The organism is Staphylococcus coagulans, from assembly GCF_022557135.1.
In the GTDB taxonomy this organism is placed as follows: domain Bacteria; phylum Bacillota; class Bacilli; order Staphylococcales; family Staphylococcaceae; genus Staphylococcus; species Staphylococcus coagulans.
The window spans coordinates 1,597,671-1,655,341 of record NZ_CP092966.1 but is presented as its reverse complement, the minus strand read 5'-3'; the positions used below and the strand labels follow the sequence as shown (position 1 = coordinate 1,655,341).

Annotated in this window: 52 protein-coding genes; 50 read left to right on the top strand and 2 right to left on the bottom strand. The window is 35.4% G+C overall.

Annotated elements, in window-relative coordinates; genetic code table 11:
* The 22 genes from trmFO to KM149_RS07805 all read left to right on the top strand — a co-directional run bounded on the left by trmFO (nucleotide 1) and on the right by KM149_RS07805 (nucleotide 25,066).
* Complete coding sequence (trmFO, locus tag KM149_RS07910) at nucleotides 1–1,305, top strand: FADH(2)-oxidizing methylenetetrahydrofolate--tRNA-(uracil(54)-C(5))-methyltransferase TrmFO (protein WP_425356267.1); 1,305 nt, start codon at nucleotides 1–3, stop codon at nucleotides 1,303–1,305.
* A gap of 117 nt (nucleotides 1,306–1,422) precedes the next feature.
* Nucleotides 1,423–2,313 (top strand): tyrosine recombinase XerC, encoded by an 891-nt coding sequence (gene xerC / locus KM149_RS07905; RefSeq protein WP_214970372.1) that lies wholly within the window; start codon nucleotides 1,423–1,425, stop codon nucleotides 2,311–2,313.
* Between the two features lie 6 nt (nucleotides 2,314–2,319).
* Nucleotides 2,320–2,862 carry an ATP-dependent protease subunit HslV gene (gene hslV / locus KM149_RS07900; RefSeq protein WP_050345736.1) on the top strand — a complete coding sequence of 181 codons (543 nt, stop codon included), beginning with the start codon at nucleotides 2,320–2,322 and terminating at the stop codon, nucleotides 2,860–2,862.
* 15 nt (nucleotides 2,863–2,877) lie between these two features.
* Entirely contained in the window at nucleotides 2,878–4,287 is a 1,410-nt protein-coding gene (gene hslU / locus KM149_RS07895) for an ATP-dependent protease ATPase subunit HslU (RefSeq protein WP_241415279.1), read from the top strand.
* Nucleotides 4,288–4,306: 19 nt separating this feature from the next.
* On the top strand, nucleotides 4,307–5,080 hold the full coding sequence (gene codY, locus KM149_RS07890) for a GTP-sensing pleiotropic transcriptional regulator CodY (protein ID WP_050331206.1): 774 nt from the start codon (nucleotides 4,307–4,309) through the stop codon (nucleotides 5,078–5,080).
* Between the two features lie 164 nt (nucleotides 5,081–5,244).
* A complete protein-coding gene (rpsB, locus tag KM149_RS07885; RefSeq protein ID WP_016424910.1) occupies nucleotides 5,245–6,042 on the top strand; it encodes a 30S ribosomal protein S2 in 798 nt (265 codons plus the stop codon).
* A gap of 223 nt (nucleotides 6,043–6,265) precedes the next feature.
* Nucleotides 6,266–7,144: a translation elongation factor Ts gene (tsf, locus tag KM149_RS07880; protein ID WP_050332198.1), complete on the top strand. Its 879-nt coding sequence runs from the start codon at nucleotides 6,266–6,268 to the stop codon at nucleotides 7,142–7,144.
* A 150-nt stretch (nucleotides 7,145–7,294) separates the two neighbouring features.
* On the top strand, nucleotides 7,295–8,017 hold the full coding sequence (gene pyrH, locus KM149_RS07875) for a UMP kinase (protein ID WP_016424912.1): 723 nt from the start codon (nucleotides 7,295–7,297) through the stop codon (nucleotides 8,015–8,017).
* A 17-nt stretch (nucleotides 8,018–8,034) separates the two neighbouring features.
* Complete coding sequence (gene frr / locus KM149_RS07870) at nucleotides 8,035–8,589, top strand: ribosome recycling factor (protein ID WP_016424913.1); 555 nt, start codon at nucleotides 8,035–8,037, stop codon at nucleotides 8,587–8,589.
* A gap of 330 nt (nucleotides 8,590–8,919) precedes the next feature.
* Nucleotides 8,920–9,681 (top strand): undecaprenyl pyrophosphate synthase, encoded by a 762-nt coding sequence (locus KM149_RS07865; RefSeq protein ID WP_214970375.1) that lies wholly within the window; start codon nucleotides 8,920–8,922, stop codon nucleotides 9,679–9,681.
* A 14-nt stretch (nucleotides 9,682–9,695) separates the two neighbouring features.
* Nucleotides 9,696–10,478, top strand: coding sequence for a phosphatidate cytidylyltransferase (locus KM149_RS07860; protein ID WP_214970378.1), 783 nt, complete (start codon nucleotides 9,696–9,698; stop codon nucleotides 10,476–10,478).
* Between the two features lie 19 nt (nucleotides 10,479–10,497).
* Nucleotides 10,498–11,628 (top strand): 1-deoxy-D-xylulose-5-phosphate reductoisomerase, encoded by a 1,131-nt coding sequence (gene dxr / locus KM149_RS07855; protein ID WP_182280463.1) that lies wholly within the window; start codon nucleotides 10,498–10,500, stop codon nucleotides 11,626–11,628.
* A complete protein-coding gene (gene rseP, locus KM149_RS07850) occupies nucleotides 11,628–12,914 on the top strand; it encodes an RIP metalloprotease RseP (protein WP_214970395.1) in 1,287 nt (428 codons plus the stop codon). Before dxr ends, rseP begins: the two co-directional genes overlap by 1 nt.
* A gap of 25 nt (nucleotides 12,915–12,939) precedes the next feature.
* Nucleotides 12,940–14,646, top strand: a complete 1,707-nt coding sequence (locus tag KM149_RS07845; RefSeq protein ID WP_241415278.1) for a proline--tRNA ligase — start codon at nucleotides 12,940–12,942, stop codon at nucleotides 14,644–14,646.
* 209 nt (nucleotides 14,647–14,855) lie between these two features.
* Complete coding sequence (locus tag KM149_RS07840) at nucleotides 14,856–19,163, top strand: PolC-type DNA polymerase III (RefSeq protein ID WP_241415277.1); 4,308 nt, start codon at nucleotides 14,856–14,858, stop codon at nucleotides 19,161–19,163.
* Between the two features lie 123 nt (nucleotides 19,164–19,286).
* Nucleotides 19,287–19,754, top strand: a complete 468-nt coding sequence (gene rimP, locus KM149_RS07835; RefSeq protein ID WP_241415276.1) for a ribosome maturation factor RimP — start codon at nucleotides 19,287–19,289, stop codon at nucleotides 19,752–19,754.
* Between the two features lie 18 nt (nucleotides 19,755–19,772).
* Nucleotides 19,773–20,918 (top strand): transcription termination factor NusA, encoded by a 1,146-nt coding sequence (nusA, locus tag KM149_RS07830; RefSeq protein WP_050332196.1) that lies wholly within the window; start codon nucleotides 19,773–19,775, stop codon nucleotides 20,916–20,918.
* Between the two features lie 12 nt (nucleotides 20,919–20,930).
* Complete coding sequence (rnpM, locus tag KM149_RS07825; RefSeq protein ID WP_016424922.1) at nucleotides 20,931–21,218, top strand: RNase P modulator RnpM; 288 nt, start codon at nucleotides 20,931–20,933, stop codon at nucleotides 21,216–21,218.
* Entirely contained in the window at nucleotides 21,215–21,520 is a 306-nt protein-coding gene (locus KM149_RS07820) for a L7Ae/L30e/S12e/Gadd45 family ribosomal protein (RefSeq protein WP_016424923.1), read from the top strand. Before rnpM ends, KM149_RS07820 begins: the two co-directional genes overlap by 4 nt.
* Nucleotides 21,521–21,536: 16 nt before the next feature.
* The gene (gene infB, locus KM149_RS07815) at nucleotides 21,537–23,639 is read left to right on the top strand and encodes a translation initiation factor IF-2 (protein ID WP_214970405.1); all 2,103 of its coding nucleotides are present in this window, start codon (nucleotides 21,537–21,539) and stop codon (nucleotides 23,637–23,639) included.
* A 794-nt stretch (nucleotides 23,640–24,433) separates the two neighbouring features.
* Nucleotides 24,434–24,724 (top strand): hypothetical protein, encoded by a 291-nt coding sequence (locus KM149_RS07810; protein WP_206167716.1) that lies wholly within the window; start codon nucleotides 24,434–24,436, stop codon nucleotides 24,722–24,724.
* 159 nt (nucleotides 24,725–24,883) lie between these two features.
* Nucleotides 24,884–25,066 (top strand): hypothetical protein, encoded by a 183-nt coding sequence (locus KM149_RS07805; RefSeq protein WP_050331186.1) that lies wholly within the window; start codon nucleotides 24,884–24,886, stop codon nucleotides 25,064–25,066.
* A gap of 138 nt (nucleotides 25,067–25,204) precedes the next feature.
* Here the strand turns inward: KM149_RS07805 and KM149_RS07800 are convergent, their stop codons facing one another.
* Nucleotides 25,205–25,543, bottom strand: coding sequence for a YolD-like family protein (locus KM149_RS07800; RefSeq protein WP_214970408.1), 339 nt, complete (start codon nucleotides 25,541–25,543; stop codon nucleotides 25,205–25,207).
* A 194-nt stretch (nucleotides 25,544–25,737) separates the two neighbouring features.
* On the opposite strand from KM149_RS07800, the gene KM149_RS07795 reads away from it, so the two are divergent.
* From KM149_RS07795 to rny, 23 genes are all read left to right on the top strand, one after another.
* The gene (locus tag KM149_RS07795; protein ID WP_214970411.1) at nucleotides 25,738–26,295 is read left to right on the top strand and encodes a CPBP family intramembrane glutamic endopeptidase; all 558 of its coding nucleotides are present in this window, start codon (nucleotides 25,738–25,740) and stop codon (nucleotides 26,293–26,295) included.
* 13 nt (nucleotides 26,296–26,308) lie between these two features.
* On the top strand, nucleotides 26,309–26,743 hold the full coding sequence (locus KM149_RS07790; RefSeq protein WP_165545717.1) for a hypothetical protein: 435 nt from the start codon (nucleotides 26,309–26,311) through the stop codon (nucleotides 26,741–26,743).
* Nucleotides 26,733–27,962: a radical SAM/SPASM domain-containing protein gene (locus KM149_RS07785; RefSeq protein WP_165545718.1), complete on the top strand. Its 1,230-nt coding sequence runs from the start codon at nucleotides 26,733–26,735 to the stop codon at nucleotides 27,960–27,962. Before KM149_RS07790 ends, KM149_RS07785 begins: the two co-directional genes overlap by 11 nt.
* A 175-nt stretch (nucleotides 27,963–28,137) precedes the next feature.
* Nucleotides 28,138–28,959, top strand: a complete 822-nt coding sequence (locus tag KM149_RS07780) for an ABC transporter ATP-binding protein (RefSeq protein ID WP_165545719.1) — start codon at nucleotides 28,138–28,140, stop codon at nucleotides 28,957–28,959.
* A 15-nt stretch (nucleotides 28,960–28,974) separates the two neighbouring features.
* On the top strand, nucleotides 28,975–29,724 hold the full coding sequence (locus tag KM149_RS07775) for a hypothetical protein (protein ID WP_050345724.1): 750 nt from the start codon (nucleotides 28,975–28,977) through the stop codon (nucleotides 29,722–29,724).
* Between the two features lie 10 nt (nucleotides 29,725–29,734).
* Entirely contained in the window at nucleotides 29,735–30,370 is a 636-nt protein-coding gene (locus KM149_RS07770; RefSeq protein WP_165545721.1) for a Crp/Fnr family transcriptional regulator, read from the top strand.
* Between the two features lie 361 nt (nucleotides 30,371–30,731).
* On the top strand, nucleotides 30,732–31,076 hold the full coding sequence (gene rbfA / locus KM149_RS07765) for a 30S ribosome-binding factor RbfA (protein WP_050331176.1): 345 nt from the start codon (nucleotides 30,732–30,734) through the stop codon (nucleotides 31,074–31,076).
* A gap of 80 nt (nucleotides 31,077–31,156) precedes the next feature.
* Nucleotides 31,157–32,074 carry a tRNA pseudouridine(55) synthase TruB gene (truB, locus tag KM149_RS07760; RefSeq protein ID WP_050345722.1) on the top strand — a complete coding sequence of 306 codons (918 nt, stop codon included), beginning with the start codon at nucleotides 31,157–31,159 and terminating at the stop codon, nucleotides 32,072–32,074.
* A gap of 15 nt (nucleotides 32,075–32,089) precedes the next feature.
* Complete coding sequence (gene ribF, locus KM149_RS07755; protein WP_016424927.1) at nucleotides 32,090–33,061, top strand: riboflavin biosynthesis protein RibF; 972 nt, start codon at nucleotides 32,090–32,092, stop codon at nucleotides 33,059–33,061.
* Between the two features lie 102 nt (nucleotides 33,062–33,163).
* Nucleotides 33,164–33,433, top strand: coding sequence for a 30S ribosomal protein S15 (gene rpsO / locus KM149_RS07750; protein ID WP_016424928.1), 270 nt, complete (start codon nucleotides 33,164–33,166; stop codon nucleotides 33,431–33,433).
* A 149-nt stretch (nucleotides 33,434–33,582) separates the two neighbouring features.
* Nucleotides 33,583–35,682, top strand: coding sequence for a polyribonucleotide nucleotidyltransferase (gene pnp, locus KM149_RS07745; protein WP_050331174.1), 2,100 nt, complete (start codon nucleotides 33,583–33,585; stop codon nucleotides 35,680–35,682).
* Between the two features lie 369 nt (nucleotides 35,683–36,051).
* A complete protein-coding gene (gene rnjB / locus KM149_RS07740; protein ID WP_241415275.1) occupies nucleotides 36,052–37,725 on the top strand; it encodes a ribonuclease J2 in 1,674 nt (557 codons plus the stop codon).
* A 136-nt stretch (nucleotides 37,726–37,861) separates the two neighbouring features.
* Entirely contained in the window at nucleotides 37,862–40,225 is a 2,364-nt protein-coding gene (locus tag KM149_RS07735; protein WP_182280790.1) for a DNA translocase FtsK, read from the top strand.
* A 3-nt stretch (nucleotides 40,226–40,228) separates the two neighbouring features.
* Complete coding sequence (locus tag KM149_RS07730) at nucleotides 40,229–40,945, top strand: GntR family transcriptional regulator (RefSeq protein WP_165544933.1); 717 nt, start codon at nucleotides 40,229–40,231, stop codon at nucleotides 40,943–40,945.
* Nucleotides 40,946–40,981: 36 nt separating this feature from the next.
* Entirely contained in the window at nucleotides 40,982–42,247 is a 1,266-nt protein-coding gene (yfmF, locus tag KM149_RS07725) for an EF-P 5-aminopentanol modification-associated protein YfmF (RefSeq protein WP_425353674.1), read from the top strand.
* A gap of 1 nt (nucleotide 42,248) precedes the next feature.
* Nucleotides 42,249–43,538 carry an EF-P 5-aminopentanol modification-associated protein YfmH gene (gene yfmH / locus KM149_RS07720; protein ID WP_060830011.1) on the top strand — a complete coding sequence of 430 codons (1,290 nt, stop codon included), beginning with the start codon at nucleotides 42,249–42,251 and terminating at the stop codon, nucleotides 43,536–43,538.
* Nucleotides 43,535–44,239 (top strand): elongation factor P 5-aminopentanone reductase, encoded by a 705-nt coding sequence (gene ymfI / locus KM149_RS07715; RefSeq protein ID WP_214970422.1) that lies wholly within the window; start codon nucleotides 43,535–43,537, stop codon nucleotides 44,237–44,239. The genes yfmH and ymfI overlap by 4 nt, the downstream gene beginning before the upstream one ends.
* A 54-nt stretch (nucleotides 44,240–44,293) precedes the next feature.
* Complete coding sequence (locus tag KM149_RS07710) at nucleotides 44,294–45,139, top strand: DUF3388 domain-containing protein (RefSeq protein ID WP_050345715.1); 846 nt, start codon at nucleotides 44,294–44,296, stop codon at nucleotides 45,137–45,139.
* 20 nt (nucleotides 45,140–45,159) lie between these two features.
* Nucleotides 45,160–45,555 carry a helix-turn-helix domain-containing protein gene (locus KM149_RS07705; RefSeq protein ID WP_050331159.1) on the top strand — a complete coding sequence of 132 codons (396 nt, stop codon included), beginning with the start codon at nucleotides 45,160–45,162 and terminating at the stop codon, nucleotides 45,553–45,555.
* A 40-nt stretch (nucleotides 45,556–45,595) separates the two neighbouring features.
* Nucleotides 45,596–46,183, top strand: coding sequence for a CDP-diacylglycerol--glycerol-3-phosphate 3-phosphatidyltransferase (pgsA, locus tag KM149_RS07700; protein WP_050345714.1), 588 nt, complete (start codon nucleotides 45,596–45,598; stop codon nucleotides 46,181–46,183).
* Between the two features lie 258 nt (nucleotides 46,184–46,441).
* On the top strand, nucleotides 46,442–47,590 hold the full coding sequence (locus tag KM149_RS07695; protein ID WP_214970424.1) for a CinA family nicotinamide mononucleotide deamidase-related protein: 1,149 nt from the start codon (nucleotides 46,442–46,444) through the stop codon (nucleotides 47,588–47,590).
* 165 nt (nucleotides 47,591–47,755) lie between these two features.
* The gene (gene recA, locus KM149_RS07690) at nucleotides 47,756–48,799 is read left to right on the top strand and encodes a recombinase RecA (RefSeq protein ID WP_037559108.1); all 1,044 of its coding nucleotides are present in this window, start codon (nucleotides 47,756–47,758) and stop codon (nucleotides 48,797–48,799) included.
* A 291-nt stretch (nucleotides 48,800–49,090) separates the two neighbouring features.
* The gene (rny, locus tag KM149_RS07685) at nucleotides 49,091–50,650 is read left to right on the top strand and encodes a ribonuclease Y (protein WP_214970426.1); all 1,560 of its coding nucleotides are present in this window, start codon (nucleotides 49,091–49,093) and stop codon (nucleotides 50,648–50,650) included.
* Nucleotides 50,651–50,771: 121 nt separating this feature from the next.
* Here the strand turns inward: rny and KM149_RS07680 are convergent, their stop codons facing one another.
* Nucleotides 50,772–50,990 carry a hypothetical protein gene (locus KM149_RS07680; RefSeq protein WP_050331152.1) on the bottom strand — a complete coding sequence of 73 codons (219 nt, stop codon included), beginning with the start codon at nucleotides 50,988–50,990 and terminating at the stop codon, nucleotides 50,772–50,774.
* 198 nt (nucleotides 50,991–51,188) lie between these two features.
* On the opposite strand from KM149_RS07680, the gene KM149_RS07675 reads away from it, so the two are divergent.
* The 5 genes from KM149_RS07675 to KM149_RS07655 all read left to right on the top strand — a co-directional run bounded on the left by KM149_RS07675 (nucleotide 51,189) and on the right by KM149_RS07655 (nucleotide 57,619).
* Nucleotides 51,189–51,572 carry an ArsR/SmtB family transcription factor gene (locus tag KM149_RS07675; protein WP_165544938.1) on the top strand — a complete coding sequence of 128 codons (384 nt, stop codon included), beginning with the start codon at nucleotides 51,189–51,191 and terminating at the stop codon, nucleotides 51,570–51,572.
* Complete coding sequence (locus tag KM149_RS07670) at nucleotides 51,556–53,718, top strand: heavy metal translocating P-type ATPase (RefSeq protein ID WP_214970428.1); 2,163 nt, start codon at nucleotides 51,556–51,558, stop codon at nucleotides 53,716–53,718. Before KM149_RS07675 ends, KM149_RS07670 begins: the two co-directional genes overlap by 17 nt.
* 329 nt (nucleotides 53,719–54,047) lie before the next feature.
* Nucleotides 54,048–54,842 carry a TIGR00282 family metallophosphoesterase gene (locus tag KM149_RS07665; protein WP_050331147.1) on the top strand — a complete coding sequence of 265 codons (795 nt, stop codon included), beginning with the start codon at nucleotides 54,048–54,050 and terminating at the stop codon, nucleotides 54,840–54,842.
* Nucleotides 54,843–54,991: 149 nt separating this feature from the next.
* Complete coding sequence (locus tag KM149_RS07660; protein ID WP_215021586.1) at nucleotides 54,992–56,752, top strand: 2-oxoacid:acceptor oxidoreductase subunit alpha; 1,761 nt, start codon at nucleotides 54,992–54,994, stop codon at nucleotides 56,750–56,752.
* On the top strand, nucleotides 56,753–57,619 hold the full coding sequence (locus KM149_RS07655; protein WP_165544941.1) for a 2-oxoacid:ferredoxin oxidoreductase subunit beta: 867 nt from the start codon (nucleotides 56,753–56,755) through the stop codon (nucleotides 57,617–57,619).
* The last annotated feature ends 52 nt before the right edge of the window (nucleotides 57,620–57,671 follow it).

The following is a 57,671-nucleotide window of genomic DNA, read 5'->3' as shown; positions in this document are numbered from 1 at the left end:
ATGACATCTGTTAATATTATTGGCGCTGGTTTAGCAGGGTCTGAAGCAGCATTTCAACTTGCAGAACGCGGGATTAAAGTGAATTTATATGAAATGCGTCCTGTAAAACAAACACCAGCGCATCATACAGACAAATTTGCCGAATTGGTATGTTCTAATTCATTACGTGGTAATGCATTAACGAATGCGGTCGGTGTATTAAAAGAAGAAATGAGACAATTAAATTCATTAATTATTGAGGCAGCAGATAAAGCACGTGTGCCTGCGGGTGGCGCTTTAGCTGTTGATAGACATGACTTTGCAGGTTACATTACTGAAACATTAAAAAACCATCCCAATGTTACAGTTAAAAATGAAGAAATCACTTCTATCCCAGAAGGACCTACAATTATTGCAACAGGGCCATTGACAACTGAACCTTTGGCAAAAGAAATTGTCGCATTAACTGGTAAAGATCAGTTATACTTTTATGATGCTGCGGCACCAATTATTGAAAAAGATTCAATTGATATGGATAAAGTGTACCTTAAATCACGTTATGATAAAGGCGAAGCAGCTTACTTGAATTGTCCGATGACTGAAGAGGAGTTTAATCGTTTTTATGAGGCGGCACTTGAAGCAGAAGTGGCCCCGATGAACGATTTTGAAAAAGAAAAGTATTTTGAAGGATGTATGCCTTTTGAAGTCATGGCGGGTAGAGGTCCGAAAACGTTGTTATTTGGGCCGATGAAGCCAGTTGGATTAGAGGATCCGAAAACAGGGAAACGTCCTTACGCCGTCGTTCAACTACGTCAAGATGATGCAGCAGGTACGCTTTATAATATTGTAGGATTCCAAACGAGATTAAAATGGGACGCTCAAAAAGAAGTGATTCGTCTTATTCCTGGATTGGAAAATGTAGATATTGTGAGATACGGTGTCATGCACCGCAATACGTTTATTAATTCACCTGAAGTTTTAAATGAAACATATGCTTTTAAAGACCGCGAGAACTTATTTTTTGCTGGACAGATGACAGGTGTTGAAGGGTACGTAGAAAGTGCTGCCAGTGGATTGGTTGCAGGCATCAATTTAGCACACCGTATGCTTAATAAAGCAGATGTCATTTTCCCTCGTGAAACAATGATAGGAAGTATGGCTTATTATATTTCACATGCAACGAACAACAAGAACTTTCAACCGATGAATGCAAACTTCGGATTAGTACCTGCTTTGGAAGAACGGATAAAAGATAAGAAAGAGCGCTATGAAACACTAGCACACCGTGCATTGACGCAACTGAACCATTTTAAAGAGACATTATAAATGGTCTAAAAAATGGCAAAATAAGTAAAATTTTGATAAATACAAAAATTCAATGTATAATCAATGCAGTTCCCCTTATCATTATGCTACAATGCTAATGATGGAGGGGTTTTTGCTTTGAAACAAATCCAAGAACAATTTTTAGATACATTAAAAAGAGAACGTTTTTTCTCATCACATACGTTAAAAGCTTATCACGACGATTTAGACCAATTTAATCAATTTCTTGATCGAGAACAATTAGGATTGAGAGATTTCAAATATAGTGACGCAAGAAACTATTTACACACACTTTATGATTTAGGTTTACAACGTACAACAGTATCAAGAAAAATTTCTACATTGCGTAGTTTTTATGCTTTTTGGATGACACAAGAGCAAGATGTAGTGAATCCATTTGTCCAATTAGTTCATCCCAAAAAAGAGCGTTATTTACCTACGTTTTTTTATACAGAAGAAATGGAAGCGCTATTTCAAACGGTAAGTAAGGGGGACCAAAAAGATCTCAGGGATCGTGTGATTCTCGAGCTGCTTTATGCGACGGGGATTCGGGTTTCGGAATTGGTGTCTTTAAAAGTTTCAGATGTTGATTTAGAAATGTGTTGGGTAAAAGTATTGGGTAAAGGTGGAAAAGAACGGATTGTACCTTTCGGCGAGTTTTGTCGACAGAGTCTTGAAGAATATTTAAATCAGTTTAAGCCTATTCAAGATGTTCAGCACGACTATCTGATTACTAACTTAAAAGGTCAACCGATTACCGAAAGAGGTGTGCGCTATGTTTTAAATGATATCGTCAAACGGACTGCTGGTGTAACTGCGATTCATCCACATAAGTTGAGACATACATTTGCAACACATATGTTAAATGAAGGTGCAGACCTTAGAACTGTTCAAAGCTTACTGGGACATGTTAATTTATCTACGACAGGCCGATATACACATGTAACAAATCGACAGTTGAGAAATGTTTATTTAAAGGCACATCCACGTGCGAGAAAAGGAGAGTAATTTAACATGAGTTCATCAATTCATGCGACAACGATATACGCAGTAAGACATAATGGTGAAGCAGCAATGGCCGGAGATGGTCAAGTCACTTTAGGTGAACAAGTCATTATGAAACAAACTGCTAAAAAAGTTCGTAAATTGTATAATAACCGCGTCGTTGCTGGTTTTGCAGGTAGTGTATCGGACGCATTCACATTGTTTGAAAAGTTTGAAGGAAAATTACAACAATATAGTGGTAATTTGGAAAGAGCTGCTGTAGAACTCGCAAAAGAGTGGCGAGGCGATAAACAACTCCGCCAACTTGAAGCGATGTTAATTGTCATGAACAAAGATAATATTTTAGTCGTTAGTGGGACAGGTGAAGTAATTGCACCGGATGATGATTTAATTGCAATCGGATCGGGGGGTAATTTTGCTTTGAGCGCCGGACGTGCACTAAAAAGACACGCATCACATATGAGTGCACGAGAAATGGCCTATGAAAGTCTTAAAGTGGCTTCTGAAATTTGCGTGTTCACTAATGATCACATCACTGTAGAAGAATTATAATGGAGGGTTTAAAGCATGGAGAACAATGCGATTATATATACACCTAAAGACATCGTAGATAAACTCAATGAATATATCGTTGGGCAAGATGAAGCGAAGAAAAAGGTAGCCATTGCCCTTAGAAATCGTTACCGTCGTAGTTTGCTTGATGATGAAGTTAAACAAGAAATTGCCCCTAAAAATATATTGATGATGGGACCAACAGGTGTGGGTAAAACTGAAATTGCCCGTCGTATGGCTAAAATTGTAGGCGCACCATTTTTAAAAGTTGAAGCGACCAAGTTTACTGAAGTAGGCTACGTTGGTAGAGATGTTGAGAGTATGGTACGTGACTTAGTCGATGTTTCGGTAAGATTAGTTAAAGATGAGAAAAAAGCAAATGTTGTTGAAGCAGCAACGGCAAAAGCTAACGAAAAGCTCGTTAAACTCCTTGTACCTAGTCTTAAGAAAAAAGCCAGCAAAAACACAAATAATCCTTTAGAATCTTTATTTGGTGGTGCGATTCCAAACTTTGGACAGCAAAATGAAGAAGAGGAAGAAGAACCGCCAACAGAGGAAATCAAAACAAAACGTTCTGAAATTAAAGTCCAACTCCTTAACGGAAAGCTAGAAGAAGAAAAAGTACGTGTTAAAGTAGAACAAGATCCGGGTGCTTTAGGTATGTTAGGTACACAGCAAAACGAACAGATGCAAGAAATGATGAGCCAATTAATGCCTAAGAAAAAAGTTGAAAAAGAAGTACCTGTTAAAACAGCACGTAAAATTCTTATTGATCAATTTGCTGATGAAATGATTGACCATGAGACGGCAAACCAAGAAGCGCTTGAACTTGCGGAGCAAATGGGTATTATCTTTATAGATGAAATTGATAAAGTTGCTACGACAAGCCAAAACAGTGGTCAAGATGTTTCTCGACAAGGTGTGCAACGTGATATTTTACCTATCCTTGAGGGTAGCGTTGTAAGAACAAAATATGGTACTGTGAGTACGGAACATATGCTCTTTATCGGCGCGGGTGCGTTTCATGTTTCTAAACCAAGCGATTTAATTCCAGAACTTCAAGGCCGTTTCCCAATTCGTGTGGAATTAAAAGATCTCACTGTAGATGATTTTGTAAGAATTTTAAAAGAACCAAAATTATCTCTGATTAAACAGTATGAGTTGCTATTGCAAACGGAAGAAGTCACAGTGAATTTCACAGATGAAGCGATATACAGACTTGCAGAGATGGCATATCATGTCAATCAAGAAACGGATAATATCGGTGCCCGTAGACTGCATACAATCTTAGAAAAAATGTTAGAAGACTTGTCATTCGAAGCGCCACATATGCCACATGCTCAAGTGGATATTACGCCACAATATGTAGACGATAAATTAAAAACAATTTCAACGAACAAAGATTTAAGCGAATTTATTTTATAAGAAAAAAAGGAGAAATGACATGAGCTTATTATCGAAAACGAGAGAATTAAGTAGTTTGTTACAAAAACATAAAGGTATCTCTGTCGACTTCAAAGATGTTGCACAAACGGTGAGTAAAGTTACAGTTACAAATGTATTTATTGTTTCTCGCCGTGGTAAAATTTTGGGATCTTGCTTGAATGAATTACTTAAAAATGAACGTATTATTCAAATGTTAGAGGACCGTCATATTCCAGAGGCTTACACAGAAAAATTAATGCACGTATACGAAACGTCATCAAATATTACAATTGATAGTGACTTATCAGTATTCCCACCAGAAAATGAAGATTTATTCAAAAATTCAAGAACAACAATTTTCCCAATTATTGGTGGAGGCGAACGCTTAGCTACACTTGTGCTAGGCAGAGTTGCAGATGATTTCGGTGAAAACGACCTTGTCCTTGGTGAATACGCTGCAACAGTAATTGGTATGGAAATATTACGTGAAAAACATTCAGAGATTGAATCTGTAGCTCGTGATAAAGCAGCAATCTCAATGGCAATTAACTCTTTATCTTACTCGGAAAAAGAAGCGATTGATCATATATTTGAAGAACTCGGTGGCAAAGAAGGTCTCTTAATTGCCTCAAAAGTTGCAGACCGCGTAGGCATTACACGTTCGGTTATCGTTAACGCTTTAAGAAAACTTGAAAGTGCCGGCGTTATTGAATCACGTTCTTTAGGTATGAAAGGGACTTTTATTAAAGTCAAGAAAGAAGCATTCTTAGACGAATTAACACGTGCAGAATAATTGGATTGCCTTGTTGCAAACTCGCGCATGTTATGATATATTAATTAGCGGCTATAAAAGTCAAAACACACACGCAACACCGAAGTATAAAAGGGTGCGATGAATTTCATCGTTTTTATATGAGTGTTCGTGGCGGATGTAAACCAATAGGAGGAATTTATATTATGGCAGTAATTTCTATGAAACAATTACTAGAAGCTGGTGTTCACTTCGGTCATCAAACACGCCGTTGGAACCCAAAAATGAAAAAGTACATCTTCACTGAAAGAAACGGTATCTACATTATCGACTTACAAAAAACAGTGAAAAAAGTTGAAGAAGCATACAACTTTATTAAACAAGTATCTGAAGAAGGCGGTAAAGTCTTATTCGTAGGTACTAAAAAACAAGCGCAAGAATCAGTGAAAGCTGAAGCAGAACGCGCTGGCCACTTCTATGTTAACCAAAGATGGTTAGGTGGTATTTTAACAAACTATAAAACAATCTCTAAACGTGTACAACGTATTTCTGAAATTGAAAAAATGGAAGAAGATGGAACATTTGATGTTCTTCCTAAAAAAGAAGTTGTAGAACTTAAAAAAGAATATGACCGTTTAATTAAATTCTTAGGCGGTATTCGTGATATGAAATCAATGCCACAAGCATTATTTGTCGTTGACCCACGCAAAGAGCGCAACGCAATTGCAGAAGCACGTAAATTAAACATCCCTATCGTTGGTATCGTTGATACAAACTGTGATCCGGATGAAATTGATTACGTAATCCCAGCGAATGACGACGCAATTCGTGCGGTTAAATTATTAACTGGTAAAATGGCAGACGCAATTTTAGAAGGACAACAAGGTGTATCAAACGATGAAGTAGCTGCTGAACAAAACATCGACTTAACTGAAGATGAAAAAGCAGACAACGAATCAGCTGAAGCAGTAGAAACAACTGAAACATCTGTTGAATCTAACTAAGTCGCATCTTGAAATGGGTGTGGGATAGAAACTTATTTGTTTTCATCGACCCACTAATGGCAAAGATGACTTGGATTGAGAAAAGCTTGATTTAAAGTGTAGAATCAAACGCGTCATCTACTGCCACTTTATCATTTTGAGTATTTTCATTGGGTTGAGACGTGAATATGTCCCAGCCCCTTTTTTTAAAATAAATATTGATTGAATATTGGAGGAATCATGAATGGCAATTTCAGCTAAACTTGTTAAAGAATTACGTGAAAGAACTGGCGCAGGTATGATGGATTGTAAAAAAGCATTAGAAGCAACTGATGGGGACATTGATAAAGCCATTGACTACTTACGTGAAAAAGGTATTGCTAAAGCAGCTAAAAAAGCAGACCGTATTGCAGCAGAAGGTATTACGCATGTTGAAGTAAAAGGTAACGATGCAGTTATCGTAGAAATCAACTCAGAAACAGACTTTGTTGCACGTAACGAAGGCTTCCAACAACTTGTAAAAGAAATTGCTAACCAAATTCTTGAAACAAAAGCGGATTCAGTTGAAGCTTTAAATGAAACAACGTTACCAAACGGTAAAACAGTTTCTGAACATATGACTGAAGCGATTTCAACAATTGGTGAAAAATTAAGCTTACGCCGTTTCGAAATCAAATCTAAATCAGACAGTGATGCATTCGGTGCATACTTACACATGGGCGGACGTATTGGTGTTCTTGCAGTTGTTGAAGGTTCAACTGACGAAGAAGCAGCAAAAGACGTTGCAATGCACATCGCTGCAATCAACCCTAAATACGTTTCATCTGACCAAGTAAGTGAAGAAGAAATCAACCATGAAAGAGAAGTATTAAAACAACAAGCATTAAATGAAGGTAAACCAGAAAACATCGTTGAAAAAATGGTTGAAGGTCGTTTACGCAAATATCTTCAAGAAATTTGTGCTGTTAACCAAAACTTCGTTAAAGACCCTGACCAAACAGTTGAACAATTCCTTAAATCAAAAGGTGGTCAATTAGTAGACTTCGTTCGTTACGAAGTTGGTGAAGGTTTAGAAAAACGTGAAGAAAACTTTGCTGATGAAGTAAAAGGACAAATGAAATAATCGACACGGTTTTGTATAAGAAAGAAGACACCTTTCGTGTCCTCCTCTGCAGGACTTCAATGCAAGATTGAAGCCGTGTAGAAGGGTGATGCTTATTGTGTCTTCTTTACTTGTATTGTTTTACATATTACGAATAGAGAGGTTAAAATAATGACTGAAACTTCAAAATATAAGCGAGTAGTTTTGAAACTGAGTGGAGAAGCATTAGCAGGGGACAAAGGATTTGGAATTAATCCAATGATTATTAAAAGCATTGCACAACAAGTAGCAGAAGTCGCAAAAATGGATACAGAAGTTGCTGTCATCGTGGGTGGCGGTAACATTTGGCGTGGCAAAACTGGTAGTGACTTAGGCATGGATCGAGGAACTGCTGATTATATGGGTATGCTCGCGACAGTGATGAATGCACTTGCATTACAAGACAGCTTAGAACAACTTGATTGTGATACACGTGTCCTTACATCTATAGAAATGAAGCAAGTTGCAGAACCTTATATTCGTCGTCGTGCGATTCGTCATTTAGAGAAAAAACGCGTTGTTATTTTTGCAGCGGGTATCGGTAACCCATACTTCTCAACTGATACAACAGCTGCATTACGTGCTGCTGAAGTTGAAGCAGACGTCATCTTAATGGGCAAAAATAATGTTGATGGTGTTTATTCAGCAGATCCAAAAGTAGACCCGAATGCTAAAAAATATGAGCGTTTAACATACATTCAATTGTTACAAGAAGGTTTACAAGTCATGGATTCGACAGCCTCTTCATTCTGTATGGACAACAATATACCTTTAAAAGTGTTCTCTATCATGGAAGAAGGTAATATTAAACGTGCTGTTCAAGGTGAAGATATAGGGACAATTATTACAAAATAATATAGAGGTGCAAAAAAATGAAAGAAACTATTCAAGATGCTAAAAGTCGTATGAAAAAATCAATTGAGAATTTATCTCGTGAATTGGCACAAATTAATGCAGGACGCGCAAACTCTAACTTATTAGCTGGCGTTGAAGCGGACTACTATGGTGCACCAACACCAGTCCAACAATTAGCAAGTATTAATGTACCTGAAGCACGTCTTCTTGTTGTTTCACCATACGATAAAACATCTATTGGTGATATTGAAAAGGCCATTATTGCCGCAAACTTAGGTGTTAATCCAACGAGTGACGGAGAAGTGATTCGTATTATGGTGCCTGCACTCACTGAAGAACGTCGTAAAGAACTGGTTAAAGATGTAAAGAAAACAGGTGAAAACGCAAAAGTATCAGTTCGTAATATTCGTCGTGATGCAAATGATCATCTAAAAAGACAACAAAAAGATGGCGAAATTTCTGAAGATGAATTACGAAATGGTTCTGATGAAGTTCAAAAAATAACTGATTCATCAATTAAAGATATCGATCAGTTAGTTGCTGATAAAGAAAAAGATATTATGTCAGTTTAAGTTTTACACTTACCGACGAGTAGACAAGAATCAATCAAATGAATAGGGTGAAATTGACGCTTTTCTTTATTTACAAGAGGCGCTATATTGATAAATTAAAATCAATATTATAAGTTTTATTTCTTATCATATCGTGATTCCTCGCCCTAATTTCATAGTAAAATTGTAGAAATGGTTTGCCTTCTCACTGAGCTGTACCGAATACGACTTTGGTACAGTTTTTTTCTTTGTTTATTCAATGCGCTGATTGAGTGTGATAAAATGGTAGATAATTGTACGCTAAAGAGATTATAATATTTTAAGAGACGGAATAGGCTCGGAGGAACGCGCATGTTTAAGAAATTTAAGAAGAAAATCGACAGTCAAAAACATGTCGATCAAATCGATTTACATAATATACCTGAACATATAGCGATTATTATGGATGGCAATGGTCGTTGGGCAAAGCAACGAAAAATGCCACGAATTAAAGGTCACTATCAGGGAATGCAGACGATTAAAACCATTACGCGAGCAGCTAGTGATTTGAATGTTAAATATTTAACACTTTATGCATTTTCAACTGAGAATTGGTCACGTCCTGATGAAGAGGTTAACTATATCATGGGATTACCTGTTAACTTCTTAAATACATTTTTACCCGAATTGATTGAAAAAAACGTACGTGTTGAAACGATTGGTTTTATAAATGATTTACCCGAAAAAACAATTCAAGCCATAGATGAGGCTAAAAATAAAACAGCTGACAACACTGGATTGACATTAATATTTGCAATCAATTATGGGGGTCGAGCTGAAATTATCAATGGTATTCAGAATATGATGAAAGAGATGCGAGACGCTTCAGATGATGATATTGATGCACTTACTGAGCAGCATTTCCAAAAATATTTAATGACACACGATTACCCAGATCCAGAATTATTAATACGGACTTCAGGTGAACAACGTATAAGCAACTTTTTGATTTGGCAATTATCTTATAGTGAGTTTATATTTAATTCTAAATTGTGGCCTGACTTCGATGAGGCAGAATTAAGAGCATGTATAAAAACATATCAATCACGCCAAAGACGATTTGGAGGATTGTAGATAGGAGTAGTGGGATGAAAGTAAGAACAATCACAACGATTGTCGCATTAATCGTTTTCTTACCTATTTTACTGATTGGCGGATCAGTATGGATGTATTTTACATTCTTATTAGCTTTAATTGCTTTAAAAGAACTTTTAAACATGAATCGAATTCAATTGCTGTCAATACCAGGGATAATCAGTGCCTTGGCTCTGATTATTATTATGATTCCACAAGATTTAGGCGCATGGGTGCCCGTATTACAACAGAAATCGTTGATAGCGATGAGCTTTGTTATTTTAAGTTATACGGTGATGTCCAAAAACCGCTTTAGTTTCATGGATTCAGCATTTTGTTTAATGTCTGTTGCCTACGTAGGGATAGGATTCATGTACTTCTATGAAACGAGAGAATCCGGCTTGCAATATATACTATTTGGTTTGTTGATCGTTTGGTTAACAGATACAGGGGCGTATATTTTTGGCCGACTTTTTGGAAAACATAAACTATGGCCGATTATTAGTCCAAATAAAACCGTTGAAGGCTTCGTTGGGGGGTTGATTTGTAGTCTCATCGTACCTCTTACATTTATGTTTTTTGTATCATTTGAGTATCACATCAGTTTAATTCTTTTATTAACTGTTGTGCTCAGTGTCTTTGGACAGTTGGGTGACCTAGTAGAATCAGGATTTAAGCGCCATTTTGGTGTGAAAGATTCTGGACGTTTATTACCCGGTCATGGTGGTATTTTAGACCGTTTTGATAGTTTCATGTTTGTTTTACCTTTAATGAATATTTTCTTAATTCAAATGTAAAGTGAAATGAGGAACATTAATGAAAAATATAGCAATTTTAGGCGCGTCAGGTTCAATAGGTCAGCAAGCGATTGATGTGATTGCGCATCATCCAGAATCATTTAACTTGATTAGTTTTACCGTTGGGAAAAATATTGAATTTGCAATTGAAGTGATTGAAAAGTTTAAACCAGAGATTGTTTCTGTTCAAGATGAAGCGGATGTTGAACGCTTAAAACCTTATCATTCTAACATAGTGAGTGGACGCCAAGGATTAATCGATGTTTCAACATATGAAAAAAACGATTTAGTTTTAAATGCGCTTCTAGGAAGTGTCGGGTTAGAGCCTACAATGAAAGCGATTGAAGCAGGGAAAAACATAGCACTTGCGAATAAAGAGACTTTAGTTGTGGCTGGAAAACTTGTCATGACCCACGCAAAGCGTTATGGTGTTGATATCCTTCCTGTAGATTCAGAACATGCTGCAATTTTCCAATGTTTAAATGGTGAAGATATGCATAAAATTAAAAATGTTACAATTACTGCGAGTGGCGGTTCTTTCCGAGAGTTAACGCGTGAACAATTAGAACATGTCACTGTGGAAGATGCATTGAACCATCCCAATTGGTCAATGGGGAATAAAATCACGATTGACTCTGCAACGATGATGAACAAAGGCTTTGAAGTGATTGAAGCAAAATGGTTGTTTGATTTGAAAATAGATCAAATAAAAACAATCTTGCATAAAGAGAGTATTATCCATTCACTGGTCGAATTCGTTGATACGAGTGTGATGGCACAACTTGGTACCCCTGACATGCGTATGCCGATTCAATATGCCTTTACTTATCCAGAGAGAATTGAACATCGAGCGCCATCATTAGATTTAGCGCAAGTGGCGCAATTGCACTTTCAAGAAATGGATCTTGATCGATATCGATGTTTGAAATTTGCTTATGATGCACTGCGTATAGGTGGTTCAATGCCAGTTGTACTCAATGCCGTCAATGAAGTTGCAGTGGCTAAGTTTTTAAACCATGAGATTACATTTCTTGAAATTGAGCATATGATTGAGCGTGAAATGGCAGCACATGAAGTGATTCCAGATCCATCTTTAGAAGAAATATTAGAAATCGACCATTATTATAAAACAAAATCATATGAGGTGTAGTGCCTATGTTAATAACACTTATCGCTTTTATTATCGTATTCGGTGTGCTTGTATTCGTGCATGAGTTCGGTCACATGTTTTTTGCGAAACGAGCAGGTATCATGTGTCCAGAATTTGCGATTGGTATGGGACCCAAAATCTTCAGTTTTCGTAAAGATGAAACCCTTTATACTATTCGTTTATTACCAGTAGGTGGATATGTTCGAATGGCTGGAGATGGACTAGAAGAAGCGCCTGTACAGCCGGGTATGCATGTTAAAATTAAAGTGAACGATCAAAATGAAGTAACGCATATCATTTTAGACGATCAACATAAATTTCAAAAAATAGAAGCTATAGAAGTAAAGAAAATTGATTTACAAGAACAATTGTATATTGAAGGTGTTGCTGCCGATGATCAAGAGCGCCATCATTATTCAATAGCGAAGAAAGCCTATTTTGTACAAAATGGAAGCTTAATACAAATTGCACCGAGAGATCGACAATTTGCACACAAGAAACCGTATCAAAAGTTTTTAACTTTATTTGCAGGACCGTTATTTAATTTCATTTTAGCTTTCGTACTGTTAATTGGTTTAGCCTATTATCAAGGTGTGCCAAGTACGACAATTGATCAAATTGCAAAAGATTCACCCGCAGAACAAATTGGTCTTCACAAAGGTGACACAATCAAAAAAATTGGAAACCAAGAAATTAACCGCTTTGACGATGTGAGTAAAGCATTGAATCAAACTAAAGGAGCCGAAACGACGGTCGAAGTTGAACGTAACGGTAAAACGATTAATAAAAAGTTTGAACCGAAAAAAGTTGAAATTCAAACTTCTAAAACTTCCAAACAAACGTCTTATCAACTAGGGTTTACACCAACAAAAGAAAGATCTCTATTCGAACCTTTAATTTTTGGTATTGAAGAAACGTTACGCTTTGGGAAACTCATCTTTGTTGCAGTTATTGGTATGATTACAAGTATTTTCACAGGGACATTTAGTTTTGATATGTTAAATGGACCAGTCGGTATCTATAAAAATGTCGACACCGTTGTTAAAACAGGAATCATTAATTTAATCACTTGGACTGCAGCATTAAGTGTGAACTTAGGTATTATGAACCTTTTACCTGTTCCGGCACTTGATGGTGGACGTATTTTATTTGTATTTTACGAAGCCATCTTTAGAAAACCAGCCAATAAAAAAGCTGAGACAGTGATCATAGCAGCGGGTGCAGTGTTTGTACTTATTGTTATGGTGCTCGTCACTTGGAATGATATACAACGTTATTTCTTATAAAACGACTAGGGAGGAACAATGAAGGATGAAGCAATCAAAAGTTTTTATTCCAACATTAAGAGAAGTACCTGCTGAAGCAGAGGCAAAAAGCCATCAACTATTATTAAAAGCAGGTTTAATTAAACAAAATGCAGCAGGCGTATATAGTTACTTGCCGATTGCGACACGCGTAATCCATAAAATTTCTGAAATTATTCGTGAAGAAATGGAGCGTATTGATGCTGTAGAAGTTGTCATGCCTGTATTACAGCAGTCTGAATTATGGAAAGAGTCAGGACGATGGGATGCATATGGCATGGAATTGATGCGTCTTCGTGATCGTAATCAACGTGAGTTTGCGCTTGGACCGACGCATGAAGAAGTCGTGACATCACTTGTTCGTGACGAGTTGCGTTCTTATAAACAATTGCCTTTAACATTGTTCCAAATCCAAACAAAATTCCGTGACGAGAAAAGACCGAGATTTGGCTTATTACGTGGTAGAGAGTTTATTATGAAAGATGCTTATTCATTCCACACGGATGAAGCTTCTTTAATGGAAACATATCAAAACATGTTTCATGCTTATCAAACGATATTTAACCGAGTAGGCTTAAACGTAAGACCGGTTGTTGCTGATTCAGGTGCGATTGGTGGCAATCATACGCACGAATTCCACGCTTTAAGTGCAATTGGTGAAGACACAATCGTTTATAGTGAACAAAGTGACTATGCAGCAAACATCGAAAAAGCAGAAGTTCCTTACTATGCGTCTAATACGACATTAGATGCACAAAAAGACCTAGAAAAGGTAGAGACTCCGAATATGAAAACAGCGAAGCAAGTCGCTGATTTCTTAGGTGTGCCTTTAGAAAACATCACTAAAACAATGGTCTTCAAAGTGAATGGTGAATTCGTTTTAATTTTAGTTAGAGGACATCATGAACTCAATGAAGTTAAAATTAAAGATTACTTTAAAACAGACGATGTTGCTCTCGCTTCAGATGAAGAGATACGTAATTTGCTAAATGCAACTTCTGGCTCTTTAGGACCAATTACTGATAGAGATATCAAAGTATATGCAGATCAATTTGTTCAATCTGCAAACAATTTAATTGTAGGGGCTAACGATGATGGCTATCACTATGTCAATGCCAATGTAGATCGTGATTTTAAAGTTGAAGCTTATGGCGATTTTCGTTTTATTCTGGAAGGTGAGCCTCTAGCAGATGGATCCGGTCCGGCACGTTTTGCGGAAGGTATTGAAGTGGGACAAGTCTTTGTTTTAGGCGAAAAATATTCAGAGTCAATGCATGCGACCGTTTTAAATCAACAAGGACGTGAACAAAACCTTACAATGGGTTGTTATGGTATTGGTGTATCTCGAACATTAAGTGCAATTATTGAACAACATCATGATGAGAACGGTATCATTTGGCCAAAAGCAGTATCACCTTATGACATTCATTTAATTACAGTGAATCCTAAAAAAGAAGATCAACGTGAATGTGCAGACCGTTTATATGATTTATTACAAACAAAATATGACGTGTTGTATGATGAAAGAAATGAGCGTGCAGGCGTGAAATTCAATGATGCAGATTTGATTGGTTTACCACTTCGTGTGGTAGTCGGAAAAAATGCAGCTGAGGGTATTGTAGAAGTTAAAAGAAGAGATAATGGTGAAACTGAAGAAATCCATGTTGATGCTTTATTAGCGCATTTAGAAAAATGTAATGAACAAATTCAGTAAGAAGATGCCAATCATTTGTTATAATAAAAATAAGCATATTGCTTCACGATGGGTTAACCGATTGGGTTCTATTGATGATGCAACAACAATAAGAAGGCTGAGGAATCTATTGATTTCTCAGCCTTATCCCGTATGAAATATAAAATGGTTTGAAAGTCATTTTTAAATACAAATGGATGTACGGCAATTAAAATAAGGTGGTTATGAGTGTGGCATTAAAGGATCAAGAAAAGTTTAAGATTCTCTTAAAACAAATTCATATGCAAGATTATTTTGATCAAGATATTATCGAACAAGGTCTATTGACACGCATCGATGTTTCTGAAAAATCTCGTGAATGGATTTTTCATATCCAATTACCACGATTATTAAAATATGATGATTATGCTGTATTGACTCATGCAATGAAAGAGAGCTTTCAAGATATCGCAAATGTTGTTTGGAAAATTACAGTTGCAACGCATCAAGGTCAAGATGAGTATTTATTAAAATATTTTGGAGATTGTATCGACCAAACGCAACTATCTCCTAAAGTCAAAGGTCAACTTAAACAAAAACGTATTGTGATGTCTGGCAATGTTGTTAAAGTGCTCGTTCAAAATGATATCGAAGGCCAACACTTTAATAAGGTCTGCAACGGAAGCCTGGTCAAAGCAATGCAACGATGTGGTTTTGATGTTGAAAAAGTGGTGTTTGAAACTGATGTGCATGGTCATGACGATGATTTAGCTTCTCTTGAGGCACACATTCAACAAGAGGATGAGCAAAGTGTGAGAGAAGCAACAGCAAAAATAGAAAAGATGAAAGAGCAACGTACAAAAGATGATAACGAAGCATCCGTAACGCGCTGTCAAATTGGTAAACCAATTCAAGTTGAAAATGTGCGACCGATTGAAAGTATTATTGAGGAAGAGTTTAAAGTCGCTATTGAAGGTGTCATTTTTGATATAAATCTTAAAGAACTCAAAAGTGGACGCCATATTGTGGAACTTAAGGTGACGGACTATACAGACTCATTAGTACTTAAAATGTTTACACGTAAAAATAAAGACGACTTAGAACACTTCAAAGCATTATCTGAAGGTAAATGGATAAGAGCACAAGGACGTATCGAAGAAGATATGTTTATTCGAGATCTTGTGATGATGATGTCAGATATTGAAGAAATCAAGCGTACGCCGAAAGTGGATAAGGCTGAAGAAAAACGCGTCGAATTCCATCTGCATACTTCTATGAGCCAAATGGACGGTGTGACACATATCGGTGAATATGTTGCACAAGCGGCTAAATGGGGGCATGAAGCGATTGCAGTGACAGATCATAATGTTGTGCAAGCATATCCAGATGCGCATGCTGCAGCAGAAAAACATGGCATAAAAATGATTTATGGTATGGAAGGGATGCTCGTTGATGATGGTGTACCTATTGCCTATAAACCGACCGATATACGATTAAGCGATGCCACATATGTAGTGTTTGACGTCGAGACAACAGGTTTATCCAACCAATACGACAAAATTATAGAATTAGCTGCAGTAAAAGTGAAAAACGGTGAAATTATAGACAAGTTTGAACGTTTTAGTAATCCGCACGAAAAGCTGTCTGAAACGATTAAAAATTTAACCCACATTACCGATGACATGTTACGAGATGCACCAGAGATAAAAGAGGTGCTAACAGATTTTAAAACATGGGTAGGAGACGCCATTTTCGTTGCACATAACGCATCTTTTGATATGGGATTTATAGACACAAACTATGAGCGACTTGGCTTCGGTCCTTCAACTAATGGGGTTATTGATACACTTGAACTCTCAAGAACGATTAATACAAGTTATGGTAAGCATGGATTGAACTTTTTAGCTAAAAAGTATGGTGTTGAACTGACACAACATCACCGAGCAATCTATGATACTGAAGCAACTGCCTATATTTTCATTAAAATGTTAGCGCAACTTAAAGCATTAGATGTACACAACCATCAAGATATTAATAAAAAATTATCAAATGAGGATGCTTATAAGCGAGCGCGTCCACAACACGTTACGCTGATTGTTCAAAATCAGACAGGTTTAAAGAACTTATTCAAAATCGTCAGCGCTTCACTTGTTAAATATTATTATCGTACACCTAGAATTCCACGTTCACTATTAGATCAATATCGTGAAGGAATTTTAGTTGGAACCGCATGTGATGAAGGTGAAGTTTTCACTGCGGTGATGCAAAAAGATCAATCTGAAGTCGAACGGATTGCCAAGTATTACGACTATATTGAGATACAGCCACCTGCACTATATCAAGATTTACTTGATCGTGAATTAATTCGCGACAATGAAACGCTTGTAGAAATTTACGAACGAATTTTGAAAGTGGGCGAAACAAACAATATTCCAGTCATCGCAACAGGTAATGTGCACTATTTAAACGAACACGATAGTATCGCACGGAAAATTTTAATTGCTTCACAACCCGGTAATCCATTGAACCGATCTACTTTACCTGAAGCGCATTTCAGAACAACAGATGAGATGCTTAATGATTTTCACTTTTTAGGTGAATCTCGGGCTTATCAAGTCGTTGTAGAGAATACAAGAGCTTTAGCAGAGCGTGTTGAAAAAGTTGTACCAATTAAAGATAAACTTTATACACCAAATATGGATGGTGCCAATGAAGAAATTCGTGAAATGAGTTACAATAATGCCAAAAAACTATATGGTGAGGATTTACCGCAAATCGTTATTGATCGATTAGAAAAAGAGTTAGAAAGTATTATTGGGAACGGATTCGCAGTTATTTATTTGATTTCACAAAGACTCGTGAAAAAGTCGCTCGAAGATGGTTATTTAGTTGGTTCACGTGGATCAGTGGGTTCAAGCTTTGTGGCGACAATGACTGAAATTACAGAAGTAAATCCATTACCACCGCATTATATTTGTCCTAAGTGTAAAAAAAGTGAATTCTTTAATGATGGTTCAGTTGGTTCTGGTTTTGATTTGCCTGATAAAACTTGTGAATGTGGGACTCAAATGATCAAAGAAGGCCAAGATATCCCATTCGAAACATTTTTAGGGTTCAAAGGGGATAAAGTACCTGATATTGACTTGAACTTTAGTGGCGAATATCAGCCGCAAGCACATAATTACACTAAAGTATTGTTTGGAGAGGACTACGTTTATCGTGCAGGGACAATTGGTACAGTTGCTGAAAAAACAGCATTCGGTTTTGTGAAAGGTTATTTAAATGACCAAGGTATCCATAAACGAGGCGCAGAAGTTGATCGTTTAGTTAAAGGTTGTACCGGTGTTAAACGAACAACAGGTCAACACCCAGGTGGTATTATCGTAGTACCAGATTATATGGATATCTATGACTTTACACCGATTCAATATCCTGCAGATGATCAAAATTCGCCTTGGATGACGACGCATTTCGACTTCCACTCGATACACGATAATGTATTGAAACTAGATATTCTCGGACACGATGATCCGACAATGATTCGTATGTTACAAGATTTATCAGGTATTGATCCTAAAACAATACCTGTAGATGATAAAGAAACGATGGGCATCTTTAGCTCCCCTGAGCCATTAGGTGTAACAGAAGAAGAAATATTAGCGAAAACAGGAACGTTTGGTGTACCTGAATTTGGGACAGGCTTTGTAAGACAAATGTTAGAAGATACGAAGCCAACCACTTTTTCCGAGCTCGTCCAAATTTCAGGTTTATCACATGGAACGGATGTATGGTTAGGAAATGCACAAGAACTTGTTCGAAGTGGAACTTGTACACTTTCGAGCTGTATTGGTTGTCGTGACGACATCATGGTTTATTTAATGTATGCAGGTCTTGAACCCTCACTTGCATTTAAAATTATGGAAGCGGTACGTAAAGGTAAAGGGTTAACAGAAGAATTTGAACAAGTTATGAAAGAGAATAACGTGCCTGATTGGTACCTCGATTCTTGTAAAAAAATTAAATATATGTTCCCGAAAGCCCACGCAGCAGCGTACGTCCTTATGGCTGTAAGAATTGCTTATTTTAAAGTGCATCATCCTTTATTCTATTATGCAAGTTATTTTACAGTAAGAGCATCCGATTTTGATTTATTGACGATGGTAAAAGATAAAGAAAGTATTCGAAATACAGTGAAAGACATGTATTCACGTTATATGGATCTCGGTAAAAAAGAAAAAGACATTTTAACCGTGCTTGAAATTATGAATGAAATGGCACATCGAGGTTACCGTATGCAACCAGTGAGCCTTGAGAAAAGTCAAGCTTATGAATTTACAATCGAAGGGGATACGTTGATTCCGCCTTTCGTTGCTGTTCCTGGACTTGGTGAAAACGTTGCAAAACGTATCGTGGAAGCGAGAGAAGATGGTCCGTTTCTATCCAAAGAGGATTTAAATAAAAAAGCGGGGGTTTCTCAAAAAATTATTGAATACCTCGATGATTTAGGAACTTTACATGATATGCCAGATAAAGCACAACTCTCGATTTTTGATATGTAACATTCATTTGTCGCCTTATCAAAACTGTGGTATAATAAGCATGCTTATAAAATTAGACTCAAGTAGAAAGAGTGGGTATCACCCGCTCTTTTCTATTTGTTTGTCAGTGATAAGGGGGCTCGTATGAGTAAAGTTACAGAGCAAGTTGAAACAATAATACAATCTGTCCTTGACGAATTAAATTTTGAATTAGTTGATGTTGAGTTTACAAAAGAGGGTAAAGATCATTATTTGCACATTGCAATTGATAAGCCAGGCGGTGTGGATTTAAATGATTGTACATTAGCTTCTGAACGTATTAGTGAGGTCATGGATGCAAATGATCCAATCCCACAAGCTTATTATTTAGACGTTGCGTCACCAGGTGCTGAAAGACCAATTAAAAATGAAAAAGATTTTCAAAATGCGATAAATCAACCTGTATTTGTGTCGCTTTATGCACCAATTGAAGGTGAAAAAGAATGGTTAGGACGATTGGAATCCGTTTCTGATGAAGCGATTGAAATCGAAGTGAAAATTAAATCTAAAACAAAAACGGTCACAATTCCACGTGATAAAGTTGCAAAAGCACGCCATGCAGTCATGCTTTAAATGTGAGGAGGAAAATGAGTGAAAAGTAATGAATTATTGTTAGCAACGGAATATTTAGAGAAAGAAAAGAAGATTCCAAGAGCGGTATTAGTAGATGCAATTGAAGCTGCTTTAATTACAGCTTATAAAAAGAATTATGATAGTGCGCGTAACGTACGTGTCGAACTTAATTTGGACAGTGGGACTTTCCGTGTCATTTCACGTAAGGAAGTTGTTGAAGAAGTATTTGATGACCGTGAAGAAATCGACTTGTCAACTGCATTAGTTAAAAATCCAGCATACGAAGTAGGGGACATTTATGAAGAAGATGTAACACCGAAAGACTTTGGACGTGTAGGTGCACAAGCAGCGAAACAAGCTGTGATGCAACGTTTACGTGACGCAGAACGCGAAATTTTATATGAAGAATTTATTGATAAAGAAGAAGACATTATGACAGGTGTTATTGACCGTGTCGATCATCGCTATGTTTACGTTAATTTAGGACGTACTGAAGCAGTGTTATCTGAAGCAGAACGTAGCCCTAATGAATCTTATGTACCGAATGCACGCATTAAAGTTTATGTAAACAAAGTTGAGCAAACGACAAAAGGACCACAAATTTTTGTTTCTAGAAGTCATCCCGGTTTGTTAAAACGTTTATTCGAGCAAGAAGTACCTGAAATCTTTGAAGGTACTGTTGAGGTTAAATCTGTTGCACGTGAAGCGGGAGACCGATCTAAAATTAGTGTTTACTCAGAAAACCCTGACATTGATGCAGTGGGTGCTTGTGTTGGTGCTAAAGGTGCGCGTGTAGAAGCGGTTGTAGAAGAACTCGGTGGAGAAAAAATTGATATCGTACAATGGAGTGACGATCCTAAAGTATTTGTTAGAAATGCTTTAAGTCCATCTCAAGTAATCGATGTTATTGTTGACGAAGAAAATCAATCTACAACGGTCATTGTTCCAGATTATCAATTATCTCTTGCTATTGGGAAACGTGGACAAAATGCACGTCTTGCCGCGAAATTGACTGGCTGGAAAATTGATATTAAATCTGAATCAGATGCGAAAGAACTTGGTATCGGTGAAGCAAACGATACTGTTTCAGAATCAAATCATGTTGAAGATGAACAGCATGACGATGTTTTGGTTGATTTAGAGGATGAAAGCAACGAAAAATAGGAGGGATTTTGAATGAAAAAGAGAAAAATTCCTATGAGAAAGTGTATCTTATCAAATGAAATGAAACCTAAAAAAGATATGATCCGCGTCGTGCAAAATAAAGAAGGCGAAATATCTGCAGATGCAACTGGAAAGTTACCAGGCCGTGGCGCTTATGTTTCAAAAGATATTGCGCTAATAGAACAGGCACAACAAGCACAAAAGTTAGAACAATTTTTTAAAGCGTCTCAAGAAACGTTAGAGCCAGTATATAAAGAAATTATTCGTCTAATTTATAGAGAAGAGATACCTACCAAATGAATCAACAACAAATTTTGAATTTCTTAGGCTTAGCGATGCGTGCAGGTAAAGTAAAAACGGGTGAGTCTGTTATTCTTGCTGAACTAAAAAAGCATCGATTAAAGCTTGTTTTAATTGCGAGTGATGCATCAGATAACACTAAAAACAATCTGATAAATAAGTGTCATAGTTATCAAACACCATATCGAATCATCAGCCATCGTGATGATTTAGGCGACGCATTGGGCAAAAGTGCACGTGTTAATATTGGTATCACTGATCAAGGATTTGCAAAAAAGTTGATGTCAATGATAGATGAATAATGTTAGGAGTGGTTTAATGGGTAAACAAAGAATTTATGAGTATGCAAAAGATTTAAATATAAAAAGTAAAGATGTGATTGATGAGTTGAAAAAAGAGGGCGTAGAAGTATCGAATCATATGCAAACTTTAGAAGATGATCAAGTTAAATCATTAGATAAAGTTTTCAAAAAAGATCAAGCACAAAAGGATACAAAATCGCAAAAAAATACTCAATCAAATCACAAAAACCAAAAACAAGGTAAAAACCAAAAAGGTAAACCAAACCAGCAACAAAAACAAAATAAAAAGAATAATAAAGGTTCTAAAAATAATAAACAAAACAAAAAGAATCAAAAAGTACAACAACCAAGTGAACCTAAAGAAATGCCATCTAAAATTACGTATACTGAAGGTATTACAGTTGGAGAATTAGCTGACAAATTAGGTGTAGATTCATCTGAGATTATTAAAAAATTATTCTTGCTAGGCATTATGGCCAACATTAACCAATCGTTAGATGTTGAAGCTTTAGAGCTTGTTGCATCAGATTATGGTGTGGAAATAGAAGAAGAAGTCATTGTAGATGATAATGATCTTTCTATTTACTTTGATGACATTGAAGAAGACGAAAATGCTACAGTAAGACCTGCAGTTGTTACAATCATGGGCCACGTTGACCATGGGAAAACAACTTTATTAGACTCGATTCGTCACACGCGTGTCACTGAAGGTGAAGCGGGAGGTATTACGCAACACATTGGTGCCTACCAAATAGAAAACAATGGTAAAAAGATTACTTTCCTTGATACACCTGGACATGCCGCATTTACGACAATGCGTGCACGTGGCGCCCAAGTGACAGATATTACTATTTTAGTTGTTGCTGCAGATGACGGTGTTATGCCACAAACGATTGAAGCGATTAATCACGCTAAAGAAGCAGATGTGCCAATTATTGTTGCAGTAAACAAAATTGATAAACCAACTGCAAACCCTGATCGCGTTATGCAAGAATTAACAGAATATAATTTAATTCCTGAAGACTGGGGTGGCGATACGATTTTTGTACCGCTATCAGCATTAAGTGGCGAAGGTATTGATGATTTACTCGAAATGTTAATTTTAGTATCTGAAGTCCAAGAATTAAAGGCGAATGCTAACAAACCAGCAGTTGGAACAGTGATTGAAGCGGAGTTAGACAAATCTCGTGGTCCAGCAGCGTCATTACTCGTTCAAAACGGAACATTACATGTAGGTGATGCATTAGTCGTTGGTAATACACACGGTAAAGTGAGAGCAATGGTTAATGATTTAGGTAAACGAATCAAATCTGCTGGCCCTTCTACACCAGTTGAAATTACAGGATTAAACGATGTACCACAAGCAGGTGACCGTTTTGTTGTCTTTAAAGACGAGAAGAAAGCGCGTCGTATTGGTGAAGCGCGTGAACAAGAAAGCATTTTACAACAACGTCAAGAAAGCAAAAATGTCTCCCTTGATAATTTATTTGAACAAATGAAACAAGGTGAAATGAAAGACTTAAACGTAATTATTAAAGGTGACGTACAAGGGTCTGTTGAAGCTTTAGCCGCTTCATTAATGAAAATTGATGTGGAAGGCGTAAATGTGCGTATTATCCACACTGCTACGGGCGCTATTAACGAATCCGACGTAACGTTGGCTAATGCTTCAAACGGTATTATCATCGGTTTCAACGTACGTCCTGATGCAGGTGCAAAACGTGCGGCTGATGCTGAAAATGTAGATATGCGTCTACACCGCGTTATTTATAATGTTATTGAAGAAATTGAAGCAGCAATGAAAGGTATGCTTGATCCAGAATTCGAAGAAAAAGTCATTGGTCAAGCAGAAGTGCGTCAAACATTTAAAGTTTCTAAAGTGGGTACAATTGCCGGAAGTTATGTGACAGAAGGTAAAATCACACGTGATTCAAGTGTCCGCATTATTCGTGACGGGGTTGTCCTATTTGAAGGTGAATTAGATACTTTAAAACGTTTTAAAGACGATGCAAAAGAAGTGGCCCAAGGTTATGAATGTGGTATCACGATTGCAAAATTTAATGATATTAAAGAAGGCGATATTATTGAAGCTTTCGTAATGGTAGAAGTCGAAAGATAGGAATATCAACGGTTTCAAGAACTTTTTGACTTATTAAAGAAGTAGTAGTTTTGACGTGAAAAAATACACATTTCCATGTTTTTGTGATAAATTTTAACATGGTAAACACTACCAGTCGAATAAATAAAGAAAGCATATGTGTTAAATACCTTTTTAAAATCTTCATTTGATATTTTACCAATCACAAAAAATGCCTCCATTCAACTTTTCACTTTATGTGTCCGGTGTAATGGGGGCATATCATTTCTTCTGATAAAAGTAGTTGAATCACATTGTAGTACTTATCAACTTTTGAAGTTCTTTTTCGAGAACTTGACGGTGTGAAACCTTTTAAGTATTTGTCGATTGTCCGTCTATCTTTACCAAGATCACGAGCTAACTTACTTTTATTGATTTTCATTTTTGCACTCTCCATCATTTCTTTCAGTTTTGGTAAGTCTTGAAAGGCTTGAAAGGCTTGTAATTTTAATTTCTGTATCTATTTTGACTGTATAGTTCATAATTTCAGCTCAATCAAACTATGATTAAAACAGTCGTTTTTGTACATACTTATTCAAGCGAGAGTGTACATTTTTAAATTAGCATTTATAATAGGTATGGAAATAGAAAATATTGGTGTAAAGGTTTCTATGTAGATATGGTTGGCTGATTTTCTCAGTGCCCTTATAAGGGCTGGTCAGTAACAGAAGCTTTCAGCCGAAGAACAAACCACCCGTTCACACGGGTGGTTTTGATTTAAATCTATGTTTATACAATATAAGAGAAAAATATTATTTTATAGGAAGGTGAGGCTCATGGATAGAGCAATACGTATCGTTAATGCTCTGAACTATTTATTTTTAATTTTAGGAATAGTTATTTGTTTAATTTTTACGAAAAGTGTTGGAGACTTATTGATTTATTTTGGCGCAACATCATTAGCTGCTGGTGTATTTTCTGGTTGGCATATTAGCGCCGCAGATACAAAACTGAGAAAAGTTGGGTTAACGTGGTTTATAGTAAATATGGTTAATTTATTTGTTTTGATACCATTGATTATTTTTTTACTATTTTTCGGATTAGGATACTTTTCAGGGAGCAGATAATATGAATAAAATTAATAAAATACTTTTTTCTTTTATCTCTTTGATATTATGTTTTACTTTTATTGTGGAACCAGTTAGCGCAAAGCAAACAGTAATTGACGACGCATAGATAAAAAAGACTAAGAACTTTATGCTGAAATAATACAAGAAATAAACGATATGGAAAAATACATATCTCAAAATAGTTTGGGAGATAAATATGTAAATGAGGATTTGGTTGCTAAAGACAATTTATCAAAGCAAAAGAGAGATTTGCTTAAAGAAATGGTTTTAAGTTACAATCAGATGGCTAGCGATAACCAACAAACAAATTACGCATTTATCAAATATCACGGCAGATAAAGAAAAGCGTAGAGGTGATTCGATCACGAATCATCTCTACGCTATTATTTTGGGATTTATGTCCCAGGCTCTTTTCGATATTATATAGAACGTAAAAAGATAACGAGAATCAGTACCACGTTCATGAGTGATTTGTATTTACTCTTTGATTTCATCTATATTCTTAATAAATCCTTTTATGTTTCGCATATAACCGTCTTTCCAATAGTCTACGGAAACGTAAAAATTGTTGTATATAGCAAACTGAATTTGTTGATTTAAATGTAACACTTGTTCATCAGTCAGCAATGGCTTATGTACTTTATTTTGATTTTCTTCATACTCACTTATCAGTCTGTATTGGTCAGGTATAGTCTTAAAGGGATGCCATTTAACCATACCTCGACCCTTAGATATTCTGGGGTTAAGATATCGTCTCGGTATTTTTCTGTAATCAGTTTCATATTGATATTCTGGTGGTAAGTTTTTATCAATCATGGTGGCACCTCAGAATATATTATAGAACTTAAGTTCGATTTACGCAAAATGAAAATAACTAATTGTGATACACCACGTTAAAATTAGTTTTTACTTGTAAATTATTAAAAACAACTAAAAATAATTATTTATTTGTGATAGAAATCACTGAAATGAATTTAAATAAATGGGATAATTTATTTAGGTGGTAAACAATGAAAAGTAAAAAAATGGTAATTTTGGAAGTTGTAACTGCTTCATGTACAACTATCTTTTTGTTTGTTGTTTTTGCTACAGTGTTTTCAATATTATTGGGGCAAAGACTTGAATATATTTCTGGTACTTCCTTGTCAATGCTGTTGGTTTTCTTGTTATTACCGACATTGACATATAGAAAGTTCAATTTGCCTATTAAATTTTTTAACAATGTGTTTAACTGGAAATATTTAGTGAGATTAATCTTTTATATTACATTGATTTTTTTGAATTATCAAAATATAGAATTTCTGGTTGCCATGTTAATAGTAGGTTTGTCAGAGGAGTTTTTCTACAGAAAGATTATTTTAGGTAGATTACTAGAAATTTTCAATGTCTCTACTTCATTAATAATTTCTTCACTCTTGTTCGCAGTTATTTTACATAACTCAGAAAGTTTTATTATAAATATCACATTACGCATGTTTTTAGGTTTAATTTTAGGGGCTATTGCTTACAAAACTAAAGATATTAAAGACACAGTATTTATACATACAATATACAATCTACTAGTTTAAGGAGGATTTTAAAATGAATAAAATTATAATTATGTATGGGATAATGATTGCGCTAATAGCGATAAATATTTCCATATTTCCCAGCTTAAATGTCTTTACTTTTATGTTGATGTTAATAATTATACCTTTGGTGGTTATTATTGTTTTTAATATTTTAATTTTTAGCTCAGAAAAAATAAATCATGTAGCTTTAATTTTAAACACAGTGATTTCAACAGCTTTGCTAAATATTCCTAGCGTGATAAAAAATGACGACATAGCCAAAGTCATAGAAAACTCAAAAAATATACTTTCTGCCGATGTAAAAGTTAGTAATCAATCAAACTCACCATTTCAACTATTTTTTTCATATTTAATACTGTTAGGTATTACTATCGGTATATCTTATTTCGGAATAAACATGCGTGCTAAAAAGATGAGAAAAAGAGGGGAAGATTATGGTCGTTAAACTAAACAAAAATGTCAAACTTCAAACTGTAAATGAGATCCCGATGCTTTTCAATTTGGGTAATAGCTTGATAATAGGGCTTGATAATGAGGGATATTCTTTTATAAAAGGAATGCCATATGAAAAAGAAGAGTTGAATGGGTTTAGCGATAATATTAATTTTCTATTTAAACATATGGAAGGTAATGGCTTTCTTGACGATTATGAGTGTGAAGACGATAACTCTGTTGGTTCAGCGTATTTACATGTAACAAACAGATGTAATTTAAATTGTGTAGGCTGCTACTCAATGAATGACAGCAGAAACATTGCTAAAGACAAAAGTTTAGCTTTCATTAAGAAAGAAGTAGACGAATTAGTAAGACACAATGTGAAGACAATAGTAATATCCGGGGGAGAAACTTTAATTAGAAAAGATATTGTAGATATTTGTAAGTATATAAAAGATAGAGAAGTCAAAGAGTTAATTCTGATTACAAATGGAACTATAGTGAATAATCACGTACTTAAACATCTTAATAAATATGTTGATGAGATTTCAGTCTCTATAGATACTTTTGATAATAAAACAAAGGGATATATTCGTGATGACGGTATTCATGACCGAATAATTAAGAATATAAATAAATTTTTAGAGCACGATTTTAAAGTTAATATACTTCCTACTATACATCAAAAAAATGTAAAGGATATGTATAAATTTAAAGAATTAGCAGATAGGCTTGGTGTTAGTATATCTTTTAGTATGATAACAACTGACAACTCAAATCAATACAGCTCATTAATTTTTAATAAAGAAGGTTTGAATGATTTGTCTATTGCTTTATCAGAACTAAATGGTGTTACTTGTGATGTTAATGCTTATAAAAGTTTAGAAACTAATAAGTCTTGTGGTGTAGGCGATGGAGTTATTGCAATTAGCTCAGATGGAGACATTTATCCATGTCATATGCTTATGTTGGAAGGTATGATCTTAGGCAATTTGAAAGATATTACCTTATCTGATGCAATAGAATCTCAACAAAACTCATTTTTCAAAAACTACATTGTAGACGACTTAAAAGGCTGTAAAAACTGTAATGTAAGGTATTTATGTGGTGGAGGTTGTAGAGCAAGAGCATACTTACATACAGGTGAAAAAGATGGTAAAGACCCTTATTGTGGTTTTTATTATAAATTTTATAACAACTTAATTAAGGAGTTAGAAGAAGCACTATAGGAGGTGATACTATGCTATTTTGTACGAAATTATTTAGTAACAAAAAAGGTTGTGCATCTGGTGGCGTTATAGGAATTTGTATTTCCGCAGGTAAAAATATTAAATCGTGGAGTATTTAAAAGTTTAAAAAGTGAGTGTGCTTTGTGCGCCTCACTTTTTTTAAGAGGTGAGAAAAATGTTGAAAATTACAAATTTAAGTGTTAGTTTTTCAAAAAAAAATATACTAAAGAATATAAATCTAAATGTGAAAACAGGAGAAATAGTTGGGTTAATAGGAAACAATGGAACAGGGAAAACAACACTAATGAAAGCGATACTCGGACTAATAAATTATAATGGTAAAATAGAATTTCAAGGAAGCACAACTTTTCAAAAAAATTCAGTTGAAATGCAACGTATTGGAATGTTGTTACAAGAAGATACATATTTGAATTTAAATGCAATACAAACTTTGAGAATGATTGATATATTAAATAATGCTAGTTTTAAAGAAAAATATACAAGCATTTTAGATGAATATAATTTACCTTATAAAAGAAAAGTTAAAAATTTCTCTTTTGGTATGAAACAAAGATTAAGATTAGCTATAGTTCTAAATTACCCTTATGATTTATTGATTTTAGATGAACCATACGTAGGTTTAGACCCAATAGGAGTCTTAAAACTACAAGAAAGACTGATTGATTTAAGGAATCAAGGTGTGACAATAATAATTTCAAGTCATCAATTATCAGAGATAGATGGCATGTGTGATAGATTTGTTTACTTATCAGATGGAAAATTAACTGAAACAAAAAAATTAATCTCTAAAAAAATTATTTTGACGTATGAAACATTTGATAGCCTAGAACAAATAAAAAGTAGAAAAGGAGTTATTATTAATAACAACGAACTGATATTAAACAATGACACTGAACTGCTGTATGAAGTATTGTCAAAGTTTAAAAAAGAAGAAATGAAAAAAATTGATTTAAAAATCAATCAATACATCGAATAGCAGGAGGTATTCATTATGTTAAAACTCTTACGTTTTGAACTCAATAAGATGGAACATAGTTTAATAACCTTATTTTTACTTTTAATATTACTTTATCCTATTGTTTGGGGGATTATTATAAAAAGTAACCCTAGTTGGCTACAAATAGGAGGGAAAGTTGGAATTACAACTTTTATATTAACAATGGTTCAACTACTTTTTACTTTCAAATTGCACTATATTTTTATTTTGTTCGTATATTCGCAGTTTACAAACCATATCGTGGGAGGACAAATAATATATGAACTTGTACGATTCCCTAATAGAGTTATAAATATAACTGTGAAAATGGTTTTATTAATACTGATACCTTTTTTCTTTGTAACTATATTCAATCTTATTTCGTTTTTAGCGTATAAATTATTTGTAAAAAATAGTGATATTTATTTAACAGATAAATTTGAAAAAGGTGATTTTTCAGAAATACTGACTCAATCATTTTTCATAGTATTATATTTAATTGTTTTAATGCTAACAATGGTTTTAATATCATTATTTATTAAATCATTTAGTAGTGTTATAGTTGTAATAGTAATTGATATAATTATGTCTGTTTTTCTTAGTATAAAGGATTTAAAAATTTATTTACCTAATTTTGTAGCTTTAAATAGTAATATAGAAGAAATAAGTCGTTTTAATTTGTATATGAACGGTGCAATTGTGTTATCTATTATAGTATTATTGTTTTTATTTATAGTGTTTCGTTACAAAAGATTTAACACATAAGGGGGATTAAATGGGTGCCTTATTAGAATTTATTACAGTTGCCGGTGATACATTAAAATTAAACAAATCGCAAGAAGTTAAATTTGATAATGATGTGATAATAGCTGTAGATGAAGGGGTGTTATTTGTAAAACATTATTATAATAACGGTGAAAGTAGGATAATAAACGTTCTAAAATCAGGCTCAGTACAATATATTGAAAGTTCTTATATGTCAATAAAAGCTAAAAGTAAAATGCGCATGAAAATTATCAACAAAGACTTTTTCAACAGGAATGCAGGAGTAGAAAGTAAAAAAGATTTACGACAGTTGATAACAATTCTTTATTCAAGAATGAACATGACAATAAGAGATACATCTTTTCAAGAGAAGAGTTTAAACTTAATTGCTTGTTTGGTAAAACTTGCAAATACATTTGGATTAGAAAAAGAAAACGGAATATTAATTGATTTAGATTTGACACATAAAGAATTAGCAGAACTATCTATGTTGACTAGAGAAACAGTTAGTAGGAATATGAAGAAATTGTATGCTGATAAATTACTAATCTATAAAAGTAAAAAAATATTCATTTTAAATTTAGAGTGTTTGAGAAGTAAGTTGAAATGTGAAAATTGCCCTAGTATATACTGCGCTTATGGTTAAGTAAGTGCAGTTTTTACGTGAGAAAATAAATTAAAACAAAGACTAACAAGCTGAAAGGATAAATGTAAAATAAATTATAATAAATGAAGGAAGTAAAAACGACGAACAAATAGCATGATAATGTATAAATGAGTTATAGCAATACGCTTTTCTGTTTGTTTAATATGTTTACAATACAGGAAAGTGTATTTTTTAATGTGGAAGTTCAAGTCTGACTTTAGTGCAGAATATAAAAGATGACCTACTATCTATTTCAAGGCAGACTAGGGCGATGGTAAACTAGATTGACGCATATTTAGGATGTCCTTTATAATGTGTAAATGAGGAAAACGCTACGAATAAAGTGAAAGGAGGCATAACTATGAATATGAGAGCAGAACGTGTTGGTGAACAGATGAAAAAAGAGTTAATGGACATTATCAATAACAAATTGAAAGATCCAAGAGTTGGATTTTTAACAATTACTGATGTTCAACCTACAAATGATTTATCATTAGCAAAAGTTTATTTGACTGTTTTAGGCAATGATAAAGAACGTGAAGATACTTTTAAAGGTCTTGAAAAAGCAAAAGGTTTTATTAAATCAGAAATTGGTCAACGTATGCGACTTAGAATTGTACCCGATTTGCAATTTGAATATGACGCATCCATTGAATACGGTAATCGTATTGAGCAGTTGATTCAAGATTTAAACAAGAGAGATTAACAGCATGCGCTAGAATACGTAGCCTGATTTTCTGAAGGGATCAACGTATTCTAGTTTTTTTGTGAAAAGGAGTAGATGAAATGTACCACGGCATTTTACCAGTAAATAAGCCACGCGGATTAACCAGTCACGATGTCGTTTTTAAGTTGCGTAAAATTCTAAATACAAAGAAAATCGGCCATACTGGCACATTAGATCCTGAAGTGGATGGTGTTTTGCCCGTTTGTATTGGACAAGCCACAAAGGTCAGTGACTATGTCATGGAAATGGGTAAAACGTATCATGCTGAGGTCACGCTCGGTTTATCCACAACGACTGAAGATCAAACTGGTGATGTATTAGAGCAAGTTAGATTACAACCATCCGATATTAATGCTAAGCAAATTGATAAAGTTTTGCAAAAATTTGAAGGTTGGACGACACAGATTCCTCCGATGTATTCTTCAGTAAAAGTAAACGGAAAAAAACTCTATGAGTATGCAAGAAAAGGTGAAACCGTAGCGCGACCGGAAAGAAAAATTTATATTGAACACATTGCACGGTTGTCAGAGTTGCATTTTGAAGATGGAATGATACGTTTTGAAATTGAAGTGACATGTGGTAAAGGAACGTATATCCGTACACTAGCTACAGATATTGGAAAAGCATTAAATGTCCCAGCACATATGTCACGTCTGACCCGAACGGTGAGTGGTGGTTTATCTTTAGAACAAGCCTTAAGTTTGAGTGAAATTGAAATGCTACATGAAGAAGAACGTTTACAAGAAAAACTGTTGCCGATCATCTATGGTCTGAAAGCTTTACCTATATATCAAGTCATGGATGAAGTTTTAAAATTAAAAATTAAAAATGGACAGAAGTTTTTAAAAAATGCATTTGATGTTTCTTTTGACTCCCAAATTGTTATGATAGATGGTGAAACAGGTCGTGTTATGGCCATTTATGAAAGACATCCATCTCGTCAAGAGGAAATAAAGCCTAAAAAGGTTTTTAATTAAAGGAGATTATCGATTATGGAAGTTATTGAAATTACACATCCCATCCAACCTAACCAATATATACAAGAAGATATTGCGTTGGCTTTGGGATTTTTTGATGGCCTACACCGTGGTCATCAAGCACTTTTAGAACAATTAGAAGCGACTGCAAAAGAAAAGGGACTCAAAAAAGCGGTTATGACATTTGATCCACATCCATCAGTTGTATTGAATCCAAAACAAAAAAGAACTACTTATTTAACCCCTTTAGATGACAAAGTTGCTTTATTGGGCGAATATGATATTGATTACTGTCTCGTGGTTAACTTTTCATCTCGTTTTGCAGAAGTATCGCCTGATGAATTTGTTCAGTCTTATTTAGTAAAAAATCATGCACGCGCAATTATTGCAGGCTTTGACTTTACATTTGGTAAATATGGCAAAGGGAACATGGCGATGATGCAAGAATATCAATCGCAATTCGAATGTATTACAGTAGGAAAAAAAGAATTGAATGATGAGAAAATATCAACGACTGCTATACGAAACGCGTTAAAATCAGGTGATTTAGCAAAGGCTAATGAACAACTTGGATATCGTTATCGTATTAAAGGAACAGTTGTTCAAGGAGAAAAACGAGGCAGAACGATTGGTTTTCCAACTGCCAATATTGAACCGAGTGATGATTACGTTCTTCCTACAAAAGGCGTTTACGCAGTGAGTCTAGTCATTGGTTCGAAAGAAAAAGTGTATAGAGGGGTATGCAATATTGGTGTGAAACCTACATTTCACGAAGATTTGCCTCAAGTCGTTATTGAAGTAAATATTTTTGATTTTGAAGAAAATATTTATGGTGAACGTGTCACTATTTATTGGCATCATTTTATTCGACCAGAGCTGAAATTTGATGGCATAGACCCGCTTGTTGCCCAAATGAATCAGGATAAAGAACGTGCAAAATATTTATTGGCTGTTGATTTTGACGATGAAGTATCTTATAATAGTTAAGTCTATTGATATTAGGATAGAGACCTTTATCTTGGTAGGTTGAGACTCCGACGCCTGACTCAGATAGAGGCACAATTAAAAATTAAAGGAGGAAATTGACAAATGGCAATTTCACAAGAACGTAAAAATGAATTAATTAAAGAATATCGTACACACGAAACAGATACAGGTTCACCTGAAGTACAAATCGCTGTATTAACTGCAGAAATCAGTGCATTAAACGATCACTTACGTATTCACAAAAAAGACCACCACTCACGTCGTGGTTTATTAAAAATGGTTGGCCGTCGTCGTCACTTATTAAACTACTTACGTGACAAAGACATCCAACGTTACCGTGAATTAATTAAATCATTAGGTATCCGTCGCTAATTTTAGAGAGTTAAATTAAGACGAATCAATGGGGCTGGGACAATTATCGTACCCGGCTCTTTTTTTTACTATTAAATGGCAAAAATGTAAGCTATAATATTGATAGTAAAAGGGTACGAAATGTAAAGAGGTAGGAGAGGAGATTTATCATGTCTCAAGAAAAAAAGGTTTTCAAGACGGAATGGGCAAACCAACCGTTAACAATAGAAACTGGACAATTGGCGAAACAAGCAAATGGTGCTGTACTCGTTCGATACGGTGATACCGTTGTACTATCTACAGCAACAGCTTCAAAAGAGCCACGTGATGGTGACTTTTTCCCGTTGACTGTTAATTATGAAGAAAAAATGTATGCGGCTGGGAAAATTCCGGGTGGATTTAAAAAAAGAGAAGGACGTCCAGGTGATGAAGCTACATTAACTGCACGTTTAATTGATCGTCCGATACGACCATTATTTCCTGATGGCTATCGTCATGATGTCCAAATCATTAACACAGTATTAAGTGCAGATCCAAATTGTTCTCCTGAAATGGCAGCAATGATTGGTTCTTCAATGGCACTGAGTGTTTCTGACATCCCATTTCAAGGTCCTATCGCAGGGGTAAATGTCGGATTAGTAGATGGCCAATATGTCATCAATCCAAACTTAGAGCAAAAAGCAGTATCACGTCTAGACTTAGAAGTTGCAGGCCATAAAGATGCTGTTAACATGGTTGAAGCAGGTGCAAGTGAGATTACTGAAGCTGAGATGCTAGAAGCGATATTATTTGGTCACGAAGAGATTAAACGCTTATGTGCATTTCAAGAAGAAATCATTGCACATTTACAACCAGAAAAACAAGAATTTATTCCAGAAGAAAAAAATCAAACGCTTATTGATTCTGTAACTGAAATGACTCAAAATGAAGGACTAAATCAAGCGATTCAAACGGTTGAAAAACAAGAGCGCGAAGAAAACCTTGATACGATTAAAGAACGTGTCCTTGCAAACTTTGAAGACGAAGAAGATCCTGAAAATGAGGCTTTATTAAAAGAAGTTAATGCGATTATTAATACGTTAATCAAAGAAGAGGTAAGAAGATTAATTGCGGACGAAAAAATCCGTCCAGATGGTCGTAAGCCAGATGAGATTCGACCTTTATCATCAGAAGTTGGTTTATTACCACGTGCCCATGGATCTGGCTTGTTTACACGAGGTCAAACACAAGCGTTATCTGTTTTAACACTAGGTTCAATTTCAGAATATCAAATCATTGATGGTTTGGGTGAAGAAGAGCATAAACGTTTTATGCATCATTATAACTTCCCGAACTTCTCTGTAGGTGAAACAGGTCCTGTTCGAGCACCGGGGAGACGTGAAATTGGTCATGGTGCTTTAGGTGAACGTGCATTGAGATATATCATTCCAGATGAAAAAGATTTCCCATACACTGTGCGTATTGTAAGTGAAGTTTTAGAATCTAATGGTTCTTCATCACAAGCTTCTATTTGTGGTTCTACTTTAGCTTTAATGGACGCAGGAGTGCCGATTAAAGCACCAGTTGCAGGTATTGCAATGGGTCTTGTCACACGTGATGATCAATATACGATTTTAACGGATATCCAAGGCATGGAAGATGCTTTAGGTGATATGGACTTCAAAGTAGCGGGAACGACTGAAGGTATCACAGCGATTCAAATGGATATTAAAATAGATGGTTTAACTAAAGAAGTGATTGAAGAAGCGCTTGAACAAGCACGTAAAGGACGTTTAGCGATTTTAGATCATATGATGCAAACCATCAATCAACCTAGAACAGAACTAAGTGCTTATGCACCTAAAGTTGAAACAATGCAAATTAAGCCTGAAAAAATTCGAGACGTAATTGGACCAGGCGGTAAACAAATCAATGAAATTATTGATGCGACGGGTGTTAAATTAGATATTGAACAAGATGGTACAGTATTTATAGGCTCAACGGAACAAGATATGATCAATCAAGCGCGTAGTTGGATTGAAAATATTGTGAGAGAAGCAGAAGTCGGACAAATTTACGATGCAAAAGTTAAACGTATTGAGAAATTTGGCGCTTTTGTTGAGTTATTCCCAGGTAAAGATGCTTTAGTTCATATTTCTCAAATTTCAAACGAGCGTATTAATAAAGTAGAAGATGTATTAAAAATCGGCGATACATTAAATGTAAAAGTGACTGAAATTGACAAGCAAGGCCGTGTGAATGCATCTCATAAAGTGTTAATTTCACAATAAGTTTTTAGAAATACATTGGTGTGTCAAACCACCAACGTCGTTTCTGTTTAGCGAACCCCTAAAGCTGAAGTGCATAATTTTAGCTTTAGGGGTATTTATATTACATCGAAAAAACAACTTAAAGTAACTATGGGTGAAATCATTGATAGCGCTAACTTGATCAAAAGCAAATACAAACACCAACGCTGTAATGATTTTAAAAACATTTCGATGACAACATACGTTATGCTTGATGGGTTCAGTGGCAGAAAGCAAATCATTTTCTGTTCCACTCGTAACACTTTAATAGTGTACAGAGTTTGTATAATCAACTATAATAAAATATGAATGTAAAATGGACGGGCTATATATTGAGTAGGAGGTAAAATTTTGAATTTAGTAAAAAAGAAAAATAAAGATATACGAATCATACCGCTAGGTGGTGTAGGAGAAATTGCCAAAAACATGTATATCATTGAAGTCGATGATGAAATGTTTATGTTAGATGCAGGATTAAAGTTTCCTGAAGATGAAATGTTAGGTATCGATATAGTGATTCCTGATATTCAATATGTATTAGAAAATAAACATAAATTAAAAGGTATTTTTCTAACACATGGTCATGAACATGCGATTGGCGCGGTTTCATACGTATTAGAACAAGTAGACGCACCGGTATATGGTTCGAAATTAACAATAGGACTTGTAAAAGAAAACTTAAAAGCACGTCAAATTAATAAAAAAATTAGATATTATGTAGTTAATAATGAATCGGTGATGCGTTTTAAAGGTGTAAATGTGACATTTTTCAACACAACACATAGTATTCCGGATAGTTTAGGTGTATGTATCCATACATCTTACGGTGCAATTGTTTATACAGGTGAATTTAAGTTTGATCAGAGTTTACATGGCCAATATGCCCCGGATATGAAAAAGATGGCAGAAATCGGCGAAAATGGTGTCTTTGCACTTTTAAGTGACTCCACTGAAGCGGAAAAACCAGGTTATAATACGCCAGAAAACGTCATTGAAAGCCATATGTTTGATGCATTTGCAAAAGTAAAAGGGCGTTTAATTGTCTCATGTTATGCTTCTAACTTTATTCGTATACAACAAGTTTTAAATATTGCGAGCAAATTAAATAGAAAAGTATCATTTTTAGGCCGTTCATTAGAAAGTTCATTTAGCATTGCTCGTAAAATGGGATATTTTAATATTCCAAAAGACTTGTTAATACCGATAAGTGAAGTCGAAAACTATCCTAAAAACGAAGTCATAATTATTGCAACAGGTATGCAAGGTGAGCCAGTTGAAGCGTTGAGTCAGATGGCACGCCAAAAACATAAAATCATGAATATTGAAAAAGGCGATTCAGTCTTTTTAGCTATTACAGCTTCTGCCAATATGGAAGTGATTATCGCAAATACACTTAATGAGTTAGCGCGTGCGGGTGCATATGTGATTCCAAATAATAAAAAAATTCACGCTTCAAGTCATGGTTGCATGGAAGAATTAAAATTAATGTTAAACATGATGAAGCCGGAATATTTTATACCGATTCAAGGTGAGTTTAAAATGCAAATTAGTCACGCTAAACTCGCTAGTGAATCAGGCGTCAACCCAGAAAAGATATTTTTAGCTGAAGCTGGAGATGTTATTTATTTTGATGGGGAAGACATGGCATTAAATGAAAAAGTTAATGCTGGTAATGTTCTAATCGACGGTATCGGTGTTGGAGATGTCGGAAATATTGTTTTACGCGATAGACATTTGTTAGCAGAGGATGGTATTTTTATTGCTGTCGTAACACTTGATCCAAAGAAACGACGCATTGCAGCCGGTCCAGAAATTCAATCAAGAGGTTTCGTTTATGTTCGTGAAAGTGAAGCTTTATTAAAAGAAGCAGAAGATAAAGTGCGTGAAATTGTGGAAGCGGGATTACAAGAGAAACGTATTGAGTGGTCTGAAATGAAACAAAACATGAGAGATCAGGTAAGTAAACTGCTCTTTGAAAGCACACGAAGACGTCCAATGATTATTCCTGTGATTTCAGAAATATAAACGTTTAAACCAGTGTGATGTTCAAACAAGAAAACGAATCTTACTCTTTGAAATACTCGCATTTTAAAGAGTAGATTCGCTTTTTTCATCATACAGGTATTTTACATATTTAATAGAAAGTAGAAGGTGACGATGAATGCCGCAAACGAAAAAACGAAAATCACAAACGTCTCGCAGCAAGAAACGAACTTCTAAAAAAAAGCAAAACGATACACCACTCAGATTTATTTTGTCTATTGTTTTTGTAGTTATTTTAACTTTAGGTATTTTTCAATTAGGATTAGTGGGTATTGCAATTGATAGCTTTTTTAATTATCTGTTTGGCGTAACACGTTATCTGACCTATCTATTGTTATTACTAGGGACAGGTTTTTTTGCTTATAATGGAAAGTTACCTAAAACAAGAAGGCTAACGGGGTCAATCATTTTACAAATTGCACTATTATTTGTAGCCCAATTGCACTATATGATGATTGGGGATGCAGCAGCGAGACGTCAGCCTGTTTTATCTTATATATACCACACATATGAGAAGGATGGTTTTAACTATTTTGGTGGCGGTTTGCTTGGCTATATGTTTATTCATATTTTAACGCCATTGATTTCTATCGTAGGTATCGTCATATTCACATTAATATTATTAATTTCGAGTGTCGTTTTGTTATTGAAAAAACGTCATAGAGATGTGGCAAAGATTGGATTAGAAAATATTAAACAGACGACAACACATGCGTATGATCGTTATGGTCATCATCGAGAGCAACGACGCTTACAAAAGCAAGAGAAAAAAGAACAAAAACGACTTGCTGATGTACAATCCAAAAATGAACAAATCAAAGACGTATCTGATTTTCCAGAGGTTTCGTCAGCAGAAGATGAAATACAAACAGATTATCCTTCAATTCCAATTTTAGGACATAAAACGGCTTCGAATGTCGGGCATCAAACATCTAAAAATGAACAAGAAAACAACACAAAATCTAATCCAATTCAACGGATTAATCAGGCAGATGAAAATGTTGACATCCCTTCAGACCAAACAGATGCTGAAGGCAGTATATCTGAAGCGGGCGAGGTGGCCAATCATGCGTATGAACTTCCGCCGCTTTCTTTATTAGATGCCCCAAAACAACAACAGACGACTTCAAAAGCAGAAGTCCAACGAAAAGGAAGATTGTTAGAAACAACTTTGAAAAATTTTGGTGTCAATGCGAAAGTGACGCAAATTAAAATCGGTCCAGCTGTGACACAATATGAGGTACAGCCTGCACAAGGTGTGAAAGTAAGTCGAATCGTTAATTTACATAACGATATCGCTCTAGCATTAGCGGCAAAAGATATTCGAATTGAGGCACCTATCCCAGGAAAATCGGCTGTCGGTATTGAAGTACCTAATAATAAAATTGCGTTGGTAACTTTAAAAGAAGTATTAGATGAAAAATTCCCAACACAAAATAAATTAGAAGTAGCATTAGGCCGTGATATATCTGGAGAACCGATTACTGCAGAACTTAATAAAATGCCACACTTATTAGTCGCAGGTTCAACAGGAAGTGGGAAATCGGTTTGTATCAATGGCATCATCACAAGTATTTTATTGAATGCAAAGCCACATGAAGTAAAACTTATGATGATTGATCCAAAAATGGTAGAATTAAATGTATACAATGGAATTCCTCATTTATTAACTCCCGTTGTAACTAACCCACATAAAGCGGCACAAGCATTAGAAAAAGTGGTTGGAGAAATGGAAAGAAGATATGATTTATTCCAACATTCAGGTACACGTAATATTGAAGGTTACAACGCATTAATGAATCAAAAAAATAATGAGTTGGATGAAAAAGAACCATTATTACCCTATATTGTCGTAATTGTAGATGAACTTGCAGATTTGATGATGGTAGCAGGTAAAGATGTTGAAACGGCTATTACACGCATCACACAAATGGCGCGTGCAGCTGGTATTCATCTCATTATAGCGACACAACGACCTTCAGTAGATGTCATTACAGGTTTAATAAAAAATAACATTCCATCACGTATCGCGTTTGCGGTGAGCTCTCAAACGGACTCACGAACAATTATCGATAGTGGTGGCGCGGAAAAACTGCTCGGTAAAGGGGACATGTTATTTATTAAAAATGGTGGCTCTACGCGTACGCGCGTGCAAGGTGCATTTTTAAGTGACAATGAAGTGCAAAAAATCGTTTCATACGTCGTCGCACAACAAAAAGCGAATTACGTTAAAGAGATGGAGCCAGATGCACAAGTGGATGAAGCGGATATGGAAAGTGATGATCCATTATACAAAGATGCTTATTTATTTGTTATTGAGCAACAAAAAGCAAGTACCTCGTTATTACAACGCCAGTTTCGAATTGGTTATAATCGAGCATCGAGAATCATGGATGATCTAGAACGAAATCAGGTCATCGGACCACAAAAGGGGAGCAAGCCAAGACAAATTTTAGTTGATTTAAATGATGGAGAGGTGTAAGACATGTCGGTAAATCCTGACGTTAATATTGTGAAAGAATGGATACTTAAAGAAATTGAAGAAGAGCGCATTAAACCTGGTGAATCTTTACCGGGTTTATTGGCACTTGCACGTAAATGTAATGTAAAGACAGATGACGTTCAGGTTGCGATTCATGAACTCGTCACTGAACAAATTGTCACACAAAATTTTGAAGAGGGCGCAAGAGTTAAAGTACCTCAGCCGTTCTTTTATCCTTTAGATGAATTAATGAGTATTGGACGCATGATATCTGATAAAGGTTATGAAAATGGTACCGTCTTTTTAAGCCTCGATGAAGAAGAAGCATCGCTTGATGATTGTAAAGTGATGAACCTCGAACCTAAATCACAAATTACTGTTGTTGAACGTATTCGAACGGCTAATGGTCACCCAGTTGTCTATTGTTTAGACAAGGTGGCAACAAATGTATTTGAACATTTTGGGACGCATAATCAACAGACTTCTATTTTGAAAGCGGTTGAGACAGTGAGTCAAAAGAAAATTGCTTATGCAGAAACTGAGATGGAAGCGATTAGTTACGAACCTTATATCTCAGATGCCCTTGAGTCAGACCCGCAAGATGGATTAATGCTTTTACGCCAAGTTCATTTCACTGAAGACGGCACACCTATTTTATACTCTTTAAACTATTTCAAGAGTAGCCTTGTGAAGTTTCGGACGATAAGAAAACGTCTATAACATAATAATTATAGTTTTTTAAAAGGAGGAGTTGCTTTGAAACAGCTTCAACAAGAACCATCAAATTCAATTTTTGTCATGTCAACGCACAAATTTAAAACGACGACAGTGACTTTTAAATTTATGGCGCCATTAGATGTTGAAACGATGACACAACGTGCATTATTGAGTAAATTATTAGTTCGCGCGACACAAAACTATCCTACTGATAAAGCATTTAACCAATATTTGTCAGAATTATACGGTGCTTATGTGAATAGCTATGTATCTAAATATAAAGATCGACATGTGATCACCATCAGTTTAGAAATCGTGAATGAACGTTACCTATTAGATGATGAGCCTTTATTTGAAAAAAGTGTCGCTTTATTAAAAGAGGTCATTTTAAATCCGTTTGTTTCTCATGAAGCTTTTAATGAAAACTTTCTAGCGCAAGAAAAGCGTTTATTAAAGAAAAAACTTAAAGCCATTGAGGACAATAAATCACAACTTGCATACTTGCAGTTACTTAAACATATGTTTGGTGATCATCCTTATCGTTATATGGCGGCAGGAGAGCTTGCAAATATTGATGACATATCAGCAACAGATATTTATCATACATATCAATCTATGCTAGAAAATGATTACTGCTCAGTTTACGTCGTAGGTAACGTAGATGAAGAAGCTACAGTACAACATATTCAATCTGAGTTCAATATTCAACCTTTTACATATGCGTCAACTTCATTTGGTCAAGATATAAACCAAGATCAACCTGTAAAGGAAATCGTTGAAACTGATCAAGTCGATCAAGCCAAATTAAATATAGGATTTAGATTTCCAACCCAATACGGTGAGCCTGATTATTACACGCTTATTGTTTTTAATATGATGTTTGGTGGCGATCCTTCGTCTGTATTATTCAATGAAGTGCGTGAACAAAAAAGTTTAGCCTATTCCATCCATTCGCAAATAGACGGTAAAAATGGCTTCTTATTTGTATTAAGTGGCGTTTCAGTTGATGATTATGAACTCGCAAAAGAAACGATTATCGAAGCATTCAATAGATTCAAGTCAGGAGATTTTACGGAAGATAAAATGGCATTGGCCAAAAAAATTATTTTATCGAATCGTAAAGAAGCAAAAGACCGACCTAAGCATATGATTGAAACGATGCATAACCAATTGTTACTTAAAGAACCGGAAAGTGAGTCTCAATTTGAATCTCGCATTCAAGCGGTGACACGTCAAGATGTTCAACGTCTATGTCAAAATGCACATTTAGATACCATTTATATTTTGACAAAGGGGGAAGCTTAATATGAACCATACGTATTATCAGCAAATTGATGAAACAGTTTATCATACAACATTAGAAAACGGACTCAACCTTTTTGTCATTCCAAAAAAAGATTTTCAAAAAACATTTGTGACGTATACAACACAATTTGGGTCGCTTGATCATCGATTCAAACCACATCAGTCAGACCAATTTGTTAGTGTACCCGATGGGGTGGCGCATTTTTTAGAACATAAATTATTTGAAAAAGAAGAAGGCGACTTGTTTACGGAATTTGCTGAGCACGATGCGCAAGTCAATGCATTTACGAGCTTTGATCGTACAAGTTACTTATTTAGTGCAACAAATCACATTGATGACAATATTTTGAGATTGTTGAAAATGGTGGAAACTCCTTATTTTACTGAAGAATCAGTGGAAAAAGAAAAAGGCATTATTGCTGAAGAAATAAAAATGTACCAAGAGCAGCCAGGTTATCGCCTAATGTTCAATACTTTACGCGCAATGTACCATGATCATCCTGTTAAAGTGGACATCGCAGGCTCAGTCGAAAGTATTTATCAAATTACTAAAGAAGATTTATATCTTTGTTATGAAACTTTTTATCATCCGTCAAATATGGTTTTATTTGTCGTTGGTGATGTTGAACCGACACATATAGGGCAATTGGTGAAACAACATGAAGATGCACGTGCAATTGAGGCACAGCCGGAAATTGAAAGAGATCCGCTCAATGAAAGTAATGAAGTCGTCCAGGCTAATGTCAGTGAGCGCATGCATATTCAATCACCTCGATTAATGATTGGACTTAAACACCCAGTTGATGATTTCACAGAACACCAACGTGTTAAAGAAGATATTGAAATGTCATTTTTCTTTGAGATGATTTATGGCGAAGAGACGAATTTCTACCAAGCCTTACTTAATCAAGACTTGATTGATGATACATTTAATTATCAAACGGTGATAGAACCCTCATATAGTTTTTCATTAATTACTTCTGCAACATCAAAACCTGAGCAATTAAAAAAATTATTGATTGATGAGTTAACAACAAATATGGGCCAAGTCAAAGATCAAAAAGCATTTGATTTATTGAAACGTCAATTTATAGGGGAGTATATTTCAAGTTTAAATGCCCCTGAATATATTGCGAATCAATCTACAAAGTTTTATTTTGATGGTGTTAGTTTATTTGAATTGTTGGAAATCATTGAAGGTATTACGCTAGAAACGATGAATGCGACTATTAAAAAACGTGTTCAATTAGATGCGATAGTCGATAGTCGATTGGAGATGGAAAAATCGTGAAAGCTTTAGTTGTTGGTGGATCGGGCAATATAGGTCGTGCAATTACGCATGACCTTCTTTCACGTGGCTATGAAGTTATAGTGACTTATCATAATACATCTATTGATGAGTTAGTCACAATGTACGAAAACCAGCCGGTTCAATTTGTGCAACTCGACTTGACAAAATCCATTCAACTTGAAGAAAAATTAAAATTTATTCAAAATTTAGATGTGTTAATTTATACGAGTGGACAAAGTTTATTTGGCATGCTCCAAGATATGACAGATCAGCAAATTCACGATGCTTATATGGTGCATGTATTTCATTTTATTAAAATGTCCCAATTTTTTGTAGATCAATTGCGACAAAGTGAGAATGGGCGTATTATCGTCATTTCATCTATTTGGGGTGAAATGGGGGCGAGTTTTGAAACCATATATTCCTCTATGAAAGCAGCGCAAATCGGATTTATCAAAGCACTCGGACAGGAATTATCTCGAACGAACGTCACAGTGAATGCGATTGCGCCGGGCGTTGTTGCAGGACGTATGACGGATGCGTTATCAGAAGAAGCGCGTGAGGATTTACTCGAATCATTGCCACAGCATCGATGGATAGACCCAACAGAAATTGCACATGCAACGCAATACTTACTATCTTCTGAGGCGAAAAGCATTACGGGTACAGTTCAACGTATTAATGGTGGCTGGTATTGTTAATTTGCTATAATATGAATAAATAACGTATAGGCAAGCGTTGCAAGGGGGTTTTTCATGATTACACGTGAAAAGAGGGAATGGTATCTAGAGTATAGTATCAATATTAATAGAGCAGGTTTGTTAGGTGATATTTCAAGTTTACTTGGGATGATGGGAATTAATATTGGTGCAATTAACGGTATTGATAAGTCCATTCGTGCTTTTATTATTAGATCCGATAGTGAAGAGAAAGTAAAACGCTTTGAAACTTTACTTAAAGAAATTGATGACATTTCTCTGAGAGTCTTGCGTGAGCCAGAATTAAAAGACAGGCTTGCTGTGAGACATGGCCGTTTTGTAAAACAAGATGAGCATAATAAAAAAATATTTCGTTTTGAAAGAGACGATTTAGGTTTACTCGTTGATTTTATGGCTGAATTATTTAAAGAAGAAGGTCATAAATTAATTGGGATTCGAGGTATGCCACGTGTTGGTAAAACGGAATCTATTGTAGCTGGCAGTGTATCTGCGCATAAGAGATGGTTATTCATCAGTTCAACTTTAATTAAACAAACGGTTCGTAGTTCACTAATTAAAGGTGAATACGATAAAGATCATGTGTATATTATTGATGGTGCGGTTACTGCAAGAGAAACAAATCCAAAGCACCAAGAGCTTGTTAAAGAAGTCATGACGTTGCCATCAGTAAAAGTCGTTGAACATCCTGATTTATTTGTTGAAGCAAGCGATTATATTATGGATGATTTTGATTATATTATTGAATTAAGAACCGAAGAAAATCAGACCATCGAATATGAAGAAATGAAAAAGCAAACCGTTAGAAGTAAAAATAACTTAGATTTTGGAGATACATTTGGTGGTTTCGGAGACGGCTTTGGTGATGGTTTTGGTTCGTTCTAACGTTTGGAGGAGAGCACAAGTTGAAAACAATCGGTGAAGTACTGCAAAGTAAAAGAGAAGGTTTAGGAATGACTTTAGCTGAATTAGAAAAAAGAACACAAATTCAGCGACAAACATTAGTTGCCATTGAACGCAACCAATTTGAGCAATTTGAACATCCCAATCATATACGAGGTTTTATACAAAAATATGCGCAATCCGTGAATGTTGATGGTTCATTACTCATGGATAAGCATAAAGAAGAGTTGCCTTCCATGACACACCAAGCCCATGATATTTTACAACAAATCTCACAAAATCAAGATGCATTAGTATTTTCTAATACAGATGTGCAACCGAAAAAAGTTGCGATTATTATTGGTATGCTGATTGGTATTACAGCTGTACTTTGGGGGCTATTAACCATTGTGCTATAATAGCAATAAGAGAAACAGATAAGTGGAGAGAGGAATAATTATGAATATACCTAACCAGATCACATTGTTTCGAGTCATCTTAATTCCAATATTTATGTTGTTTGCACTTGTTGATTTTGGAATGGGAAATGTTTCTTTCATAGGGGGACACTCGATTCGAATTGAATTTTTAATTAGTGGAATCATTTTTATCATCGCATCATTAAGTGATTTTTTAGACGGCTATTTAGCACGTAAATGGCAAATTGTAACAAATATGGGGAAATTTCTAGATCCACTTGCTGATAAACTTCTTGTTTCTGCAGCTTTAGTTGTTTTAGTAGAACTTGGATTGACGAATTCTGTCGTTGCCATCATCGTTATTGCACGTGAGTTTGCGGTGACAGGATTGAGACTCTTACAAATTGAACAAGGCTTTGTTAGTGCGGCAGGTCAACTTGGAAAAATTAAAACGGCAGTAACGATGGTTGCCTTAGTTTTCATTTTACTAGGTGAACCTTTGAGCCAGTGGATTGGTTTTTCTTTAGGTCAAATATTATTGTATATTGGTGTCTTTTTTACAATTTTATCAGGTATTGAGTATTTCTATAAAGGTAGAGATGTTTTTTTACAAGATAAAAAAGCTTAATTTTATGATTACCTCAAGGATGAATAAACTTTTAAGAGTGAAACAAAGAGAACAATGTTGAATTGGGCTGTTTGTTTTACTCTTCTTTTATTTTGCTTGTAACAACAAGCTCATATATGGATCAAGTCTTCTGTAATGAAGACTTAGTTGAAAAGGATTATTCTGTAAAACAAAAAACGGTTTAGTTCCATTTCAAAGGGATATCAAGCTATAATAAAGTTGTGAATAAGATTTTGTAGGCAGAAAGAAGGCAATATTATGAAAGTCTGTATTATCGCAGTAGGGTCAGAGTTACTTTTAGGCCAAATTACAAATACGAATGCTCAATTTTTATCACAAAAGTTGAATGAAGCAGGTCATCATGTCTTGGAGCATATCGTGGTCGGTGACAATGAAAAAAGACTTGAAACTGTCATAAAAAGAGCGATAGAGCAATATGATGCACTAATTTTCACGGGTGGTTTAGGACCCACAAAAGATGATTTAACAAAACAAACGGTTGCAACTGTTTTAAATAAAAAACTCGTAACAGATCAAGAAGCGCTCAATTACATTGAAGATTATTTCAAGCAACATGAAAAAGAAATGACGCCGAATAATAAGCAGCAAGCACTTGTGATTGAAGGTGCAAAAGTGTTACCCAATCGTGTAGGGATGGCACCTGGTATTTATTTGAATGAAAATAATAAGCACATTGTTATGCTACCAGGACCACCGAAAGAAATGCAACCGATGGTCGTGAATGAACTCATGCCTTACTTTTCACAAGGTGGAAAAACAATTTTCTCTGAAGTGTTACGTTTTTGTGGGATAGGTGAATCACAAGTTGAAACAGAATTACTTGACTTAATCGATGCGCAAACAAACCCTACAATTGCACCACTTGCAGGTACGCACGAAGTCACAATCAGATTGACAGCAAGCGCGGATAATGAAAAAGCGAGTCAACAGTTAATAGCGCCGATAAAAGATGAAATATTAAGTCGAATGGGTCGTTATTATTATGGTTCCAATGACACGACACCTGAGCGCGCTGTTATGGCGTTACAAAAGAAATCATTTGCGATATATGATCAAGTGACAGAAGGTTTACTTTACTCTAGATTAAAAAAAGAGGATCAAACACATCTATTAAAAGGGTATATGATGCATCATCCTCAATTTGTAGATGAAACAGCTACAATTGAGAACCAATTATATGCATCAGCAGTATTTGTGCAATCTTTATATGACACTGAACAGGCGATGAGCCTTCTTTCACATGGCAATACAATCTATATTGGTTTTCTAGATCATGATCACTTCCGAGTTGAAACATTTAAAATGAGTCATCACAGAAATTTACAACGTGATCGAAGTCAAAATTATGTACTGATTGCATGGCTAAATGAACTAAAACAGCACTAATATTATATGGTTTTGAGCAAAACACAAGCACATGCGTTCTATTTTGTTAGTATTTAAATCACAAAATAGCGAACAAATATTCGTAAAATGCTTGTAATTTTAATTGGAAGCATGTATAGTAGAATTAAATTAAAAGGAAATTTTTATTTATTAGGGGGTCCTATATTGGATAATGAACGTCAAAAAGCACTCGACACAGTAATAAAAAATATGGAAAAGTCATTCGGTAAAGGTGCCGTTATGAAACTAGGTGAAAATAAAGATCGCCGTGTTTCTAGTGTTTCAACAGGTTCTGTTACATTGGATCATGCATTAGGGGTTGGCGGCTATCCAAAAGGTCGTATTATTGAAGTTTATGGCCCTGAAAGTTCTGGTAAAACGACTGTAGCGTTGCACGCGATTGCTGAAGTGCAAAAAAATGGCGGTATTGCTGCGTTTATCGATGCTGAACATGCGTTGGATCCTGTCTATGCTGAAGCGCTCGGTGTGGATATCGATAATCTATACCTTTCTCAACCTGACCACGGTGAACAAGGTTTAGAAATTGCTGAAGCGTTCGTTAGAAGTGGCGCCGTGGACATTGTTATTGTGGACTCTGTTGCAGCCTTAACACCTAAAGCAGAAATCGAAGGTGAAATGGGTGATACACATGTAGGTTTACAAGCGCGTCTTATGTCTCAAGCATTACGTAAACTTTCAGCAGCCATTTCAAAATCAAATACGACTGCAATTTTCATTAACCAAATTCGTGAAAAAGTAGGTGTTATGTTCGGTAATCCTGAAACGACGCCAGGTGGTCGTGCGTTGAAATTCTACAGTTCTGTCCGCTTAGAAGTAAGACGTGCAGAACAATTGAAACAAGGCCAAGACATCGTAGGTAACCGTACGAAAATCAAAGTCGTGAAGAATAAAGTAGCACCACCATTTAAAGTTGCTGAAGTCGATATCATGTATGGTCAAGGTATCTCTCGTGAAGGTGAATTAATTGATTTAGGTGTGCAATATGACATTGTAGACAAATCTGGTGCATGGTATTCTTATAACGGCGAACGTATGGGCCAAGGTAAAGAGAATGTCAAACAATTCTTAAAAGAAAACCCACAATTAGAAGATGAAATCGATCGAAAACTCCGTGAAAAATTAGGTATTTTTGACGGTGATGTGGAAGAAAAAGAGCAAGAAGAGCCACAAACATTATTTGATGAATAATCGTATTTCGATATAAAATTAAAAGTGAAACATGGATCTAAATCAAAATGAGATTCGGTTTCACTTTTTGTTTTGGAAAGGCTAATTGCAACAAAATTTCAAATAGAATATGATATCATGATGATTTTTCGTTTTGAAATGTATCATCTTTTTTATTCAATAGTGTTGGATACCTTGATTTTTCATTGTTCAAAACGTACAATTGAACTTGTATGATTCTTATTTTTAGTCATATAATCATATAGATTGGTTAACATACAGAACGAAATCCTAGAAAAAGGAGGTGTTTGTGTGAATTTATTAAGCCTCTTACTCATTTTGCTGGGTATAATTCTAGGAGTTGTTGTAGGGTATTTAATCGCCCAGAATTTAATATATCAAAAGCAGTCACAAGCCAAACGTACTGCTAAAGATATTATTGAACAAGCAAACAAAGAAGCAGAGAATCTTAAAAAAGAGAAATTAATCGAAGCTAAAGAAGAAAACCAAGTTCTAAGAGAGCGCATCGAAAGCGAACTAAGGGAACGACGTGGAGAGCTTCAAAGGCAAGAATCCCGACTTCTTCAAAAAGAGGAGAACTTGGAGCGAAAATCTGATCTACTCGATAAAAAGGATGAGATTTTAGAGCAAAAAGAATCTAAACTTGAAGAAAGACAACAACAAGTAGACGCAAAAGAGAGTAGTGTTCAATCAATAATAATGAAGCACGAACAAGAATTAGAACGCATCTCCGGTCTCACACAAGAAGAAGCACGTAAAGAGCAATTGGAACGTGTAGAAGAAGAGTTGTCACAAGATATTGCAGTACTTGTTAAAGAAAAAGAGCGTGAAGCTAAAGAAAAAGTAAACCAAAAAGCAAAAGAATTACTCGCTATGACAGTGCAACGTTTTGCTGCTGATCATACTTCAGAGTCAACAGTGTCAGTTGTTAACTTACCTAATGACGAGATGAAAGGACGTATCATCGGTCGTGAAGGTAGAAATATTCGTACATTAGAAACATTAACGGGTATTGATTTAATCATTGATGATACACCTGAAGCGGTAATTTTATCAGGTTTTGATCCTATTCGAAGAGAAATCGCCAAAACAGCGTTAATCAACCTTGTTTCTGACGGTCGTATTCATCCAGGGCGTATTGAAGATATGGTAGAAAAAGCAAGACGAGAAGTCGATGAAATTATTCGTGATGCAGGTGAACATGCAACATTTGAATTAAATATTCATAATATGCATCCTGATCTCGTTAAAATTTTAGGGCGCATGCATTATCGAACAAGTTATGGACAAAATGTGCTTAAACATTCTATTGAAGTAGCATATTTATCTGGAATGCTCGCTGCAGAATTGAACGAAGATGTAACACTGGCTAAAAGAGCTGGTTTATTACACGATATTGGTAAAGCGATTGATCACGAAGTTGAAGGAAGCCATGTTGAAATTGGTGTCGAATTAGCTAAAAAATATGGCGAACCTGAGACGGTCATCAATGCAATTCATTCACACCATGGAGAGGTTGAACCGACATCGATTATATCTATTTTAGTCGCTGCTGCAGATGCTTTATCAGCTGCAAGACCTGGCGCTAGAAAAGAAACGTTAGAGAATTATATTAAACGTTTAGAACGATTAGAGGACATCTCTGAAAGTTATGATGGCGTGGAAAAAGCTTTTGCTATACAAGCAGGTCGTGAAATACGCGTGATTGTATCACCAGAAGAAATAGATGATTTAAAATCTCATCGCTTAGCGAGAGATATTAAAAATCAGATTGAGGATGAACTACAATATCCGGGTCATATCAAAGTGACAGTTGTTCGTGAGACGAGAGCAATTGAATATGCGAAGTAACAGTGTATGAAATAAAAACAGGTTTCCTAATGTCATGGACATTACGAAACCTGTTTTTTTGTTTATATTCATATCCTAAATGATTAATTTTTCCATTTGAACTTTCAGTCATCAATCAAAGTTATTTACAGAGATGAAGTTCAGTTTCTTTTAATTCTTCTAAAGCACTAGATGTGTCATAACTACTTGAGGAAATATTTGCATAACGTTCTGCCATTCGATACGCATTGATGTATAACTCGATACTTTCTTTTGCAATATCTTCAGGGTTTTCTTTTTTAGATGGATTCGCGCTCAAAACAAGTTCTGCAAATTTTTCAGGATCAATATTAATTGACATAAGTTAATAAACAACTCCTAATGTTTTTATGAAAATCCATACTTATTGATTATTAAACAATAAGCATTCCTAATTTTTTCAATACCCCAACTGATAATATTTAATCATATGTTTTTACATTCAAATATATACTTGAATAAAGAAATGAACCGAGTTATAATTTATTCAAACGAATACTTGAATGAAAGTGTGAGATAAATGACAAAACAACAAATTCCAACATGTGACACATTTAGTATAGATGCTGAAGTCGTACGCGAAGCCAAGCAGGAAATTGAAAATTCTAATATTGAACATGTGAGTCAAATGTTTAAAAGTATTGCTGATGTCAATCGTGCAAAAATTACATTTGCTTTGTGTGAACATGAAGAGCTGTGTGTTTGTGATATCGCAGAAATACTCAATATTACTGTTGCAAATGCGTCGCACCATTTAAGATCTTTGTACAAAAATGGTATCGTGACCTATCGGAAAGAAGGTAAACGTGCTTTTTATCGCTTATATGATGAACATATCCGTCAAATGATGACAATATCTATTGAGCATAAGAAAGAAGTGGATGAAGATGGTACAAAATCATAAAACATATCGAATCGAAGGGTTATCGTGTGCCAATTGTGCGGGTAAATTTGAAAAGAATGTGAACAAGTTGACTTCAGTGGAAAAGGCACAAGTTAATTTTGGCGCTTCGAAAATTTATGTAACGGGACAACCTACTTTAGATGAATTAGAACATGCGGGTTCATTTGAAAATCTAAAAATTATTCCTGACGATCAGCAAGTGAATGCTCAATCTCGTACGATGCATTCACCTGTCAAAGAGATGCACTTTTTAGATAAAATCAAAACATTTTATCATCAACATGAAACGATTATCTTTGCTGCGATTCTTGTTATTCTCGGTTATATTTCACAATGGCTAAACAGTACGAACAATGCTATGACGCTCATATTGTTTACGCTATCTATCGTCTTAAGTGGGAGCCAGTTGATTATTCAAGGGGTCAAAAATCTCCTCCATTTTGAATTTGATATGCGCACTTTGATGACGATTGCGATTATCGGGGGCGTATTAATCGGTCAATGGGGAGAAGTTGCTGTTGTAGTCATATTGTTTGCAATCAGTGAAGCGTTAGAACAATTTTCTATGGATAAAGCCCGTCAATCTATGGCTTCTTTAATGGAAATTGCGCCTGATGAGGCGACAATACTTAGACAGGGTCAATTATTACGCTTAGCTACAGAAGAAGTTGAAGTTAATGATACTTTGTATGTTAAGCCGGGTCAAAAAATCGCTTTAGATGGTATTGTTATTTCAGGTCATGCTTCAGTCAATCAAGCTGCCATTACTGGTGAATCAATGCCAGTTGATAAACGAGAAAGCGATGAAGTCTATGCAGGGACTTTAAACGAAGATGGCGTTCTTGAAGTCAAAGTAACAAAAGCATCCAAAGATACGGCATTAGCAAAAATGATTCAATTGGTAGAAGCGGCTCAAGTTGAAAAAGCACCCGCCCAAGCCTTTGTAGAGAAATTCGCAAAATATTATACGCCTTGTATTATGATGATTGCTTTCTTAGTAGCCACCCTTCCACCCTTATTATTAAATGATGCTTTTTTACCATGGATATATCAAGGGCTTTCTGTTTTAGTCGTAGGCTGTCCTTGTGCTTTAGTTATTGCGACTCCGATTTCTATTGTTTCAAGTATAGGAAATGCTGCTAAAAATGGCGTTCTTATTAAAGGCGGGATTTACCTTGAGCAATTGAGCAAAGTTCAGACACTCGCGTTTGATAAAACAGGCACACTAACAGTAGGGCATCCAGTTGTTACAGAGGTCATCCATTTAAATCAAAACCAAAAAGAAAAAATAGATACACTAGGTTATCTTTCTGCTGTTGAAAACTTATCAAATCATCCTATCGCGAGAGCAGTGATCGCATACGCAACAGAAAAGCATATTGACTATCAACAATATCAGGTTAAAGATTTTCTATCTAAAACAGGGCAAGGGGTGCATGCCATTATTGAAGGAAACGATATTTTAATCGGTCAACCCCAATTATTTCATAACAATACCAATGAGGAACTTGTTGAACAAATCAATGATATGCAAAAGCAAGGCGACACTGTTATTTTAATGTCAATTAACCATACTTTAACCACTTTAATTACTGTTCGAGATCAATTACGTGAACAGTCTCAAAAAGCCATTGAAGCACTTCAAAAATTAGGGATACGACACACAGTCATGTTGACAGGCGATAATTTAAATAGTGCACAAGCCATCAATAGAAAATTGAAATTGACAAATGTTGAAGCAGATTTAATGCCAGAAGATAAATTAAAGCATATAGAAAAATTAGAAGCTTTAAATGGTCCAGTAGGAATGGTTGGTGATGGTGTGAATGATGCACCTGCTCTAGCGCGTGCTTCTATCGGTATTGCAATGGGTGGTGCGAGCACAGATACAGCACTGGAAACTGCTGACATTGCTTTACTCGGCGATGATATGTCTAAATTGCCATTTACTTACCGGTTAAGTCGAAAAACGATGAATGTGATCAAAGCCAATATTGTCTTTGCGATTGGTATTAAATTAATTGCCTTACTCTTAGTTATACCTGGTTGGTTAACGTTATGGATTGCTATTTTTTCAGATATGGGTGCAACTTTGATTGTGGCATTAAATGCGATTCGTTTGCTCTATGTGAAAGATGAAGTCTAATCATGTAGAACGGTTGACATCTCTATTGAGAAAGATACAATAAGAGATAAATCAACATCGTTAAATACTATACAATCTTTTCAAATAGAAATAACTTTTCGCGAATGCACCACAATCGTTATGTCTAGCATTGATGAATGAAATGCATACTTTTAATATATCATTATGAGACGAGATGAGAATGAACAATGCCAAGAGTTTGTATGGAAGGTTGTTCTTTTCATAGCTCGTCTTTTTTATATGTTGCGTATGCTTTGTATATAGAATTTTTAAATAATGATACAGTTGAAATATACATAAATGCCCATTTTTAGAGAGGACGAAACATAATGAGAATTTTATTTATAGGAGATATTGTCGGAAAAGTTGGACGCCAAGCGATATCAGAATGGTTGCCAAAATTGAAACAACGTTATCATCCGACCGTGACGATAGTGAATGCAGAAAATGCGGCGCACGGTAAAGGCTTAACTGAAAAAATATATAAAGAACTATTACGTAATGGCGTTGATTTTATGACTATGGGAAACCATACTTATGGCCAACGAGAAATTTACGATTTTATACAAGATGCAACACGCCTTGTGAGACCTGCAAACTTTCCTGATGAAGCACCAGGGATTGGTATGCGTATTATTAATTTAAATAATAAAAAGCTAGCAGTTATCAATTTGCAAGGACGTAGTTTTATGCCAGATATTGATGATCCTTTTAAAAAAGCCAATCAATTAATTGAAGAAGCGCAAAAAGAAACGGACTATATTTTTATTGATTTTCATGCTGAAACCACTTCTGAGAAAAATGCAATGGCTTGGTTTTTAGATGGACGTGCGAGTGCTGTAGTTGGAACGCATACTCATATTCAAACATCAGATAATCGCATTTTACCTCAAGGGACTGCTTTTATTACCGATGTAGGTATGACAGGCTATTATGATGGTATTCTTGGCATTAATCGCGATGAAATTATTAAACGATTTCTTACTAGTTTACCTCAACGTCATGTTGTTCCTGATGAAGGACGAAGTGTGTTGTCGGGCGTTATAGTTGATTTAAAAGAAGATGGAACAGCTAAAAATATTGAACGCATTTTAATCAATGATGATCATCCGTTCGAAGCGTAATTTCATTTAACGTTAATAGACCTAATAAAGGATATAAGCCTTATCCGCCATTAGTATGAATTTTTTTAAAACCCATTATTTAATAGAGCAAATAATGGGTTATTTTGATATGATAAATAGTGAATTTAATCGTGTAGGAGGCTAAATCTATGAAAGCTCAATTGTCATGGAAAGTAGGAGGTCAGCAAGGCGAAGGAATTGAATCAACGGGAGAAATTTTCGCCACTGCAATGAATCGAAAAGGCTATTATTTGTATGGGTATCGTCATTTTTCAAGCCGAATTAAAGGAGGCCATACCAATAATAAAATCCGTGTCTCTACAACACCTGTTCACGCAATTAGTGATGACTTAGATATTCTTGTTGCATTTGATCAAGAAACAATTGTTTTAAATCATCATGAAATGCGAGAAGACAGTGTCATCCTAGCAGATAGTAAGGCTAAGCCTGAAAAACCAGAAAACTGTAAAGCGCAATTGATTGTGCTGCCCTTTACAGAAACAGCAAAATCATTAGGGACTACATTAATGAAAAATATGGTGGCCATTGGTGCAACAGCAGCGTTAATGGATTTAAATACTGACACATTTGAAGCGCTCATTACAAATATGTTTGAGAAAAAGGGAGAAAAAGTCGTTGAACTTAATATTCAAGCATTGAATGAAGGTTATCGTATTATGCAAGATGAGTTGGCTGGTATTCATGGGGATTTTATGCTTGAAGAAAGCGCAGGTACGCCTCACCTTTATATGATAGGGAATGATGCCATTGGCTTAGGTGCAATCTCAGGAGGCTCTAGATTTATGGCTGCTTATCCGATAACGCCAGCTTCTGAAATTATGGAATATATGATTGAAAATTTACCGAAAGTGGGCGGAACAGTCATTCAAACCGAAGATGAAATCGCAGCCGCAACGATGGCAATTGGTGCGAACTATGGTGGTGTTCGTGCATTTACTGCTTCTGCTGGTCCAGGTCTCTCGTTAATGATGGAGGCGATAGGTTTGTCTGGGATGACTGAAACACCATTAGTCATCATGAATACGCAACGTGGTGGCCCTTCTACAGGTTTACCGACAAAGCAAGAACAATCTGACTTAATGCAGATGATATATGGAACACACGGAGATATTCCTAAAATTGTCGTTGCGCCAACGGATGCAGAAGATGCTTTTTACCTTACAGTAGAAGCATTTAACTTAGCGGAAGAATATCAATGCCCGGTTATTTTACTAAGTGACTTACAACTTTCCTTAGGTAAGCAAACAGTCAAAAACTTAGATCATTCAAAAATTGCGATTCGACGTGGTTCAACGATTACAGAGGATATCGAGCGCGATCCAGAAGATAAAGAGTACTTCAAACGCTATGCCTTAACAGAATCAGGTGTCTCACCACGACCTATTCCTGGTGTAAAAGGTGGTATTCACCATGTTACGGGCGTTGAACATAACGAAGAAGGAAAACCGAGTGAAGCCGCTCAAAACCGTCAAGATCAAATGGAAAAACGTATGCGTAAGACGGAACATTTATTGATTGAAAAACCTGTTGAAGATCAATTGAAATATGAAGATGCGGATATTTTATTCCTTGGTTTCATTTCAACGAAGGGCGCAATTCAAGAAGGTGTTGCTAGACTTGAAGCGCAAGGAGCTAAAGTAAACCATCTCCAAATTCGTCAACTTCATCCATTTCCAACTCAAGCGATCCAAGCAGCTGCTGATAAAGCGCAAAAAGTTGTTGTTGTTGAACATAACTATCAAGGCCAGCTTGCAAGCATTATCAAAATGAATGTTAACTTAGGCGATAAACTTGTTAAGCAAACGAAATATGACGGAACACCGTTTTTACCTTATGAGATTGAAGAAAAAGGTTTAGAAATCGTAAATGCATTAAAGGAGAGAGTGTAATTGGCTACTTTTAAAGATTTTAGAAATAATGTAAAACCGAATTGGTGTCCAGGTTGTGGTGATTTCTCTGTACAAGCGGCGATTCAAAAAGCAGCTGCAAATGTGGGACTTGAGCCTGATGAGGTTGCTCTAATCACTGGGATTGGTTGTTCAGGGCGACTTTCTGGTTACGTAAATTCATACGGTGTGCATTCGATTCACGGTCGTGCATTACCTCTCGCACAAGGTGTTAAAATGGCCAATCGTGATTTAACTGTCATTGCATCAGGTGGAGATGGAGATGGCTATGCTATTGGTATGGGACATACCATTCATGCGTTACGCCGAAACATGAACATTACTTATATTGTTATGGATAATCAAATTTATGGTTTAACAAAAGGGCAAACTTCTCCGTCTTCAGCACCAGGATTTGTTACAAAAACGACACCAAAAGGGAATATCGAACAAAATGTTGCACCTCTTGAATTAGCTTTATCATCAGGAGCAACGTTTGTAGCGCAAGGTTTTTCAAGCGATATTAAAGCTTTAACAAAAATGATTGAAGATGCGATTAATCATGATGGCTTCTCATTTGTAAATGTTTTTTCTCCATGTGTGACGTACAATAAAGTGAATACGTACGATTGGTTCAAAGAGAATTTAACAGCAATTGAGGATATAGAGGGCTATGATGTGACAGATAAACAAGGCGCTATTCAAACCGTGCTACAACATGATTCATTAATTAAAGGTATTGTTTATCAAGATACTGAAACGCCATCATATGAATCTCAAATTGAAGCGTTAGGCGATACACCTTTAGCAAAACATGATTTAAGTTTAAGTGAAGCACAGTTCGAATCTTTTACAAAACAATTTGTATAAAGCTTTATCTATAAAGTTTGCTGATTTGATTATAAAATATATTCTGCATAAG

What these genes read in the sequence shown, in the direction of transcription:
- trmFO (WP_425356267.1), top strand. Translation starts at nt 1, where the DNA reads ATGACATCTGTTAATATTATTGGCGCTGGTTTAGCAGGGTCTGAAGCA.
- hslV (WP_050345736.1), top strand. Translation starts at nt 2,320, where the DNA reads ATGAGTTCATCAATTCATGCGACAACGATATACGCAGTAAGACATAAT.
- hslU (WP_241415279.1), top strand. Translation starts at nt 2,878, where the DNA reads ATGGAGAACAATGCGATTATATATACACCTAAAGACATCGTAGATAAA.
- codY (WP_050331206.1), top strand. Translation starts at nt 4,307, where the DNA reads ATGAGCTTATTATCGAAAACGAGAGAATTAAGTAGTTTGTTACAAAAA.
- rpsB (WP_016424910.1), top strand. Translation starts at nt 5,245, where the DNA reads ATGGCAGTAATTTCTATGAAACAATTACTAGAAGCTGGTGTTCACTTC.
- tsf (WP_050332198.1), top strand. Translation starts at nt 6,266, where the DNA reads ATGGCAATTTCAGCTAAACTTGTTAAAGAATTACGTGAAAGAACTGGC.
- pyrH (WP_016424912.1), top strand. Translation starts at nt 7,295, where the DNA reads ATGACTGAAACTTCAAAATATAAGCGAGTAGTTTTGAAACTGAGTGGA.
- frr (WP_016424913.1), top strand. Translation starts at nt 8,035, where the DNA reads ATGAAAGAAACTATTCAAGATGCTAAAAGTCGTATGAAAAAATCAATT.
- KM149_RS07865 (WP_214970375.1), top strand. Translation starts at nt 8,920, where the DNA reads ATGTTTAAGAAATTTAAGAAGAAAATCGACAGTCAAAAACATGTCGAT.
- KM149_RS07860 (WP_214970378.1), top strand. Translation starts at nt 9,696, where the DNA reads ATGAAAGTAAGAACAATCACAACGATTGTCGCATTAATCGTTTTCTTA.
- dxr (WP_182280463.1), top strand. Translation starts at nt 10,498, where the DNA reads ATGAAAAATATAGCAATTTTAGGCGCGTCAGGTTCAATAGGTCAGCAA.
- KM149_RS07845 (WP_241415278.1), top strand. Translation starts at nt 12,940, where the DNA reads ATGAAGCAATCAAAAGTTTTTATTCCAACATTAAGAGAAGTACCTGCT.
- rimP (WP_241415276.1), top strand. Translation starts at nt 19,287, where the DNA reads ATGAGTAAAGTTACAGAGCAAGTTGAAACAATAATACAATCTGTCCTT.
- rnpM (WP_016424922.1), top strand. Translation starts at nt 20,931, where the DNA reads ATGAAAAAGAGAAAAATTCCTATGAGAAAGTGTATCTTATCAAATGAA.
- KM149_RS07820 (WP_016424923.1), top strand. Translation starts at nt 21,215, where the DNA reads ATGAATCAACAACAAATTTTGAATTTCTTAGGCTTAGCGATGCGTGCA.
- infB (WP_214970405.1), top strand. Translation starts at nt 21,537, where the DNA reads ATGGGTAAACAAAGAATTTATGAGTATGCAAAAGATTTAAATATAAAA.
- KM149_RS07810 (WP_206167716.1), top strand. Translation starts at nt 24,434, where the DNA reads ATGGATAGAGCAATACGTATCGTTAATGCTCTGAACTATTTATTTTTA.
- KM149_RS07805 (WP_050331186.1), top strand. Translation starts at nt 24,884, where the DNA reads ATGGAAAAATACATATCTCAAAATAGTTTGGGAGATAAATATGTAAAT.
- KM149_RS07800 (WP_214970408.1), bottom strand. Translation starts at nt 25,543, where the DNA reads ATGATTGATAAAAACTTACCACCAGAATATCAATATGAAACTGATTAC.
- KM149_RS07795 (WP_214970411.1), top strand. Translation starts at nt 25,738, where the DNA reads ATGAAAAGTAAAAAAATGGTAATTTTGGAAGTTGTAACTGCTTCATGT.
- KM149_RS07790 (WP_165545717.1), top strand. Translation starts at nt 26,309, where the DNA reads ATGAATAAAATTATAATTATGTATGGGATAATGATTGCGCTAATAGCG.
- KM149_RS07785 (WP_165545718.1), top strand. Translation starts at nt 26,733, where the DNA reads ATGGTCGTTAAACTAAACAAAAATGTCAAACTTCAAACTGTAAATGAG.
- KM149_RS07780 (WP_165545719.1), top strand. Translation starts at nt 28,138, where the DNA reads ATGTTGAAAATTACAAATTTAAGTGTTAGTTTTTCAAAAAAAAATATA.
- KM149_RS07775 (WP_050345724.1), top strand. Translation starts at nt 28,975, where the DNA reads ATGTTAAAACTCTTACGTTTTGAACTCAATAAGATGGAACATAGTTTA.
- KM149_RS07770 (WP_165545721.1), top strand. Translation starts at nt 29,735, where the DNA reads ATGGGTGCCTTATTAGAATTTATTACAGTTGCCGGTGATACATTAAAA.
- rbfA (WP_050331176.1), top strand. Translation starts at nt 30,732, where the DNA reads ATGAATATGAGAGCAGAACGTGTTGGTGAACAGATGAAAAAAGAGTTA.
- truB (WP_050345722.1), top strand. Translation starts at nt 31,157, where the DNA reads ATGTACCACGGCATTTTACCAGTAAATAAGCCACGCGGATTAACCAGT.
- ribF (WP_016424927.1), top strand. Translation starts at nt 32,090, where the DNA reads ATGGAAGTTATTGAAATTACACATCCCATCCAACCTAACCAATATATA.
- rpsO (WP_016424928.1), top strand. Translation starts at nt 33,164, where the DNA reads ATGGCAATTTCACAAGAACGTAAAAATGAATTAATTAAAGAATATCGT.
- pnp (WP_050331174.1), top strand. Translation starts at nt 33,583, where the DNA reads ATGTCTCAAGAAAAAAAGGTTTTCAAGACGGAATGGGCAAACCAACCG.
- KM149_RS07735 (WP_182280790.1), top strand. Translation starts at nt 37,862, where the DNA reads ATGCCGCAAACGAAAAAACGAAAATCACAAACGTCTCGCAGCAAGAAA.
- KM149_RS07730 (WP_165544933.1), top strand. Translation starts at nt 40,229, where the DNA reads ATGTCGGTAAATCCTGACGTTAATATTGTGAAAGAATGGATACTTAAA.
- yfmH (WP_060830011.1), top strand. Translation starts at nt 42,249, where the DNA reads ATGAACCATACGTATTATCAGCAAATTGATGAAACAGTTTATCATACA.
- KM149_RS07710 (WP_050345715.1), top strand. Translation starts at nt 44,294, where the DNA reads ATGATTACACGTGAAAAGAGGGAATGGTATCTAGAGTATAGTATCAAT.
- pgsA (WP_050345714.1), top strand. Translation starts at nt 45,596, where the DNA reads ATGAATATACCTAACCAGATCACATTGTTTCGAGTCATCTTAATTCCA.
- KM149_RS07695 (WP_214970424.1), top strand. Translation starts at nt 46,442, where the DNA reads ATGAAAGTCTGTATTATCGCAGTAGGGTCAGAGTTACTTTTAGGCCAA.
- KM149_RS07680 (WP_050331152.1), bottom strand. Translation starts at nt 50,990, where the DNA reads ATGTCAATTAATATTGATCCTGAAAAATTTGCAGAACTTGTTTTGAGC.
- KM149_RS07675 (WP_165544938.1), top strand. Translation starts at nt 51,189, where the DNA reads ATGACAAAACAACAAATTCCAACATGTGACACATTTAGTATAGATGCT.
- KM149_RS07670 (WP_214970428.1), top strand. Translation starts at nt 51,556, where the DNA reads ATGGTACAAAATCATAAAACATATCGAATCGAAGGGTTATCGTGTGCC.
- KM149_RS07665 (WP_050331147.1), top strand. Translation starts at nt 54,048, where the DNA reads ATGAGAATTTTATTTATAGGAGATATTGTCGGAAAAGTTGGACGCCAA.
- KM149_RS07660 (WP_215021586.1), top strand. Translation starts at nt 54,992, where the DNA reads ATGAAAGCTCAATTGTCATGGAAAGTAGGAGGTCAGCAAGGCGAAGGA.